General features: G+C 73.9%; 60 protein-coding genes and 1 tRNA gene (1 of these 61 cut by a window edge). 25 read left to right on the top strand and 36 right to left on the bottom strand.

Going from position 1 to position 53,785, the window contains the following annotated elements; translation table 11 throughout:
• Both ACLQ2V_RS05620 and ACLQ2V_RS05625 read right to left on the bottom strand, forming a co-directional pair.
• The coding region (locus tag ACLQ2V_RS05620; protein ID WP_425717281.1) for a M23 family metallopeptidase at window positions 1-865 on the bottom strand (865 nt) is incomplete at its 3' end.
• A 126-nt stretch (window positions 866-991) separates the two neighbouring features.
• Entirely contained in the window at window positions 992-1,846 is an 855-nt protein-coding gene (locus tag ACLQ2V_RS05625; RefSeq protein WP_425717282.1) for a class I SAM-dependent methyltransferase, read from the bottom strand.
• Window positions 1,847-2,042: 196 nt separating this feature from the next.
• Between ACLQ2V_RS05625 and ACLQ2V_RS05630 the strand changes: the two genes are divergently transcribed.
• The 4 genes from ACLQ2V_RS05630 to ACLQ2V_RS05645 all read left to right on the top strand — a co-directional run bounded on the left by ACLQ2V_RS05630 (window position 2,043) and on the right by ACLQ2V_RS05645 (window position 5,985).
• The gene (locus tag ACLQ2V_RS05630; RefSeq protein WP_425717283.1) at window positions 2,043-2,801 is read left to right on the top strand and encodes a class I SAM-dependent methyltransferase; all 759 of its coding nucleotides are present in this window, start codon (window positions 2,043-2,045) and stop codon (window positions 2,799-2,801) included.
• 42 nt (window positions 2,802-2,843) lie between these two features.
• Window positions 2,844-3,368: an AAA family ATPase gene (locus ACLQ2V_RS05635; RefSeq protein ID WP_425717284.1), complete on the top strand. Its 525-nt coding sequence runs from the start codon at window positions 2,844-2,846 to the stop codon at window positions 3,366-3,368.
• A gap of 105 nt (window positions 3,369-3,473) precedes the next feature.
• Window positions 3,474-3,845, top strand: coding sequence for a hypothetical protein (locus tag ACLQ2V_RS05640; protein WP_425717285.1), 372 nt, complete (start codon window positions 3,474-3,476; stop codon window positions 3,843-3,845).
• A 22-nt stretch (window positions 3,846-3,867) separates the two neighbouring features.
• Entirely contained in the window at window positions 3,868-5,985 is a 2,118-nt protein-coding gene (locus ACLQ2V_RS05645) for a HelD family protein (protein WP_425717286.1), read from the top strand.
• Between the two features lie 91 nt (window positions 5,986-6,076).
• On the opposite strand, the gene ACLQ2V_RS05650 is transcribed toward ACLQ2V_RS05645, so the two are convergent.
• Both ACLQ2V_RS05650 and ACLQ2V_RS05655 read right to left on the bottom strand, forming a co-directional pair.
• Complete coding sequence (locus ACLQ2V_RS05650; RefSeq protein WP_425717287.1) at window positions 6,077-6,892, bottom strand: ABC transporter permease; 816 nt, start codon at window positions 6,890-6,892, stop codon at window positions 6,077-6,079.
• A complete protein-coding gene (locus ACLQ2V_RS05655) occupies window positions 6,889-7,875 on the bottom strand; it encodes an ATP-binding cassette domain-containing protein (protein WP_425717288.1) in 987 nt (328 codons plus the stop codon). The genes ACLQ2V_RS05650 and ACLQ2V_RS05655 overlap by 4 nt, the downstream gene beginning before the upstream one ends.
• A gap of 99 nt (window positions 7,876-7,974) precedes the next feature.
• Here ACLQ2V_RS05655 and ACLQ2V_RS05660 point away from each other — a divergent pair, with 99 nt between their 5' ends.
• Together ACLQ2V_RS05660 and ACLQ2V_RS05665 are read left to right on the top strand one after the other, a co-directional pair.
• Window positions 7,975-8,796 (top strand): TetR/AcrR family transcriptional regulator, encoded by an 822-nt coding sequence (locus tag ACLQ2V_RS05660; protein WP_425717289.1) that lies wholly within the window; start codon window positions 7,975-7,977, stop codon window positions 8,794-8,796.
• 245 nt (window positions 8,797-9,041) lie between these two features.
• A complete protein-coding gene (locus ACLQ2V_RS05665; protein ID WP_425717290.1) occupies window positions 9,042-10,766 on the top strand; it encodes an anthranilate synthase family protein in 1,725 nt (574 codons plus the stop codon).
• 133 nt (window positions 10,767-10,899) lie between these two features.
• On the opposite strand, the gene ACLQ2V_RS05670 is transcribed toward ACLQ2V_RS05665, so the two are convergent.
• From ACLQ2V_RS05670 to ACLQ2V_RS05695, 6 genes are all read right to left on the bottom strand, one after another.
• Window positions 10,900-10,973 (bottom strand) — tRNA-Ala (locus ACLQ2V_RS05670).
• Between the two features lie 173 nt (window positions 10,974-11,146).
• The gene (locus ACLQ2V_RS05675; protein ID WP_425717291.1) at window positions 11,147-11,956 is read right to left on the bottom strand and encodes a hypothetical protein; all 810 of its coding nucleotides are present in this window, start codon (window positions 11,954-11,956) and stop codon (window positions 11,147-11,149) included.
• Between the two features lie 187 nt (window positions 11,957-12,143).
• Window positions 12,144-12,788 (bottom strand): GNAT family N-acetyltransferase, encoded by a 645-nt coding sequence (locus ACLQ2V_RS05680; protein ID WP_425717736.1) that lies wholly within the window; start codon window positions 12,786-12,788, stop codon window positions 12,144-12,146.
• 115 nt (window positions 12,789-12,903) lie between these two features.
• A complete protein-coding gene (gene glp, locus ACLQ2V_RS05685) occupies window positions 12,904-14,217 on the bottom strand; it encodes a gephyrin-like molybdotransferase Glp (protein WP_425717292.1) in 1,314 nt (437 codons plus the stop codon).
• Window positions 14,214-15,215: a UTP--glucose-1-phosphate uridylyltransferase gene (locus ACLQ2V_RS05690; protein WP_425717293.1), complete on the bottom strand. Its 1,002-nt coding sequence runs from the start codon at window positions 15,213-15,215 to the stop codon at window positions 14,214-14,216. The genes glp and ACLQ2V_RS05690 overlap by 4 nt, the downstream gene beginning before the upstream one ends.
• 9 nt (window positions 15,216-15,224) lie before the next feature.
• Window positions 15,225-17,495 carry a diguanylate cyclase gene (locus tag ACLQ2V_RS05695; protein ID WP_425717294.1) on the bottom strand — a complete coding sequence of 757 codons (2,271 nt, stop codon included), beginning with the start codon at window positions 17,493-17,495 and terminating at the stop codon, window positions 15,225-15,227.
• Window positions 17,496-17,605: 110 nt separating this feature from the next.
• Here ACLQ2V_RS05695 and ACLQ2V_RS05700 point away from each other — a divergent pair, with 110 nt between their 5' ends.
• The 3 genes from ACLQ2V_RS05700 to ACLQ2V_RS05710 all read left to right on the top strand — a co-directional run bounded on the left by ACLQ2V_RS05700 (window position 17,606) and on the right by ACLQ2V_RS05710 (window position 19,442).
• On the top strand, window positions 17,606-18,265 hold the full coding sequence (locus ACLQ2V_RS05700) for a 5-formyltetrahydrofolate cyclo-ligase (RefSeq protein WP_425717295.1): 660 nt from the start codon (window positions 17,606-17,608) through the stop codon (window positions 18,263-18,265).
• A gap of 18 nt (window positions 18,266-18,283) precedes the next feature.
• Complete coding sequence (locus ACLQ2V_RS05705; protein ID WP_425717296.1) at window positions 18,284-18,718, top strand: FmdB family zinc ribbon protein; 435 nt, start codon at window positions 18,284-18,286, stop codon at window positions 18,716-18,718.
• Between the two features lie 202 nt (window positions 18,719-18,920).
• The gene (locus ACLQ2V_RS05710) at window positions 18,921-19,442 is read left to right on the top strand and encodes a flagellar biosynthesis protein FlgA (RefSeq protein ID WP_425717297.1); all 522 of its coding nucleotides are present in this window, start codon (window positions 18,921-18,923) and stop codon (window positions 19,440-19,442) included.
• 42 nt (window positions 19,443-19,484) lie between these two features.
• Here ACLQ2V_RS05710 and ACLQ2V_RS05715 read toward each other — a convergent pair whose 3' ends face one another.
• Window positions 19,485-19,667 carry a hypothetical protein gene (locus ACLQ2V_RS05715; protein ID WP_425717298.1) on the bottom strand — a complete coding sequence of 61 codons (183 nt, stop codon included), beginning with the start codon at window positions 19,665-19,667 and terminating at the stop codon, window positions 19,485-19,487.
• 66 nt (window positions 19,668-19,733) lie between these two features.
• On the opposite strand from ACLQ2V_RS05715, the gene ACLQ2V_RS05720 reads away from it, so the two are divergent.
• Entirely contained in the window at window positions 19,734-20,120 is a 387-nt protein-coding gene (locus ACLQ2V_RS05720; RefSeq protein WP_425717299.1) for a hypothetical protein, read from the top strand.
• 12 nt (window positions 20,121-20,132) lie between these two features.
• Here the strand turns inward: ACLQ2V_RS05720 and ACLQ2V_RS05725 are convergent, their stop codons facing one another.
• Window positions 20,133-20,615, bottom strand: a complete 483-nt coding sequence (locus ACLQ2V_RS05725) for a DUF2231 domain-containing protein (protein WP_425717737.1) — start codon at window positions 20,613-20,615, stop codon at window positions 20,133-20,135.
• 184 nt (window positions 20,616-20,799) lie between these two features.
• On the opposite strand from ACLQ2V_RS05725, the gene ACLQ2V_RS05730 reads away from it, so the two are divergent.
• A complete protein-coding gene (locus ACLQ2V_RS05730) occupies window positions 20,800-21,657 on the top strand; it encodes an oxygenase MpaB family protein (RefSeq protein WP_425717300.1) in 858 nt (285 codons plus the stop codon).
• A 59-nt stretch (window positions 21,658-21,716) separates the two neighbouring features.
• Here the strand turns inward: ACLQ2V_RS05730 and ACLQ2V_RS05735 are convergent, their stop codons facing one another.
• The 4 genes from ACLQ2V_RS05735 to ACLQ2V_RS05750 form a co-directional block, all read right to left on the bottom strand.
• Window positions 21,717-22,628: a RecB family exonuclease gene (locus tag ACLQ2V_RS05735; protein WP_425717301.1), complete on the bottom strand. Its 912-nt coding sequence runs from the start codon at window positions 22,626-22,628 to the stop codon at window positions 21,717-21,719.
• A gap of 183 nt (window positions 22,629-22,811) precedes the next feature.
• Window positions 22,812-23,006: a DUF397 domain-containing protein gene (locus ACLQ2V_RS05740; protein WP_425717302.1), complete on the bottom strand. Its 195-nt coding sequence runs from the start codon at window positions 23,004-23,006 to the stop codon at window positions 22,812-22,814.
• Complete coding sequence (locus ACLQ2V_RS05745; protein WP_425717303.1) at window positions 23,003-23,770, bottom strand: helix-turn-helix domain-containing protein; 768 nt, start codon at window positions 23,768-23,770, stop codon at window positions 23,003-23,005. Before ACLQ2V_RS05745 ends, ACLQ2V_RS05740 begins: the two co-directional genes overlap by 4 nt.
• A 101-nt stretch (window positions 23,771-23,871) precedes the next feature.
• Window positions 23,872-24,117 carry a hypothetical protein gene (locus ACLQ2V_RS05750; RefSeq protein WP_425717304.1) on the bottom strand — a complete coding sequence of 82 codons (246 nt, stop codon included), beginning with the start codon at window positions 24,115-24,117 and terminating at the stop codon, window positions 23,872-23,874.
• On the opposite strand from ACLQ2V_RS05750, the gene ACLQ2V_RS05755 reads away from it, so the two are divergent.
• Complete coding sequence (locus tag ACLQ2V_RS05755; protein WP_425717305.1) at window positions 24,116-25,324, top strand: helix-turn-helix domain-containing protein; 1,209 nt, start codon at window positions 24,116-24,118, stop codon at window positions 25,322-25,324. The two genes, ACLQ2V_RS05750 and ACLQ2V_RS05755, sit on opposite strands and share 2 nt — an antisense overlap.
• Complete coding sequence (locus ACLQ2V_RS05760; RefSeq protein ID WP_425717306.1) at window positions 25,324-25,512, top strand: hypothetical protein; 189 nt, start codon at window positions 25,324-25,326, stop codon at window positions 25,510-25,512. Before ACLQ2V_RS05755 ends, ACLQ2V_RS05760 begins: the two co-directional genes overlap by 1 nt.
• Before the next feature lie 74 nt (window positions 25,513-25,586).
• Here the strand turns inward: ACLQ2V_RS05760 and ACLQ2V_RS05765 are convergent, their stop codons facing one another.
• The 10 genes from ACLQ2V_RS05765 to ACLQ2V_RS05810 all read right to left on the bottom strand — a co-directional run bounded on the left by ACLQ2V_RS05765 (window position 25,587) and on the right by ACLQ2V_RS05810 (window position 33,252).
• Complete coding sequence (locus tag ACLQ2V_RS05765; protein ID WP_425717307.1) at window positions 25,587-26,201, bottom strand: MarC family protein; 615 nt, start codon at window positions 26,199-26,201, stop codon at window positions 25,587-25,589.
• A 31-nt stretch (window positions 26,202-26,232) separates the two neighbouring features.
• Window positions 26,233-27,108, bottom strand: a complete 876-nt coding sequence (locus ACLQ2V_RS05770) for a PHP domain-containing protein (protein ID WP_425717308.1) — start codon at window positions 27,106-27,108, stop codon at window positions 26,233-26,235.
• A 62-nt stretch (window positions 27,109-27,170) separates the two neighbouring features.
• Window positions 27,171-28,403 (bottom strand): hypothetical protein, encoded by a 1,233-nt coding sequence (locus tag ACLQ2V_RS05775; protein ID WP_425717309.1) that lies wholly within the window; start codon window positions 28,401-28,403, stop codon window positions 27,171-27,173.
• 50 nt (window positions 28,404-28,453) lie between these two features.
• A complete protein-coding gene (locus tag ACLQ2V_RS05780) occupies window positions 28,454-29,332 on the bottom strand; it encodes a SigE family RNA polymerase sigma factor (RefSeq protein WP_425717310.1) in 879 nt (292 codons plus the stop codon).
• Between the two features lie 103 nt (window positions 29,333-29,435).
• Entirely contained in the window at window positions 29,436-30,305 is an 870-nt protein-coding gene (locus tag ACLQ2V_RS05785; protein WP_425717311.1) for a PH domain-containing protein, read from the bottom strand.
• Window positions 30,306-30,311: 6 nt separating this feature from the next.
• On the bottom strand, window positions 30,312-30,470 hold the full coding sequence (locus tag ACLQ2V_RS05790; protein WP_425717312.1) for a hypothetical protein: 159 nt from the start codon (window positions 30,468-30,470) through the stop codon (window positions 30,312-30,314).
• Between the two features lie 115 nt (window positions 30,471-30,585).
• The gene (locus ACLQ2V_RS05795; RefSeq protein ID WP_425717313.1) at window positions 30,586-31,281 is read right to left on the bottom strand and encodes a DUF6758 family protein; all 696 of its coding nucleotides are present in this window, start codon (window positions 31,279-31,281) and stop codon (window positions 30,586-30,588) included.
• Between the two features lie 133 nt (window positions 31,282-31,414).
• Complete coding sequence (locus tag ACLQ2V_RS05800; protein ID WP_425717314.1) at window positions 31,415-32,038, bottom strand: TrmH family RNA methyltransferase; 624 nt, start codon at window positions 32,036-32,038, stop codon at window positions 31,415-31,417.
• Between the two features lie 76 nt (window positions 32,039-32,114).
• Window positions 32,115-32,630 carry a hypothetical protein gene (locus ACLQ2V_RS05805; protein ID WP_425717315.1) on the bottom strand — a complete coding sequence of 172 codons (516 nt, stop codon included), beginning with the start codon at window positions 32,628-32,630 and terminating at the stop codon, window positions 32,115-32,117.
• A gap of 106 nt (window positions 32,631-32,736) precedes the next feature.
• Complete coding sequence (locus ACLQ2V_RS05810) at window positions 32,737-33,252, bottom strand: MaoC family dehydratase (RefSeq protein WP_425717316.1); 516 nt, start codon at window positions 33,250-33,252, stop codon at window positions 32,737-32,739.
• 538 nt (window positions 33,253-33,790) lie between these two features.
• Here ACLQ2V_RS05810 and trxA point away from each other — a divergent pair.
• The 3 genes from trxA to ACLQ2V_RS05825 all read left to right on the top strand — a co-directional run bounded on the left by trxA (window position 33,791) and on the right by ACLQ2V_RS05825 (window position 35,767).
• A complete protein-coding gene (gene trxA / locus ACLQ2V_RS05815; protein ID WP_425717317.1) occupies window positions 33,791-34,153 on the top strand; it encodes a thioredoxin in 363 nt (120 codons plus the stop codon).
• A 172-nt stretch (window positions 34,154-34,325) separates the two neighbouring features.
• The gene (locus tag ACLQ2V_RS05820; protein ID WP_425717318.1) at window positions 34,326-34,766 is read left to right on the top strand and encodes a hypothetical protein; all 441 of its coding nucleotides are present in this window, start codon (window positions 34,326-34,328) and stop codon (window positions 34,764-34,766) included.
• Window positions 34,763-35,767, top strand: coding sequence for an MFS transporter permease (locus ACLQ2V_RS05825; RefSeq protein WP_425717319.1), 1,005 nt, complete (start codon window positions 34,763-34,765; stop codon window positions 35,765-35,767). The genes ACLQ2V_RS05820 and ACLQ2V_RS05825 overlap by 4 nt, the downstream gene beginning before the upstream one ends.
• Here the strand turns inward: ACLQ2V_RS05825 and ACLQ2V_RS05830 are convergent.
• Window positions 35,704-36,150: a thiol-disulfide oxidoreductase DCC family protein gene (locus ACLQ2V_RS05830; protein WP_425717320.1), complete on the bottom strand. Its 447-nt coding sequence runs from the start codon at window positions 36,148-36,150 to the stop codon at window positions 35,704-35,706. The genes ACLQ2V_RS05825 and ACLQ2V_RS05830 overlap by 64 nt on opposite strands.
• A gap of 321 nt (window positions 36,151-36,471) precedes the next feature.
• On the opposite strand from ACLQ2V_RS05830, the gene ACLQ2V_RS05835 reads away from it, so the two are divergent.
• Complete coding sequence (locus tag ACLQ2V_RS05835; RefSeq protein ID WP_425717321.1) at window positions 36,472-36,879, top strand: CoA-binding protein; 408 nt, start codon at window positions 36,472-36,474, stop codon at window positions 36,877-36,879.
• A gap of 37 nt (window positions 36,880-36,916) precedes the next feature.
• Here ACLQ2V_RS05835 and ACLQ2V_RS05840 read toward each other — a convergent pair whose 3' ends face one another.
• Window positions 36,917-38,113, bottom strand: a complete 1,197-nt coding sequence (locus tag ACLQ2V_RS05840) for an acyl-CoA dehydrogenase family protein (protein ID WP_425717322.1) — start codon at window positions 38,111-38,113, stop codon at window positions 36,917-36,919.
• 173 nt (window positions 38,114-38,286) lie between these two features.
• Here ACLQ2V_RS05840 and ACLQ2V_RS05845 point away from each other — a divergent pair, with 173 nt between their 5' ends.
• Entirely contained in the window at window positions 38,287-38,700 is a 414-nt protein-coding gene (locus ACLQ2V_RS05845) for a DUF4190 domain-containing protein (protein WP_425717323.1), read from the top strand.
• A gap of 34 nt (window positions 38,701-38,734) precedes the next feature.
• Here ACLQ2V_RS05845 and ACLQ2V_RS05850 read toward each other — a convergent pair whose 3' ends face one another.
• Window positions 38,735-39,640 carry an SDR family NAD(P)-dependent oxidoreductase gene (locus ACLQ2V_RS05850; RefSeq protein WP_425717324.1) on the bottom strand — a complete coding sequence of 302 codons (906 nt, stop codon included), beginning with the start codon at window positions 39,638-39,640 and terminating at the stop codon, window positions 38,735-38,737.
• 194 nt (window positions 39,641-39,834) lie between these two features.
• Here ACLQ2V_RS05850 and ACLQ2V_RS05855 point away from each other — a divergent pair, with 194 nt between their 5' ends.
• Complete coding sequence (locus ACLQ2V_RS05855) at window positions 39,835-40,431, top strand: DUF4190 domain-containing protein (protein ID WP_425717325.1); 597 nt, start codon at window positions 39,835-39,837, stop codon at window positions 40,429-40,431.
• A gap of 55 nt (window positions 40,432-40,486) precedes the next feature.
• On the opposite strand, the gene ACLQ2V_RS05860 is transcribed toward ACLQ2V_RS05855, so the two are convergent.
• On the bottom strand, window positions 40,487-41,443 hold the full coding sequence (locus ACLQ2V_RS05860; protein ID WP_425717326.1) for an HpcH/HpaI aldolase/citrate lyase family protein: 957 nt from the start codon (window positions 41,441-41,443) through the stop codon (window positions 40,487-40,489).
• Window positions 41,444-41,569: 126 nt separating this feature from the next.
• On the opposite strand from ACLQ2V_RS05860, the gene ACLQ2V_RS05865 reads away from it, so the two are divergent.
• Complete coding sequence (locus ACLQ2V_RS05865; protein WP_425717327.1) at window positions 41,570-42,394, top strand: SDR family NAD(P)-dependent oxidoreductase; 825 nt, start codon at window positions 41,570-41,572, stop codon at window positions 42,392-42,394.
• A 34-nt stretch (window positions 42,395-42,428) separates the two neighbouring features.
• Here ACLQ2V_RS05865 and ACLQ2V_RS05870 read toward each other — a convergent pair whose 3' ends face one another.
• Entirely contained in the window at window positions 42,429-44,591 is a 2,163-nt protein-coding gene (locus ACLQ2V_RS05870) for an APC family permease (RefSeq protein ID WP_425717738.1), read from the bottom strand.
• 30 nt (window positions 44,592-44,621) lie between these two features.
• Entirely contained in the window at window positions 44,622-45,602 is a 981-nt protein-coding gene (locus ACLQ2V_RS05875) for a DMT family transporter (RefSeq protein WP_425717328.1), read from the bottom strand.
• Window positions 45,603-45,699: 97 nt separating this feature from the next.
• Here ACLQ2V_RS05875 and ACLQ2V_RS05880 point away from each other — a divergent pair, with 97 nt between their 5' ends.
• Window positions 45,700-46,455, top strand: a complete 756-nt coding sequence (locus tag ACLQ2V_RS05880; protein WP_425717329.1) for an HAD family hydrolase — start codon at window positions 45,700-45,702, stop codon at window positions 46,453-46,455.
• Here ACLQ2V_RS05880 and ACLQ2V_RS05885 read toward each other — a convergent pair.
• Window positions 46,412-46,945: a hypothetical protein gene (locus tag ACLQ2V_RS05885; protein WP_425717330.1), complete on the bottom strand. Its 534-nt coding sequence runs from the start codon at window positions 46,943-46,945 to the stop codon at window positions 46,412-46,414. The two genes, ACLQ2V_RS05880 and ACLQ2V_RS05885, sit on opposite strands and share 44 nt — an antisense overlap.
• 59 nt (window positions 46,946-47,004) lie before the next feature.
• Window positions 47,005-47,874, bottom strand: a complete 870-nt coding sequence (locus ACLQ2V_RS05890; RefSeq protein WP_425717331.1) for a PhzF family phenazine biosynthesis protein — start codon at window positions 47,872-47,874, stop codon at window positions 47,005-47,007.
• Between the two features lie 33 nt (window positions 47,875-47,907).
• Between ACLQ2V_RS05890 and ACLQ2V_RS05895 the strand changes: the two genes are divergently transcribed.
• The 3 genes from ACLQ2V_RS05895 to ACLQ2V_RS05905 all read left to right on the top strand — a co-directional run bounded on the left by ACLQ2V_RS05895 (window position 47,908) and on the right by ACLQ2V_RS05905 (window position 51,163).
• On the top strand, window positions 47,908-49,206 hold the full coding sequence (locus ACLQ2V_RS05895; RefSeq protein WP_425717332.1) for a magnesium transporter MgtE N-terminal domain-containing protein: 1,299 nt from the start codon (window positions 47,908-47,910) through the stop codon (window positions 49,204-49,206).
• Window positions 49,199-49,930: a DUF1003 domain-containing protein gene (locus ACLQ2V_RS05900; protein ID WP_425717333.1), complete on the top strand. Its 732-nt coding sequence runs from the start codon at window positions 49,199-49,201 to the stop codon at window positions 49,928-49,930. The genes ACLQ2V_RS05895 and ACLQ2V_RS05900 overlap by 8 nt, the downstream gene beginning before the upstream one ends.
• 84 nt (window positions 49,931-50,014) lie before the next feature.
• The gene (locus ACLQ2V_RS05905) at window positions 50,015-51,163 is read left to right on the top strand and encodes an Mrp/NBP35 family ATP-binding protein (RefSeq protein ID WP_425717334.1); all 1,149 of its coding nucleotides are present in this window, start codon (window positions 50,015-50,017) and stop codon (window positions 51,161-51,163) included.
• A gap of 88 nt (window positions 51,164-51,251) precedes the next feature.
• Here the strand turns inward: ACLQ2V_RS05905 and ACLQ2V_RS05910 are convergent, their stop codons facing one another.
• The gene (locus ACLQ2V_RS05910; RefSeq protein WP_425717335.1) at window positions 51,252-51,656 is read right to left on the bottom strand and encodes a preprotein translocase subunit TatB; all 405 of its coding nucleotides are present in this window, start codon (window positions 51,654-51,656) and stop codon (window positions 51,252-51,254) included.
• 73 nt (window positions 51,657-51,729) lie between these two features.
• The gene (locus tag ACLQ2V_RS05915; protein ID WP_425717336.1) at window positions 51,730-53,067 is read right to left on the bottom strand and encodes a S1C family serine protease; all 1,338 of its coding nucleotides are present in this window, start codon (window positions 53,065-53,067) and stop codon (window positions 51,730-51,732) included.
• A gap of 296 nt (window positions 53,068-53,363) precedes the next feature.
• On the opposite strand from ACLQ2V_RS05915, the gene ACLQ2V_RS05920 reads away from it, so the two are divergent.
• Window positions 53,364-53,785 carry the 5' portion of an O-methyltransferase gene (locus tag ACLQ2V_RS05920; RefSeq protein ID WP_425717337.1) on the top strand. The gene runs 187 nt beyond the window's last position, so the window shows 422 of its 609 coding nt (coding positions 1-422); it begins with the start codon at window positions 53,364-53,366; the stop codon falls past the right edge of the window.

Raw genomic sequence — 53,785 nt, forward strand, 5'->3', positions numbered from 1 at the left:
CCGTGTAGATGTACTTCACGCCGTCGACGCTGGTCACGGCCAGGGCGTTGTTGCTGACGCCGGAGATGCCGGTCCAGAGGTTGCGCCACCCGGTGTCGCTGGACGCCTCGTACACCCGGCCGTCGTTGACGGTGTAGAGGAGCTTGTTGCCGTCGACGACCATCGACGCGGTGGCCGAGCCGGTGATGGAGTTGACCGGCAGCGACCGCCAGCCGTTGTCGCTGCCGGACTCGTACACCTGGCGGTTGGTGTTGGTCTGCCCGCAGTTCTGGCTGGTCATGTTCCGCGCCGGCGAGGTGGGGCCGGAGATGTAGAGCGGGCCGGTGTTCGGGCTGCCGTCGGAGGTGATGCCGGAGGGCACCCCGTTGAAGTACGACTCGGTCTTGACCCCGTCGCGTACCTGCTCGAAGTGCAGGTGCGGGCCGGTGGAGTTGCCGGTGCTGCCGACCCGGCCGAGTTGCTGGCCCGTCGAAACCCCCTGCCCGGCGGCGACCATCGGCGCCTCGATCATGTGCAGGTAGAGCGTCCGCCAACCGCCGCCGTGATCGATGATCACGTACCAGCCGCCGCCGCTGCCCCAGCCCGCGAACGTGACGGTCCCGGCGTAGGAGGCGAGGACCGGCCGGCCGTTGCTGGCCCCGCCGGTGAAGGTCAGGTCGATGTCGTAGTCGTCGTGGCCGTAGTAGGTGGCCATTCGCCAGGTCTCGCCGCACGGCACCGGCATCTGGAAGTTGGGCCGGGGGCCGGCGGCGTGGGCCGGCGTGGCCACGACGGCGGTGCCGCCGACGGCCGCGAGCACCGCGGCACCGGCGGTGGCGAGCGCCAGGCAGGCCGACGTGAGGACCCGGGCAAACAGACCCGTCATCGAGGACTTCCCTCCGAATAGGACACAAGATCGAGGAAGGTCGATCATACCGATCGACCTTCGAATGGAAGGCCCCATCCGGTACGCGTCGACCAGCCCCGCCCCGCCCGCGACGGCAACCCGCCGTCAGCCCCGCCGCCGGTCGCCCTCCCCCGGGGTACGCCAGACGAAGACCTCCGTGTCCGGCACCGGCTCCGAGAACCGGCCCCCGTCGGACGCCTCGCCCAGCAGGCGTCGCAACCGGCTGTCGAACTCCGCGAGCCGCCGACCGAACAGGTGGGGTGCGGAGTCCGATCGGGAGTACACCCACGCCACCACGTCGTCGACGCTGCGCTCCAGCACCCGGCAGGCCGGCACCCGCAGCCGCTCGGGGCCGAGAAAGCCCGCCCGCGTCAACACGGCTGCCTCGCCGCCGGGGGTCCCGTTGACCAGCACCCCCTGACCGGCCCGCCGCAAGGGGCCCAACTGGTGCCGCACCAGCTCCCGAATCCGCTCCACGGGCGGCGGCGGGTGCGCGAGCGGGCCGGTCGACGGCGGCTCCTTGACGTCGCTGACGTGCACGAACGCCCCGCCCGGAACGAGCATTCGGTGGATCGTCCCGGCCACCCGCTCCTGGTCCATCCAGTGGAAGGACTGTGCGAAGACCGCCACCCGGAAGACGCCCAGCCCGGCGGGCAACTCCTCGGCCCGCGCCCGCACCCACCGGACGTTGGCCACGCCGGCCCGCTCGCTGCGGCGACGGGCCTCGGCCAGCATCCCCTCGTCCGGGTCGACGCCCACCGCCTCGGCGAACAGCGGCGCGAGGGGCAGCGTGACCACGCCGGGCCCGCAACCGACGTCGAGCAGGCGTCCGGTCCCGTCGAGACCCAACGCGGCCGCGAGCGCGTCGGCGAGGCCGGCGGCATAGGGCAGCCGCCCCCGCTCGTAGTACGGGGCGCTCCCCGCGAAGAGGGTCTCGTCCCACTCCCACCCGTCCGGCACGCCCGCCGCCTCCCTCGCTCCCGCCCTCGACCCGGACCCGGCAACTTCACCGAAGATGCTGGGTCGCGGCACCCGCCAGCGAGCATCTTCACCGAAGTTTCCCGGATCTTCATGGCTTTTTGGCGAGCCGGAAAGTAACGTCTCGATGTATCGCTCCGATACATCGGGCCGACGGTCGAACACTGAGGGAGTGGCGATGAGACGGGTCGACTACGACCGGGAGCAGTACCAGAACTATCGGCGCGGTCGCGCGCTCAACGAGCAGCAGCTGGGGGCGTGGATGAGCGCCTTCGCCGCCGCGCTGCCCGAGCGACGCCCGCTGGTCGGGCTGGACGTCGGCTCCGGGACCGGCCGGTTCACCCCGGCGCTGGCGCGGGCGTTCGGGCCGGTCACCGGCATCGAGCCGGCGGAGCGCATGCGCGAGGTGGCCCAGGCCCAGGCGCAGCATCCCGACGTGCGCTACCTGGCCGGCTCCGCCGAGGAGCTGCCCGTGCCGTCCGACAGCGCCGACTACGCGCTGATGTTCCTGGCCTGGCACCACGTCCAGGACAAGCCCCGCGCCGCCCGGGAGCTGACCAGGGTGATCCGGCCGGGCGGGCGGCTGCTGTTGCGCGGCAACTTCAGCGACCACCATCCCGAGCCGTGGTGGCTGGACCACTTCCCCCGCGGCCTCGAGGCGGACCTGGCCCAGTTCCAGCCGCTGCACGAGGTCATCGCGATGTTCACGGCGCTCGGTTGGCGGGTCGCCTCGTTCGGCACGGTCACCCACCCCTCCGACGGCACCCGCGCCGACGTGCTGGAACGCCTCCGGCTGCGTACTCTCTCGTTCTTCGCCCAGCTCAGCCACGACGAGGCGGAGGCGGGCCTGCGCAACATCGAGCGGATCGTCGCCGCCGATCCCGGCGCGCCCGCGCCCGCGCTGGCCGAGCCGCTGCTCACCCTCGAACGCCGCTAGCGCGAAGATCGACCCGCCGACGCGCGCCTCTGGGCTGGTCTGATGCCGCCGCCACCCGTGGTCCATCTCCTCGTCGGCCTGCCCGGCTCCGGCAAGTCGACCTATGCCCGCGCCCTCGAACGCGAGGGGGTGCTGCGGCTCTCCGTCGACGAGCAGTTGATCGCGCGCCACGGCCGGCTCGGCAAGGACTACCCGGAAGGGCGGCACCTGGAGCTGCTGGGGCCGGTGGTGGAGGCGGTCCGGGGGCAGCTCGTGGCGGCGGTGAGCAGCGGCCGTTCGATCGTCCTCGACCACGGGCTCGGGCAACGCCGCGAACGCGAGGAGTACAAGCAGCTCGTCACCGACCTCGGCGCGACCTGGCGGCTGGTGCACTTCCAGGTCGGTCGGGACGAGCTGCTCCGGCGGCTCGCCCTGCGCAACGCGGACGCGGCGCACGGCGTGATCGACCCGGAGCTCCTGGACTGGATCGCCAGGACGTCGGAGGACCCGCACGGCGAGGGCGAGGAGGTCGTGCGACCCGGCGATTCCGAGGGTCGCGTACGACTGCCTGCCCCGTCAGAAAAGTGAGTTGAGCGGAACCCAGCTCCGCTTGGTGGGCAAGGAGATCATGCTGCATATGAAGGACGAGAATCTGGTGGGGCTCTGGGACAACGCCCCGTATGCTACGGGGCGATGGAGTCGAGTTGGCTCTGCCTGCGCGGTGACGGCACCGGGTGGACCGGTTGGGCCAACGCCGCCCGCGGCGCCTCGGTGAGCCAGGTCACCTGGGGCTGCCCCCAGGAGGGTGCCCTTGAGCTGCGGTACACGTGGACGGCGTCGGGCACCGGCGTCCCCGGCGCGCCGCCCACCCTCGTCGACATCGACGAGGAGGGCCCGGACGACCTGCTGGTCCGCGCACGTTTCATCGTCAGCGTCGACACACCACCCCTGGACGACGCTCCGGTCACCATGCTTGCCGCCGGAACGCCTGCGGCCCGCTCGGGTCGAGGGAGAGCGCCAATACAAGGATTTGCGCATGGGCCAAAAATCCGCTCTGGACAATGACACTGCTGACGTCAGCAAGGCAATGCCAAGCAGCGAAGCGGCCACCTCCAACACGGAGGACGTCGCGCGTCGCTCCGCCGTCGCCGAGGAACAGGAGTTTCTCGACCTGGCCACGGCCCGGCGCGACCGGCTCGTCGACCACCTACGGGCCGAGCTCTCGTCAGGCGCCCTGGACGCGTTGGAACGGGCGCGGATGCGCATGCTCCGCCAGCAGTACGAGGAGCTACGGCGCGCACAGGACGGGCTGGTCTTCGGCCGCCTCGACGGTCTTGACGGCACCGTGCGGCACGTCGGCCGGGTCGGTCTGCGCAGCGACGACGGGGAGGGCGAGCCGCTGCTGCTGGACTGGCGCGCTCCCGCAGCCCGGCCGTTCTACACCGCGACGGCTCTCGACCCGCAGGGTCAGGCACGGCGCCGGCACATCCGTACGACGGGATCGGCCGTCGTCGGCGTGGACGACGAGCCGCTCGACGGGGCCGTGACCACGGAACTCGTCGGTGAAGGCGCCCTGCTGGCCGCCCTGGACCAGCGGCGCACCGGTCACATGTCGACGGCGATCTCCACGCTGCAACGCGAGCAGGACGACATCATCCGGGCGGAGGCGGCCGGCCCGCTGATCGTGCAGGGCGGCCCCGGGACCGGCAAGACCGTGGTGGCCCTGCACCGCGTCGCCTACCTGCTGTTCGCCCACGCGACGATCGCCGACCAGGCGGTCCTGGTCCTCGGCCCGTCCCCGCGGTTCCTCCAGTACATCGCCCAGGTGCTGCCCGCGCTCGGTGAGACCGCCGTCGTCTCGGCGACCTGCGACACCCTGCTGCCCGACATCCGCGTGGGCCGCGACGAGAGCCGGCTGCTCGCCGAGATCAAGGGCCGCGCCCTCTGGCAACCCGCGCTCGAAAGCTACGTCACGTCGCTGTTCCCCCGGCCCCGCGAGCTGAGGCTGCGCTGGGAGGGCGAGTTCTACGTCATCGCGGCCGCGGCGGTGGCGCAGGCGCTCGCCTCGGTGCGGGGCCGCCCGTACCATCGCGCCCGCCAGGCGTTCGCCGAGCAGCTGCACCACCTCCTCGCCGAAGCCGTGGTCGAGCAGCGCGAGACGCTGATGAACGAGATGGAGGAGGGCTTCGAGGACATCCTCGCCCGCGTCGACCGGAGCATGCAGCATGACCACCGCCCCGCCGGTGGGCCCACCGGCAGTGACGTCGACGGATCGCTCTCCGAGGAGGAGGTGGAGGACCTTCGTCGTCGCATCGCGGAGAACGCGACGATCGCCCGGTTCGTCGAGGCATGGTGGCCCACCCTCGAGGCCGAAGCCCTGCTGCGTGATCTCCTGACCGACCGCGCCCGGCTGGCCCGCTTCGCTCCCCGGTTGTCCACCGCGGAGACCGCCGCCGTCTCGGCCGAGCCCGCGCCGTGGGCATCGAGCGACATTCCCCTGCTCGACGCCCTCGCCGACCTGCTGGGCGAGGGCGAAGCCCCGCAACCACAGGGCGAGTTCGTCGCCGACCACGCTCGTCGCCAGCGCGGCTGGGTGTACGGCCACGTCGTCGTCGACGAGGCGCAGGAGCTCTCCGAGATGCAGTGGCAGATGGTCCTGCGGCGCTGTCCCACCCGTTCCGTCACCGCGGTCGGCGACATCGACCAGGCGGAGGCAGCACACCGGCACACCAGCTGGGCGCAGGCGGTGCAGGCGGCTTTCGGAGAACGCTGGACCGCCGCGGAGCTGACGATCTGTTACCGGACGCCGCGTGAGGTCATGGAGCTCACCGAGCCCGTGCTGCGAAAGGCCGGCAGCCACAACGCGCCGCCCCGGGCGGTACGCTCCGCCGGCATCGCCCCCTGGGTGCTCACGACCACGCCTGCGGAGCTTGCCGACGCCGCCACCCAGGCGGTGCGACGGCTCCGGCAACGGTGGCACGGCGGCACGGTCGGCGTCGTCGCCCCCGCCGACCGCGTCGCCGCGCTCCGGGCGGTGCTGAGCGAGGTGCCGGTGCTCACCGCAGCCCAGTGCAAGGGACTGGAATGGGACGCCACGCTACTCGTCGACCCCCAGGGGATCGCCGCCGAGCCACGCGGCTGGAACGGCCTCTACGTCGCGCTCACCCGCTGCACCCAGGAGCTCGGGCAACTGGTCGTCGCGTAGCAGTCGCCAGGTCGTGGCCCCCTTGTCTCCGGCCGGGTGGCCCAGGGCGATCCACCCGGCCGGCGGGCCGGCCCGTTCGGCGGACCCAGGGTCAGGCGAAGCGGCGGCGGTAGATGCGGGTGGCCAGGGGGGCGAAGACCAGCAGGACCGCCGCCCACCAGAGCACCGCCTGCCAGCCGGCGTCGCCGACGGGCCGGCCGAGCAGCAGCGCGCGGACCGTGTCGACGACCAGGGTCACCGGCTGGTGTTCGACGAACTGGCGCAGGCCGTTGGTCAGCGTCTCCGGCGGGACGAAGGCGCTGCTCGCGTACGGGGTGAACATCAGGATCAGGCCGAGGCCGCTGGCGCCGTCGACGGACTTGGCGATCAGGCCGAGCACGGCCGCGACCCAGGCCAGCGAGAAGGCGAAGAGCAGGAGCAGGCCCAGCGCGCCGACCCAGCCGAGGAACGAGCCGTCGGGGCGGAATCCGACGGCGAAGCCGAGACCGACCATGATGACCAGGGCGATGGCGGCGCGGAACACCGCCGCCACGATGTGCCCGGTGATCACCGCCGAGTCCGTCATGGCGATGGCGCGGTAGCGGTCGACCACGCCCTCCTGCATGTCGGACTGCACGGCGAGCGTGGTGGAGACCGAGATCATCGTTACGCTGATGACCAGGATGCCCGGAAGCAGGTAGTTGATGTAGGTGGTGTTCCCGGCGTCGATCGCGCCACCGAACATGAAGCAGAACAGCAGCAGCATCGACGCCGGCAGCATGATCGCGGTGAAGAGCTGGTCGGGGCTGCGCGTGAGGTGGTGGACGTGGCGGCCGATCAGGACCATGTTGTCGCTGATCGCCCAGTACAGCTTGGAACGCTTCTCCGGCAGGACGACGCCGTCGCCGGTCAGGGTCTCGGTGGTCACAGTGCGGCTCCCACCTGGGAGTCGGCGCGGGCGGGCGCGGGCTCGGCCGGAATGCCGTCGCGCCCGGTGAGGGCGAAGAAGACGTCGTCCAGGGTGGGCCTGGTCAGCGACAGCGACCTGAGTGCCAGGCCGTGCCGTTCCAGCTCGTCGAGGACCCGCTTGACGTGCGACGGGGCCTCGACGACCAGGCTGATCGTGCGGGTCTCCGGGTCGGTCCGGCGGCCCTCGCCGGTGATCAGCTCGCCGGCCCGCCGGAACGCCTCGTCGGTGGCCAGGACGACCTCGACGCGCTCCTTGCCGACGGCCTGCTTGAGCTCCTCGGCGGTGCCCTGCGCGATGATCCGGCCGCCGTGCAGCACGGCGATCTCGTCGGCGAGCTGGTCGGCCTCTTCGAGGTACTGCGTGGTGAGCAGGATCGTGATGCCGGAGCCGAGCAGCTCGCGGATCACGTCCCACATCACCTGGCGGCTGCGCGGGTCGAGGCCGGTGGTGGGCTCGTCGAGGAAGAGCACCGCCGGGGTGACGATGAGGCCGGCGGCCAGGTCGAGGCGGCGCTTCATGCCCCCCGAGTACGTCTTGACGGGCCGGTCGCCCGCGTCGAGCAGCCCGAACTGTTCCAGCAGTTGCTCTGCGCGCCTGGCGGCGTTGGGCTTGCTGAGCTTCTGCAGCCGGCCCACCATGACCAGGTTCTCCCGACCGGTGTGCATCCAGTCGAGGGCGACGAACTGACCGACCAGGCCGATCGAGCTGCGCACGCCGTTGCGCTCGCGCACGGTGTCGAAGCCGTTGACGGTGGCGGTGCCGCTGGTGGGGCGGGTCAGGGTGCTGAGCGCCCTGACCACGGTGGTCTTGCCGGCACCGTTCGGGCCGAGCAGGGCCAGCATCGTACCCTTGCGCACGTTGAGCTCGACGCCCTTGAGCACCTCGACGTCGCCGTACCTTTTTCGGAGGTCTTTGAGCTGAATCGCGTATGGAGTTTCCATTGCTCCCCCCAGCTGTGCCACGGGCAAGTTTATGCCATAAATGGTTTCGTTTATGCTATACACAGATAACGGCGGCGGTCAACGCGGAAGGGTGCCGGCATGGCGCAGGACGGCAGGACCGGCGAGGTCCCACGCACGTACGAGTTCCTCTGGCGCGACACCGGGCAGCCCGGCCGGGCACCCGGGCCCAAGCCGGGGCTGACCGTCTCCAGGATCGTCGAGGCGGCCGTCGCGATCGCCGACGAGGAGGGCCTCGACGCGGTCTCCATGCAGCAGATCGGCAAGCGGTTGGGCGTCACCGCGATGTCGCTCTACCGATACGTGCCCAGCAAGAACCACCTGGTCGCGGCGATGGTCGACGCCGCCTCCGGCGCACCTCCGGAGCTGGCCGCGCTGCCCGGTGACTGGCGCACCCGGGTCGAGACGTGGGTCAAGGCGCTGTGGGCCCGTTACCAGGCCCATCCGTGGATGGTGCGGGCCAAGGTCGGCTACCCGATCGGCCCCAACCAGCTGGCCTGGTTCGAGGGCCTGCTGTCGGCCATCTCCCGCATCGGCCTGCGGTACGAGGAGATGGTCTCGCTCGCGCTGTTCCTCAGCGGCGCCGCTCAGGGCCTGGCCCGGATCTCGATCGACCGGGCACCGGCCGACGAGGCCGACGACGACCCGGTCACCTTCGGCACCGCCCTGGCCGCGGTCGTCGACCCGGCGCGTTTCCCGACCCTGGCCGCGCTGCTGGCGGCCGGCACCTTCGGTCCGCCGCCCGGTGCGGCCACCGGCGACGGCACCGACGAAGCCGGCGCCGACGACGCGAGCATCGAACCCAACCTGGAGTTCGGGCTGCGGCAACTACTGGCCGGCATCGAGGTCCACGTCACGATGACCGATCGAAGGAGTCGGGGGCAGGAAGCGGCAGCGGAATGACGACGGCTGACCATTAGCGGTCGGCGTGGCCGGCCCGGCTCGGGCGCAGACGGTCGACGAGGCGGGCAACCCATCGTCGGACGACCGGCCGATGGGCTAAGCTGCTTCCTCGACACGGGCGTCAATTACCTGGTGATACACCACTTTCTGATCCGCAAGGGTGGCTTCCGGTGAGTCTTGACTTTGCCAACCCCTATTGCCTCGTCCATTCCGAGGGCAGAGTCAACTACGCTCGCGGCGAGATCGTGCGGTCCTGGTCGCTCGCCGAGGTGCCTCGCCCGGCCGCCCACCCGGTGCTGACCATGGTGCCCTACGCGCAACTGCGCGAGCGCGGCTACGTCTGCCACGACGACAACGAGCCCCTCATCTCGTTGGTGCCCGGCGAGTTCCGTGAGGTCGAGCTGGCGTCGTTCGCCGATGTGCGCGCCGACGTCCGGGTGGTCTCCGAGGCCGTGCACACCCCGGGGGACGAGGAGTTCGCCGCCCGGATCGAGCGGGTGATCAAGGAGGAGATCCAGCGCGGCGAGGGCTCCAACTTCCTCATCTCGCGGCGCTGCGACGTCACCATCGGTGACTTCGGGCCCGAGGTCGCGCACACGATCTTCGCCCGGTTGGCCCGCAACGAGATCGGGGCGTACCTCACCTTCTGCTTCTTCGACGGGGAGCGCTACTTCATCGGGTCCTCGCCCGAGCGACACCTCACCTACCGCCGTGGCACGGTCACGATGAACCCGATCTGCGGCACGCTGCCCCGGGTGGCGCTGCAGAAACGGGCCGACCTCATCGAGTTCCTCACCGACCGCAAGGAGGTGAACGAGCTCTTCCAGGTGGTCGACGAGGAGCTCAAGATGATGTCGCGGATCTGCGGCGAGGGCGGCGTCGTGCGCGGGCCGTACCTGAAGGAGATGAGCGCGCTCGTCCACACCGAGTACGTGCTCGAGGGCACCGCCACCATGAGCCCGCTCGACGCGTTCCGGGAGTCGATGTTCGCCGCGACCATGGTCGGCAGTCCACTGGAGAACGCCGCCCGGGTCATCCACCGCCACGAGTCCGAGTCCCGCGGCTACTACTCGTCGGCCCTGATGATCCGCGGCCTCGACGACGACGGCCAGGAGTGGCTGGACAGCGCCATCACGATCCGGACGATGGCGGTGGACACCGAGGGCCACGCCGTGATCCGCAGCGGCGCCAGCGTCGTGCGCGACTCCGTGCCGGCGAAGGAGTGCCGTGAGGTGCGCACCAAGGCCGAGGGTCTGTTGCAGGCGATCACCACCGCCGAACCGCCCGGCCCCTTCCTCCACCGATTCGTGGACGACAAGGTCATGGAGGTGCTCACCGGCCGCAACCGTTACCTGTCGCGCTTCTGGATCAACCGCCAGGTCGACGACCGGTACGCCGCGCCCGCCCTCATCGGCCGCTCGGTGCTGATCGTCGACAACGAGGACCAGTTCACCGAGATGCTCAAGCACATCCTCGAGCACCTCGGGCTCAAGGTCACCATGCGCGACTACCGGGAGTCCGGCATCGGCCTGACCGGTTACGACCTGGTGCTGGTCGGGCCCGGCCCCGGCGACCCGAACGACCTGGGCGACCCGAAGATCGCCCAACTGCACCGCATCGTGGGCGAGCTGCTGGAGGCCGGCACGCCGTTCCTCGCCGTCTGCCTCGGTCACCAGATCCTCTGCCGCCTGCTCGGCATGACCGTGCACCCGGTGGACCCGCCGCTACAGGGTGTGCAGGAGACCGTCGACCTCTTCGGCCGGGCCGAGCCCGTCGGTTTCTACAACACCTTCTTCGCCGACGCCCCGGCGCAGGCCCCGGAGGGCGTGACCATCGCCGTCGAGCCCGACGGCCGGGTCGTGGCGCTGCGCTCCGAAGGCTTCACCAGTTTCCAGTTCCATGTCGAGTCCGTCCTCACCACCAACTGCATCACCATCCTGCGGGAGGCGCTGTTGTGGCTGCTGCCCTGACCCTGCCGCTGTCGGCGGGACAGGCGCGCTGCGGGCGAAAAGACGCGGTCGCGCCCACGATTTGACTAAGAATAGCGAGGCTAAAGATTAAGGCCATGACCAGCGATAACGCCGGCCATGGCCTTGATTTGGGTGGAGCTGAGGGGATTTGAACCCCTGACCCCCTCGATGCGAACGAGGTGCGCTACCAGTCTGCGCCACAGCCCCTCCACCGGCGAACCGGCTTTGGTCCCACCCGGCTTTCACCGGGCGGGCCGGGAACAAGACTAACAGCACACCCGTCCGCCGAGCGAATCCGCCCCACCCCCCGACAGATCTTGGCAGGAACCGGCCCTCCGAGGGGCCGGAATCTTCCAAGATCTCCCCGGACGCCGCGCGCGTCAGGCCGAGTGGGAGGTGCGGCCCGACTGGTACGGGCGGCCGCGCAGCCCTCCCGCCCTCCGGTACGACACCGAGCCGCCGCTGGCCGCCGGCGGAAGGTCGGCGGGGCGGTCCAGCCCCATCGCCGTGCGGCGTACCGCCTCGCGCTGGGCCGCCAGGCGGCGCTGCGCCTCCCGGCGGGCGGCCGACCGGCGGGCCTGCTCGCGGCGCACCTCGGCCTGGCGGGCGGCGAGCCAGGCCGCCTCCCGGGCCTCGCCGCGCCGCCGCCGGCGCTCGGCCAGCGCCCGCTTGCGCAGGTGCACCACGTACGTCAGCAGCAGCGCGGCGGTGACCGAGAAGCTGATCCAGAAGCCGGGGCCGACGACCATCACGCCGATCAGTTCGACGAAGTTGAGCAGCAGCAGGGCGGCCAGCACCCGGCGGCGGCGGTAGATCGCCGGAGTGTGCTGGCGGCGGGGAGCGGCCCGCCGACGGGACTTTCCGGCCGACGGCACCGCGCGCAGCCGACGCCGCCGACGCGACGACGCGGAGGACCCCGAGGCGGCGGTCGAGGCGGAGCCAGCGACCGGGGCAACGAGACCGCCCGTGTCGGCATCTTCACTGAGGGTTACCACAAGTGCCCGGGGCGGGTTGGTCGGGCGGCGGCCGGGGACAGTGCGACGCCGCCGGCGGCGCTGGAGCACCCGCGCCGTCGACTGCGCCCGCTCCGCCACCAGCCGCTCGGTGGCGTCGTACCGGCGGACCAGCGCCGGCGCGAGGGCGAGCAGGCCAGCGGCGGCGAGGACGGCGAGGAGCACCGAGGTCGGCACCCTCTCACCCCTCCCGTCACCGAGTTCGAGGCAACCACCGCGCCACCGCAGGATCTTCGACGAACCCAGGTCAGGGCGGTCGATCCTGCGGGCGGGCAGCGCTTGCCGCAGCTTGCAGTTACTTGAGGTTACGGGCCGTCGACCCGCTAGATAGTGCGCCGCGCCGATCGGGCGGGGGTGGGGCGGTTCACCTGGCAATCGCCCGCAGCCGGTGCCAGCGGGCCAACAGGCCGCCCTCCGCGGCGACTTCCTCGCTGGTCATGGCGTATCCGATGTGGTCGCGCCAGGCACCGTCGATGTGCATGTAACGCACGTGGTACGACTCCTCGCGGAAGCCCAGCTTCTCCACCACCCGCCGGGACGGCTTGTTCTCCGGGCGGATGTTCACCTCGATGCGGTGCAGCCCGCCCGGCCCGAAGGCGTGGTCCACGGCCAGCGCCAACGCGGTGGGGATGACCCCCTGCCCGGCGACCCGGTGGTCCACCCAGTACCCCGCGTACGCCGAGCAGAACGCCCGCCGCACGACGCTGCCGATGTTGAGGTGCCCGACCAGCCGCTCCCGCCCGTGCTCGCGCAGGCAGACCGCGAACGGCATCCCCTCGCCCGTACGCGCCGAGCGGCGCTGGTCCCGGTGCACCCAGCGGAACGCGGCCGGCGAGTTCATCTCGTGCCAGTCCCCCGGCAGCGCCGACTCCCAGGGCGCCAGCCAGGCCTGGTTGGCGCGGCGCACCTCCGCCCAGGCCGTCGCGTCCGAGCGCCGGTACGGCCGCAGCAACACCGGCCCGTCCACCAGCACCGTCGGCCAGCCCGGCGCCCGCCCCGCCCGCAGCATGCTCACCGAACCAACCTTCCGCTCACGACTGCGGGGCTCGCAAGCTCACTCCTCGCGCTCGCACCGACCAACCTTCCGCTCACGACTGCGGAACCCGCAAGCTCGATTGCCGCGCTCACCGGCGGCGGTCCAGCAGGAGCACGTCCACCGTGGAGCCGGCGGCGGCCGTGGTGACCCGCTCGCCGAGCACCATCAGCCCGTTCGCGTCGGCCAGGCCGGAGAGGGTGAACGGCCCGCCCGACAGCGGCTGGACCGTGTATCCCCCGCCGCGCCGCTCGGCGACGTGCGCGGGCCGGAACTCGCGCAGCCCGCCGGGGGAGGTGATGGTCTCCAGCAGGTGCGCGCGGACGCTCGGCCGGAACACCGGCTCGGCCCCGGCCAACAGGTTGATGGCGGGCCGGGCCAGCACCTCGAAGCCGATCAGCGCCGCGCCGGGCTCACCGGGAAGACAGACCACCGGCACCTCCTCGGCGCCGACCGTACCGAACCCCAGCGCCGTGCCCGGATAGAGGGCCACCTCGGTGAAGGTCACCGGGCCGGGCCGGCCGCCCTCCCGGCGGGACAGGATCCGGCGCACCATGTCCCCCGGCCCGGTGCCGGTGCCGCCGGTGGTGATGATCAGATCCGCCCGCAGCGTCTGGTCCTCCAGCAGTCCGCGCAGCCCCTCCGGGTCGTCGTCGCAGATTCCCACCCGGTACGCCAGCGCGCCGACCTCGGCGGCGGCGGCGGTCAACGCGTGCGAGTTGGCGTCGACCACCTGGCCGGGCTGGCTGGCCCGGCCCACGTCGACCAGCTCGTCGCCGGTGGCCACGACGACCACCCGGGGGCAGGGCCGCACCACCACGTGCCCGATGCCGGTGGCGGCGAAGACCGCGACCAGGGCCGGGGAGACGTACGTGCCGGCGCGGGCGAGCACGGTGCCGGCCGGCAGCTCCTCGCCGGCGCGGCGCACCCCGTACCCCCGCTTGGGGGTGCGGAAGATCTCCACGGCGGCCATGCCCTGGTCGGTCCACTCCTCCGGCACCACCACGTCGGCGGTGATCGGCAGCGGCGCCCCGGCCGCGACGGCGAAGCAGGAGCCCGGGGTGAGCCGGACCGGGCGCCAGCTCGCCGCGCCGAGGTCACCGACCACGTTGAGCCGCACGGGGCGCAGGCTGGGCGGGCCGGGCTGGCCGGCGTGGTAGCCGGCGGACCGGCTCGCCCCGGAGAGGTCGTCCCAGCGGGCCGCGTACCCGTCCACGGCCGCCTGGTCGAAGGCCGGGAAGGGGTGCGGCGCGACGACGTCCTCGGCGAGGACGTTGCCGTGCGCCTGGGTGAGGTCGAGGTCGAGCGGGGGCAGCGCGCGTAACCTGCGCAGCACGCTGCCCAGGTAGTCGGCGAGCGGCATCAACTCGTTCGCGGCCGCCTCGGCGTCGGCCGTCGCGGTCATGTACTAGGACCGCCCGACGCTGCACGCACCCCGTCGAGGATCGCCGCGGTGACCGTCTCGTCGCCGTGGTTGACGAACTCGCCGAGCCAGGCGCGGAACTCCGCGCCGAGGTCCTCCCGCTCGGCGGCGATCTGCACCACGGTCTGCAGGTAGCCCAGCGGCATGCCGGTGTCGTAGCGGGTGCCCCGGTAGACGATCGCGTGCACCGGGACGCCCTCGGTGCGCAGCAGCTCCATCGCGTCGGTGAGCTGGATCTCCCCGCCGCTGCCCGGCTTCGTGCGCCGGATCGCGTCGAAGATCCGTCCCGGCAGGACGTACCGGCCGAGGACGGCGAGGTTGCTCGGCGCGTCCTGCGGCTTCGGCTTCTCCACCATGCCGGTGACCTTCACGACCTCGCCGATGTCGGTGAGCTCCGGCTCGGCCGGTTCGACCGAGGCGATGCCGTACCGCGTGGTCTCGGCCGGGTCGATCTCGAAGAAGGCCAGCACGACGCCGCCGGTGCGGGCCTGCAACTCCAGCATCGCCGGCAGCAGCGGCTCGGAGGGCTTGACGAACTCGTCGCCGAGCAGCACCGCGAAGGGCTGGTCGCCGACGTGCGACTCGGCGTACCCGACGGCGTGGCCGAGGCCGAGCTGCTCGGGCTGGCGGCAGGTGTAGATCTCGGCCAGCTCGCTGGGGCGACGCACCGCGGCCAGCCGCGCGTCGTCGCCCTTGGCTTCCAGCCGGGCCTCCAGGTCGGGCCGGCGATCGAAGTGGTCCACCATCGATGTCTTTCCCCGACCGGTGATCAACAACACGTCCCCGATGCCGGCCTGGGCCGCTTCCTCGACGATGTACTGCAGGACCGGCCGGTCGACGACCGGCAGCAACTCCTTGGGCACCGCCTTGGTGGCCGGCAGGAACCGGGTTGCCAGGCCGGCGGCCGGGATGACGGCCTTGACGGCTCGGGAACGGCCGGCCGAGGCGGCCGCTGAGGGGTTCACTGAGTGCTCCGACATGTCGCGAGACTATCGGCCACGGCCGTGCCGCGACGGGTGAGGACCGGAAGACGCGCCGCCGGGGCCGGGCCGCCCGGCCGGCGGGTCGGGGCGACGGCCGTCGGGGTCGGCCGGGCCGGCCGCCGGATGGGCGGCAGCCGCGACGTTCCCCTGGTCGGTCGCCGTGCCGGCCCGGGGCAGGCCGTCGGCGGGACTGACCGCCCCCACCGGCACGGCGATCTCCTCCACCGGGGGCCACGGCCGGGCCTCGGCCAGCCGCCAGGTGTCCCGGCCGGCCCCCTTCGCCGCGTAGAGGGCGTCGTCGGCGGCGTCGAGCACGTCCGGGCCGGTGGTCGCGTGGTCCGGGTACACAGCGATGCCCACCGAGACGGTCATCCGCACGACCGCCCCGCCGGGGGAGTCCAGCACGACGGGGGTGTCCCGGACCGCCGCGCCGAGCCGCTCGGCCACAATGGTCGCCCCCCGCGCGTCGGTCTCCGGCAGCAGCACCACGAACTCCTCCCCGCCCTGGCGGAAGGCCAGGTCCACCTCGCGGATCTCGCCCCGCACCCGGCGGGCGAACTCGACCAGCACCGCGTCCCCGGCGGCGTGCCCCCAGGTGTCGTTGACCACCTTGAAACGGTCCAGGTCCAGGGCGAGGACGCTCAGCATCCGGCCGAACCGGCTGGCCCGCTCCACCTCCCGGCGGATCGACTCACGCAGGTAGCGGTAGTTCCACAGCCCCGTCAGCGGGTCGGTCAACGACAGCCGCTGGGCCTCCTCGTGCACCCGGACGTTCTCCACCGCCACCGCCGCGCGACCGGCGAAGGTGCGCAGGGTCAGCAGGTCGTCGTCGTCGAACTCGTCCCCGCCGAGCCGGTCGTAGAGGACCAGCACCCCGAGCGCCGCCGCCGGCTCCGGCCCGCCCCGGGTCGGCTCCGCGCCGGCCCGGTAGGGCGGGTCGGCCGGGCCGCCGGGGGTGGCGAAGGGCACCGCGACGTACGTCTCGCAGCGCGGCTGGCCGGTCGGCTCCGCCGCCGGGTCGGCGCGGCCCCGACGCGGCTCCCCGGTGGCCGCCACCGCGCCGATCACGCCGTAGCCCACCGGCACCCGCAGCTCCCCCGCGTCGACCGGGTCGGGGCGGGCCCCGTCGGCGGGCCACCGCCCGTCCAACCCCTGCGCGCACTGCCCCACCAGCACCCCGTCGTCGACCAGCAGCACCGCCCCGGCCCGCGCGCCGGTGGCGGCGATCGCGCTGTCCAGGATGACCCGCAGGATGCGTTGCAGGTCGTGGGTGCTGGCCAGGGTGTCGCCGAGCACCACGAGGTGCCCGCGCAACTGGTCCCGGCTGCTGGTGAGCGCCTGCACGTAGGCGGCGGTCTCCCGCATCATCCGGTTGAACGCCTCGGCCAGCCGGCCCAGCTCGTCGCGGCTGCGCACCGGCACCCGGGCGTCGAGGTCGCCGTGGGCCACCCGGTCCACCGCGCCGGCCAGCTCCACCAGCGGCCGGGTGGTCACCCGGGCCAGCCGCCAGGCCGCCGCCACCGCCAGCAGCCCCGCCAGCGCCACCGCGCCGACCAGCGCCCCGTCCGTGCCGGGAGGGCGTTCGCCGCGCACCGAGAGCACCAGCGGCAGCGGCTGCCCCGGCGACGGGCCCAGCCGGCGCACGTACCGGCCGTCGGAGGTCTCGGTGATCCGATCGCCGGTGGCGCTGCGCGCGGCGGCCAGCACCGCGTCGCGTACCGCCGGGGCCTCGGTGGTCTGCGCGACGCGGCCGGGGGTGTCGTCGAGGAGGGTGACCGCGACGCCGGTGACCGCCGCCAGCCGGCTCACGAAGCCCGGGTCGAGCGGCTGGGCGGCGGCGACCGCGCCCAGGTCGACGCCGGCGGGGTCGCGCAGCCCGACCCGCGCGGTGAGCGCCTGGACCCCCCCGGCGGCGGGGAGCGGCCCCGAGCAGTCCCGCCAGGGCCCGGCCGGGGCGCCGGGGGTGGTGTAGAGCACGCCGCCGGCCACGTCGGTGACCAGCACCGCGGCGGCCAGGCCCCGGCTGACCACCTGCCCGGCCGCGCCCGCCCGGCCGGCCGGGTCGGCGACCAGGGCGACGGCGTCGGCCGCCGCGCGTAGCTGCTGGCAGAGGGCGTCGACCGAGGTACGGACCGCGCTGGCGGCCAGCCCGAGCCGTTCCGCCGAGCGGGCCCGGTCGACGGCCGCCATGGTCGAACCGACGAAGAGCGCGCCGAGCAGGACCGGCCCGAGCGCCACCGTCAGGAAGGCCGCCGTCAACCGTCCGCGTAGCGTCAACGCTCCCCCCGGAGTTCCGCGCCCAATGTCAGCGATGCTGACACAGTGCGACCGTGTGGCAAACGTTGCGTCAGGAGTGTTGCGTGTCCGATTTTTCTGATGGAGCGGAAGTGACCCACGAGGCGAAGCGGATCGCCCGGGTGGAGGTGCTCGCCCGACGCCGCGCGCTGCCGGCCGCGACCCGGGCGCAGGCGGCGGCGCGGGTCCGCACGGCGCTGGTCGAGCTGGTACGCCGGCTGCGCCCGGCCACCATGACCGCGTACGTGCCGGTCGGCTCGGAGCCGGGCGGCCCGGAGCTGCCGGAGGCGCTGCGCGCCGCGCTGCCCCCGGGTGCGGTGCTGCTGCTACCGGTGCTCTGCGCCGACCTCGACCTGGACTGGGCGGTGTACACCGGCACCGACGCCCTGGTGGCTGCCGGGCGAGGGCTGCGGGAGCCGACCGGCCCCCGGCTCGGCCGGGCGGCGGTCGCCGCCGCGTCGCTGGTGGTGGTGCCGGCCCTGGCGGTGGATCGGCGCGGGCGGCGGCTGGGCCGCGGCGGCGGCTCGTACGACCGGGCGCTGGCCCGGGTCGGCGACCGGGCCCTCACGGTGGCCCTGCTGCACGACGGCGAGCTGCGCGACCGGCTGCCGGTGCAGCCGCACGACCGGGCGGTCCGCGCGGTGGTCGACCCCCGGGGCGGGCTGCGTACGCTGACGGGCGACCCCGGGGCCGTGGCGACGCTTCCGCTGGACGAATCCGGGTCCGATGACGCACCATTGGCACTCGAATGAGTCGAGTGCCAATCGGCCGTGCCAGATCCGGAGGAGAACGTGCCCACCTACCAGTACGCCTGCACCGCGTGCGGTCACCAGCTCGAGGCGGTGCAGTCCTTCTCCGACGACCCGCTGACCGAGTGCCCGACGTGTGCGGGGCGGCTGCGCAAGGTCTTCAACTCCGTCGGCGTCGTCTTCAAGGGCTCCGGCTTCTATCGCACCGACTCCCGGGCCGGGGCCGACGCGGCCAAGAGCGGGGCCGGCAAGCCGGCCAAGTCCGACTCGTCCTCCGGCGGCGACTCCGGCTCGTCGAGCACCTCCGGGGGCTCGACCGGCGCGTCCGGCGGTTCCACGGGCTCGTCGTCGTCCGGCTCGTCTTCGTCCGGGTCCTCGTCCTCCGGGTCGTCTTCGTCCGGCTCGTCGTCGTCCTCCGGCGGCTCGGCCAAGACGTCGACCGCCAGCGGCTCCTGACCCCGCCGCCCCGACCGGCCCCGTCGCCTTAGCAGATCGTCGCGCCGCGCGGGGGTTTTCCACAGCCCGCCCGGTTGTCCACAGGCCCCGCCCCGAGCCGGGCGGGGTCGCCCCCTGCCGGCCTAGCCTGCTGCTGCGGCGTCACCTCGGCGTCGGTCAGGCGGGGCCCCGCGCGTGCCGGGGCCGGGCGGGAGCGCTTTCGATGGCGAGCACCGGCGCGGGCAACGAATCGCTGCGGCCGGTGCGCCGGCCCCGGCTGCCGGGGCGGTCGACACTGCTGCGCGTCACGCTGGTGGCCGCCCTGCTCGGGCTCGCCGCGGCGGTGCTGCGCACCCCGGCCGGCTGCCCGCCCCCGCCGGTCGCCTCCGGCGGCCCCGGCCCGGCCACGTCGCCGCCCGCTCAGGGCCCAGGTGCCGGTCCCGGTTCGCCGCCGACCCCGCTGTCGCTGCCCGACGGGGCGGTCGGCGTGCCCATCCGGCTGGCCGAGCCGGCCGCGCTCGCCGTGGTCCGCCCCGGCGACCGGGTGGACCTGCTGGCCGTGCCGGCGGGCGGCCGGGCCGCCGAGGCCGACCTGTTGGCGTCCCGGGCACTGGTGCTCGACGTGCTTGGGGCCGGCGCGACGGACGGCGCCTCGGCGCTCTACCTGGCGCTCCTGCCCGGTCAGGCGCAACGCGCCGTCGGCCAGCCGGAGGGCAGCCGCTTCGCCATCGTGGTCCGCGGCTGACGACCCGCGACGGCCGGCGGGCTCAGCCGACGGCCTGCGGGCTCAGCCCCAGTGCGGCGGGCGCTCGGCCAGCAGCCAGTCGTCGTTGCCGGCGGCCCGCTCGCCCCAGCCCCGATCGGTGTCGTCGGCCGTCTGCTCGGGCAGCACCACGAAGTCGTCACTCAGGTCGACGGTGCGGTCGTCGTCGTGCGCCCGCGCCCCGGGGTCGATGCTCACGAGCGGCAAGGATACCCGCTCGCGGGCCCGCGTCCGGGCAGCCGGACGCTGGCCGGGTTGGTAGCGTCGGACGGCGTGACCACGCCCAGCGCCGACCGCCCCGAGGACGACTACTGGCGTCGGCCGCCGGAACCCCCCGCCGGCAACGGCGGCGGCAGCAGCGGCAACGGCGGCAACGGCGGCAACAATCGCAGCGGCGCGGGCGGGCCGGCGGCGGCCCCGGCCGGGCCCGCCGCGCCGACCGGTTACGCCGGGCCGCCGCCCACCACGCCCCCGCCGCCCGGCTGGCGTCCCCCGGTGCACCTGCAGATGACGCCGCCCCGTCAGCTTCCGCCGCAGGACATGGCCGGGGTGGACGCGGAGGAGCAGCGCGCCCAGTGGGTCACCTGGGGCATCGGCGGGGGTGCCGCCGTGGTGCTGGTGGTCCTGTTCTGCCTGCTCTGCTCGCGGGCGCTCTTCTGAGCCGCCCGCCGTTCAGAGCACCCCGGTCCAGACCGCCTCGGCGCCGCTGTCCCCGGTCAGGTACACGTAGACCAGCGAGGCCGCCCCCAGCCCGAGCACGAGCACGGTCAGCAGCACCGACACCCAGGACGGCAGGCGGGTGACCCGTTCGTCGTCCCGGGTCGCCAGCAGCAGGAGGATGGCCGCCACGGCGAGGCCGACGGTGAGCCAGAGCAGCACGTCGCCGTACTCGGAGTGCTCCTGGACCTGCTGGAGCACCTCCGGGCCGTAGCCCTTCTCGCGCAGCGCCTGCTCCAGGTCCTCGCCCGACTGCGTCGCCACGAAGGTGACGATCGGGGTCGCCACGGCGAGCGCGGCGACGGCCCAGCCGAGCCGGGGCCGCCACCTGGGCAGCAGCCCGTACGCGGCGGCCAGCACGGCCAGCAGCGGAACGAACACCACCGCGGCGTGAATCACCAGGACATGGCCTGGCAGCCCGTTGATCTCCCTGAACACCGACACCTCCGGCAGTGGACGCGGTCCGCCGCGGCCAGGGTACGACGAGCTGGCCCCACGGCAGTGCTGACGATCGGGTACACGCACCCGCTCCGGTCCCGGTTCAGCCCTCCGACGGGCGGCGGGGGCGGCCCGCAGCGGCTAATTCTCCGGGTCGCGCCCCGGGCGTGGCACCCTTGGTCGGGTGGACTCAGATGACCTCGGCCTCTTCGGTCCGGGTTCGGTCACGTGGAAGGTGCACGAGGAGCCGATCCTGATCGTCGCCGGCCTGCGTTCGCTCTACCTCCAGGCGCTGCACCCCCGGGCCATGGCCGGGGTGGCGCAGAACAGCGACTACCGCTCCGACGCGTGGGGGCGGCTGGTCCGCACCTCCACGTACGTCAACACCACCATCTACGGCACCACCGCCGAGGCCGAGGCCGCCGGCGCCCGGGTACGCCGGATCCACGACCGGCTGCGGGCCACCGACCCGGCCACCGGGCAGCGGTTCCGGGTCGACGAGCCGGAGCTGCTGCGCTGGGTGCACGTGGCCGAGGTGGAGTCGTTCCTGAGCACCGCCCGCCGGGCCGGCCTGCGGCTGACCGACGCGGAGGTGGACCGCTACTACGCCGAGCAGCGCCGGTCGGCGGCCCTGGTCGGGCTGGACCCGGCCGACGTGCCGGGCAGCGCGGCGGAGGTGGCGCAGTACTACCGGCAGGTCCGGCCGGAGCTGCGGATCACCCGCGAGGCGGCGGAGACCGCCGTCTTCCTGACCGCGCCGCCGGTGCCCTGGAAGCTCAGCCTCCCGGTCCGGCTCGGGCTCAACCTCGGGCCGGCCCGAGCGGCGTACTTCGGCGTCGCCGGCACCGCGTTCGCGCTGCTGCCGCCCTGGGCCCGCCGGATGTACGGGGGGCTGGGGCTGCCGACGACCGAGCTGTCGGCGAACCTGACCGTGCGGGCCCTGCGGCTGGCCCTGGCCGCCGTGCCGCGCCGCTGGATGGAGGACCCGTTGCGGCAGTCGGCGAAGGCCCGGATGGCCCGGCTCGCCGCCGCCGGCACCTGAGCGACCCGCAGAGGGCTGAGCGACGCGCCGGCGGCGGCTCAGACGCGCAGCGGGGCGGGTCAGTCGTAGCGCTCCATCGCCGCCCAGGGCTCCTTGCCCGGTTGCTGGGAGCCGACGGGGCAGGTGCGGCGGTAGTCGCACCAGCCGCAGCGCGGCCCCGGGGTGGCGGGGAAGGCCGCGTCCGGGTCGGCCCCGTCGGCGACGGAACGCTCGGCGGCCATGATGTCCTGCGCGGTCTGCTCGGCGCGGGTGAGCTGCCGGGTCAGCGACTCGGTGGTGTGCTCGTGCGCCGCGACGGTGCCCGTGGGCAGGTGGTGCAGCTCCACCTTGCGGCACGGCAGGCGGAACACCCGCTCGGCGGCGTACGCGTAGAGGGCCAGCGCCTGGGAGCCACGGGCGTCGTCGGCGTCCAGCCCGGCGCGGCCGGTCTTGTAGTCCACGATCACCAGCTCGGTGCCGCCCGCGCCGGAGCGGGCATCGATCCGGTCGGCCCGGCCGTTGAACGCCAGCACCGCCGTCCGGGCCGCCACCACCCGCTCGACGCCCATCGGCTCGACCTCGGGATCGAGGGTCTGCACGTACGACTCCAGCCAGGCCAGCGCCCGCCCGTACGCCTGTCGTTCCTGCTCGTCGTCGCGGTAGCCGTCGCGGACCCAGGTGCCGCGCAGCAGGCCGGGCAGCGCCTCCGGACGACGCCGGTCGACGGCCAGCGCATACCAGTTCTTCAGGGCGTTGTGCACGCTCGCGCCCAGCGAGTTGTGCGCCCACGGCGGGCCCTTCGGCGGCGCCGGCCGATCGACGTAGGAGTAGCGGTACCGGCGGGGGCAGTCGGCAAAAGCGCCTAGCTTGCTGGGCGTGCAGACGAACAGCCGCTGCGGCATGCCGTCGAAGCCGAGCTGCTCGGGCTGGCCGGAGCGGGCCCGCGGGGCACGGCCGGCGGTGGGTCGTCCGGAGGAGGAAGCTCGTCGCACCCCACCGATCCTGCCACCCGGGTACGACGACCCGGCCGACGGTGCTGTTCTGGTCAACCAGGGTGCTCTACACCTGCGATCTCGGGGCTACCCGAGGTAGGTGTTTCGAAAACGAAATACTGAGCGCGAAGAAGGCCCGGCTCCCGCTATGGGGGACCGGGCCTTTTTGCGTTTCTGGGCGGGTCAGCCGACCGGGCCGAGCTGCTTGGCCAGGTTGACGAACGACTGCCAGGTGTCCGGCGTGAAGCCGAGGGTGCCACCGTCGCGGTCCTTGGTGTCCCGGACCAGCACGACCCCGGCCAGGTTGTCCGCGACCTCAACGCAGTTGCCCTGATTGTTACCGCTCTTGGTGCTCTTGCGCCACCGTGCGCCGGTCATGTCCATGATGCTGCCGCTTCCCTGATGAGATCCAGGGACCGCCCCCGAGGCAGGGCCTCGCCCCGGATGCGCTCCCACCGTCGTTCGAGGGTAGCAAGATCGCGGCCTTGCTCCACGATTTGCGCTGCGGCCTGACTGTCGACGTACGCGCACCGCGTCCCATCCGGCATGTCGGCGATCGTGAACGGCCCGCCGAGGCCCGGATACATGCCGACGTCGGCCGGCACGACGTGCAGTTGCACGGACGGGAGCTGTGCGCACTCGACGAGGTGGGCGACCTGCTCGGCCATCACCGAGCGGTCGCCGTACGCGTCGCGCCGCAACACCGCTTCGTCTATCACGGCTACATACAGCGGCCCCCCGTGCCGGCGTAGCACGGCATGGCGCGTGGTCCGCGTTGCTGCGAACTCATCAACTTCGGAGGGCGACAGGCCCTCGCCCTCGACCGTCGCCCGTGCGTACGCCTCGGTTTGAAGCAGGCCCGGCACCCAGGCCAGTTCGTACCCTCGCAGTGAGACGGCCTCGCGCTCGATGTCGACCCACGGCCTGAACCAGGCCGGCTCGCGGCGCTTCAGAACGTCCGGCCACAGCTCCTCTACGTCCCGGTCCAGGATCTTCGCTATCTTGGCGCGGCGCTGCGGCCGGGGGACGCGCCCCAGGCTGACCCAGCGCTGGGCCGTTTTGGGGTCCACCCCCACCTGAGCTGCGAGGCTGTCTGCCGTCTCGCCCGCCTTGGCCATCGCGGCGATCAGTCCTTGATTCACTGCACCCTCCCGGTTGGACGTCCCATGCGTCCACAAGTCCTACCACAACGCTGTGTCTGCGTCCCGTCACCCCCTGTCAAGGTGATGGTAGGCGGGCTCGCTCAAGTGCAGGTGGCGGCTTGGGCGAGCCGGCGGCTGCCGGACGGGTTCCGGCCGCCGCCCCCTGGATCCGGTGACGTGAGGAGGGCTTTGCCATGGGCAAGGACAGGAAGCCGCCAGAGGATCGTGTCGGGCAGGCGATCCAGGACGCGGAGGCCGAGGCCGCCCGTCAGCGAATACTCGACGAGGCCGAGCGGCAGCGGACCGACGCCACCGGGGCGGTTCATTCCCCGCAGGTCCGTCCCCATGGATGACCTGCCCATAGGCCAGCGGGTCGCGTACTGGCGCGGCCGGCGGAAGATGTCGCAGCAGCAGTTCGCTGATGCCGTCGGCAAGTCGAAGTCCTGGGTCGACAAGGTCGAGCGCGGTGCCCGCCGGCTCGACAAGGTCTCCTGTCTGGAGGACATTGCCGACGCGCTCCGGATCGACCTGCGACTCCTGCTCGGGAGGGACGGAGCGAGGAAGCGGGGCGCGGGCGGACCGGATGAGGATGCCGTTGACGCCGTGCGCGGCACCCTGGCCCGGTGGGCACCCGTCAAGGTCGGCGACGACGGGCGACCGGCGAGCCTCGACAACCTGAACAAGGAGATCATCCACGCCTGGCTCAGCTACCAGCACGCGCGGTACCCAACCCTGATCAAGACGTTGCCCAGCTTGCTGACCAGCGCGCAGCGGGTCCAGGCCGACCACCCTGGCGACCGGGTGGCGGCTCGCCGGCTCGCGGAGGCGTACCAGGTGACCTCTGCGGTCATGCGCAAGGTGGGCGTCCACGACGTGGCGTGGCTGGCGGCGGACCGGGCGCTGACGGCCAGCCAGTTCACCGACGACGCCCTGCTCGCGGGCGTATCGGCCGCCCACCTCAGTCAGGCGCTGTTCGCCCAGGGAAACTCGCGGTACGCGATGGAGATCGGGATCGCGGCGTCGCACCGGCTCGCCCCACCGGAGCCGCTCGACGCACCGCCAGAGCACCTGTCGGTGTACGGCTCGCTGCTCGTCGCCGCCGCGCTTGGCGCTGCCGCGCTCGGGTCCGCTGACTGCGCCGCCGAGCTGGTCGACCGCGCCGCCGAGGCGGCGGACGTCGTCGGTATCGGGCAGAACCACTACTGGACGGCCTTCGGGCCGGTCGCGGTGGAATTGGCCAGGGTGAGCACGGCCGTCGAGCTGGGCCACGGCGCGGAGCCCGGCGAGCATCAGCGCCTCGCCGAGCGGGTCGACTACCAGCGGATGCCGCCGGAGCGCCGGGCGGACTACCTGCTCGACGTGGCTCGTGGCTACCTGTTGACCGGGGACCTGGACGGCGCGGGCAAGGCGCTGGTGGCCGCCGACTGGGTGGCGTCGGCCGAGGTGCGGCACCGGCCGATCGGCCATGAGGTCGTGACGACTCTGTTGCGCCGTTCGAAGAAGCCCGGCCCTGACGTCCTGCGCCTGGCCGACGCGATGGGGGTCGGTGTCTGATGACGGGCCCGCACCTGTCGGTCGAGCAGGCCCGCAACCGCCTGATCCTGAACGCCCGGCGGACCGTTGCCGACCACGCGCCCGCCGGCGACGGCCGGTGCCGCATCTGCCGGGTGCCGGGCTGCGAGGCGCGGCGGGCAGCTCAGGAGTACCTCGACTCCGTGGGCGACCAGGGCCGGACGCATTGACGTTCCCCCTCCTGAAGGCCCGCCGACCCGGCCACCCCGGTACGACGACCCGGTCGCCGAGGCCGCCGGCCGGCTCAGGCGAGGTTGACGTACTGGGTGACGAAGGCGGCGATGGCGTCCGCGATGAGCTGCACCGCGATGGCGGCCAGCAGCAGGCCGGCGATCCGGGTGAGCACCTCGATCCCGCCCGGCCGCAGGATCTTGACGATCCCGCCGGAGAAGCGCAGCACCACCCAGACGCTGAGCATCACCGCGACGATGGCGGCGGCGATGGCGGCGTAGTCGATTACCCGGTCGGACTGCTGCACGAAGAGCATGGTCGCCACGATGGCGCCCGGCCCGGCCAGCAGCGGGGTGCCCAGCGGCACCAGGGCGATGTTGGAGGTGGCCTGCTGGGCGGGGTCGTCGGTCTTGCCGGTCATCAGCTCCAGGGCGACCAGGATCAGCAGCAGCCCACCGGCGGCCTGCAACGCCGGCAGGTCCACGTGCAGGTATTCGAGCAGGGTCTGCCCGGCCACGGCGAAGACCACGATCACCCCGAGCGCCAGCGCCACGGCCTGCCAGGCGGCCCGGTGCCGGTCCCGGGCCGACAGCGGCCCGGTGAGCGCGAGGAAGATCGGCATCATGCCTGGCGGGTCGACGATGACCAGCAGGGTCACGAAGACCTCGCCGAAGAGCTTAAGATCCACTCGGCCACGGTAACCGCGCGATACGGGCAGCTCAGGCCGAAGCGACGGGTGTCACCCCGCTGGCGACGATCCGCTCGTACGCCGCCACGGCGGTGGTGCACGCGCCCAGCTGGACGGTCTTGTGGGTGCCGTGGAAGTCCGACGAGCCGGTGACCAGGAGATCCAGCTCGGCGGCGAGCGCCCGCACGTGGGCCCGTTCGGCCGGCGAGTGGTCCTCGTGGTCCGCCTCCAGACCGGCGAGGCCGACCGCCGCCAGCTCGGCGATCAACGAGTCGGGGACGATCGGGCCCCGCCGGCTGGCCCTGGGATGGGCGAGGACGGCCACGCCACCGGCGGCCCGCACCAGCCGGACCGCCCGGAACACGTCGATGTCGTCCTTGGGCAACCGGTAGCGCTCCCCCAGCCAGGCCGCCCCGAAGGCCTCGGCGGTGCTGGCCACCAGCCCGGCCCGGATCAGCGCCTGGGCGATGTGCGGCCGGCCCACCGTCCCGCCGGCCGCCCCGGCCAGGATCTCCGGCCAGCTCACGTCGATGCCGTCGGCGCGCAGCAACTCCACGGTCCGCTCCCCGCGCACCTCGCGGGCGGCCCGCACCCGGGCCAGCTCCGCCGCCAGCTCCGGCTCCTGCGGGTCGAACAGGTACGCCAGCAGGTGCAGCGCCACGGTCTGCCGGGGACCGCCCCAGCGGCAGGAGATCTCGGCGCCCCGGACCAGGGTGAGCCCCGGGGGCAGCGCGGCCACGGCGGGCGCCCAGCCGTCGGTGGTGTCGTGGTCGGTGACCGCCAGCACGTCCAGCCCGGCGTCGGCGGCGGCCCCGACCAGCTCGGCCGGGGTGAGGGTGCCGTCGCTGGCCGTCGAGTGGGCGTGCAGGTCGATCCGGGCGGCGGCGGGGAGGGTGCGCGGGGTCATCGCCCGACGCTACCCGGCGGCCACGCCCGCGCCCGGGTGCCGGCACGCCCGGCGGCGGTGCGTCAGGGCAGCGCCTCGGTGACGACCACCGGCCGCCCACCCGGCGCGACCCCGGGCACGGCGGTGGCGTCGGCCGGCTCGCCCGCCAGCACCCGGTCGGGGCGCACCCGCAGGAGCGAGCCCCGCCCGTCGACGTACCAGCCGGTGCCGGTCGCCGTCCAGGTCACCGCCCCGGTCAGCGCCGGGCCGACGGGGTACGCCACCGGCGTCCGGTCGAGGGTGGCCAGGTCGACCAGGAGCGCCCCGGCGGCCTTTGCCGACCCGACGCGGCCGTTGACCAGCAGCCAGCGGCCGTCGGCGGAGACCGCGCCGGGGCCGTCGGCGACGGTGAGCCCGCAGCCGGTACGGGTGACGGCGAGGTTCCGGGCGGGGTCGAGCAGCGCCAGGCAGGGTCGGCGGGGTGTGCCGGCCGTGACGACGCCGACCGCCCGGCCGTCCGGCAGCGTCCCGTGCACGGCGAGGACGTCGCGCCCGCCTCCGGGGGAGGTTGCGCCCCCGGCCTGGCGCCAGAGCGCGTAGCCGGGCCGGGCCGGGTCGGGGCGCACCAGGACGGCGTCGCCGACGAAGCCCACGGGCACGGCCGACCTGGGGGCCGGGACGCTGGTGACGGCGACCAGCCGCTCGCCGACCACCCCGGCGACGCTGAGTCGGTCGCCGTCGCGCCAGGCGACCTGTCGGCCGGTGGTGGCGACGGCCACCGCCCCCGCGCCGGCGAGGAGGGTCCGCCGGCCGCCGTCCGGGCGCACCAGGACCAGGGTCCGCCCGGCCGCGGTGGGCGCACCCACCAGCAGCCAGCCGCCCTGGTCGGGGACGCGCTGGGCCCGGTCGACCGGGCCCAGCCCGAGGAGGATGTCCGGGTCCCGACTGGGCCGCAGGGTGGTGTCGACGATCAGGTCCACGGCGCTGCGGTCCGGCCCGGAGGCCGCCCGGGTGGGGCCGACCGACGGGAGGGCCACCGGGTTCGGGGCGGGCTCGATGGTGGCCTCCTGGGGGTCGCCGAGCACCACGGTCGGGGTGCCCTGGCGCCCGCCCGGGACGCCGAGCTGCACCATGGCGACGGAGGCCAGCACGGTCGCCGCCCCGGCGAGGGCGACGCTGGCGAGGGTGTGGCGGCGTCGGGTGCGGGCGGCCCGTCGGATGGCCACGCCGGCCGGGTCCACGGCGAGCGGGCGGGGCGTGGCGACCTGCCGGGACAGGGTTTCCCGGAGCGCCCGCTCCAGCTCGTCGCTCGACACGCCCACTGGACGCTCCGGGGCCGTCGTTCGGTTGTCGGCCGGCATGCCGCTCACCTCCGCCTCGCGCCCACTGGCCGGGCCCCCACGGCAGCGACCGGGCGGGGCGCGGCCTCTGTCCCCACGGCGGCGACCGGGCGGGGCGCGGCCTCGGCCGGTTGGCCGGCGGTGTCGGGGCCGGGTGGGGTGGAGGCGGCGGCGGGCCGCGCGGCGAGGCGCGGGCGGCCGTCGGCGGGTGGGGCGGCGAGCGCGGCCCCGGCCGGAATCCGGGAGGGCGCGGCGGTGAGGGGTCGACGGGCCGGGCTCCGGGACCCGGCGGGGCGCGGGGCGACGCGGACCGGCGCCGGGGCCTCGGGTGCCGGCCGGCCATCGGCGCGCGTCACCCGCCGGCCGCCGACCGGCACCCGCTCGGACGGGTCGCCGGCGAGGTCGAGAGCGGCCTGCTCACCCATCCGGCGGCGCAGGGTGGCCAGCGCCCGAGAGGTCTGGCTCTTCACGGTGCCCGGCGAGATCTCCAGCAGCGCGGCGGTCTGCGCCTCCGACATGTCCTCGTAGAAGCGCAGCACCAGCACCGCCCGTTGCCGGCTGGGCAGCGCCCTGAGGTGCCGCCAGAGGACGTCCCGGTCGAGCTGCCGCTCGATCTCGTCGACCCCGGCCCGCTCGGGCAGCACCTCGGTGGGGCGTTCGCCGTGCCAGCGTCGACGCCACCAACTGGTCGACGTGTTGACCATGACCCGGCGGGCGTACGGCTCGATCGCCTCGATCCCGCCGAGCCGCTTGCTGGCCAGGTACGTCTTGGTCAGCGCGGTCTGGAGGAGGTCCTCGGCGGTGGCCCAGTCCCCCGTGAGCAGGTACGCGGTGCGCAGCAGGGCACCGGAGCGGGCCGCGACGAAGTCGCGGAAGTCCTCCTCCAGGGGATCCCTGTCGGCCACCGGTCACCTCCCCCACGCCCCGGGCCTGATGGCAGGCTGCCACTCCGGGGTGGGCCGGGGCGACGGCGATCGGGTTGCTGTCCTCCGATGTTCGGGCGGAGGTTCAGGCCCCGTCGTCGGCCTTGGCCTCGTCCGCTTCCTTGCCCAGCCGCGCCTCGACCGCCTGCGGCTCGTACATCTCCTCGACCACACGCAGGTAGAGCTCGTTGGGGTTGGGCAGGTTCTTGATCTCACGGAGCGCCTGGTCCTGGCCCGCCGACTCCAGCACGAAGGTGCCGTAGTTGAGGGCACGCCCCGTCGGGCTCTGCTCGTACTTCATGTCGGTGACCCGGGCCAACGGCATCATCGCGACCTTGCGGGTGACGATGCCGGTGACGACCATCACCCGCTTGTTGGTCAGGATGAAGCGGTCGTACCACCAGTCGGCGACCTTCCACGCGACCCAGCCCATCACCGCGAACCAGAGCAGCACCGCGATGGTGGTCAGCGCCCCCACGTCCTGCCCGGCGAGGAAGCCGGAGAGGTAGCCGAGGACGAAGGTCGCCGCGACGCCCACCAGGATCGGGGTGGTGAGGTGGATCCAGTGCCGCTTCCACTCGCCCCGGTATCGCTCCGTGGGGAAGAGGTAGCGGGCCACCATCGAGCTGGGCTCGTCCTCCAGCGGGAGGACCCGTCGGGGGCCGAGCGGCATGCCGGAGGCGTCGACCCGCAGGCCGGCCAGTTCCTCCTCCGAGATCTGCGGAGGCTGGTAGGCCGCCTCCGGATCGCGGACCCAGGCACGCCCGGACCCTCCGCTGGCATACGGGCCGTCGCCGTAGCCGACGTCGTCGGAGAAGGGCGGGCCGGCGGCGGGGCCGGGGCGTGGGCCCGGCCCGTCTTCGGGCCGGATCCGGGGAATCGGCTCCGTGTCTCGGTCCCGGCGACCCCGGTCGGGGTCGTCGGGATCGAAGGGGGGACCGGAGGGGGTGCCCATCGGCGGCTAGGCGACGAGGCTGGTGAAGAAGTCGCCGAAGCCTTGGGCGATGTCCATGATGCCGCCACCGATCGACTTGAAGACGTCTGCGGCCGAGCTTGGCCGGTAGGCGACAAAGAAGATCAAGAATGCGATACCGGCCCAGGTGAGGACCTTCTTGACCATGGCGGGCCATCCTCTCGCGCGGCGCCGGGTCCGTTTACCGCAGCGGCACCCAGAGTATCAGTTAGGTGTCGTACAGTGAATCTTTGCGTCCGCCTTCTGACAGAACGGGAGACTGTCAGGCCTTCCCGTGCAGGTAGGGAGACGGTGCGCCGTACACGAGCTCGGGTGGCATCCACTGCGTGAGGTCGTGCAGTTCCACGTCCTCGGCTAGCAGGTGCCCCGCGCTCGCTGGCCAGGCTATCGCATGAAGCCACAATCCCCGAGCCTCGCCGGCGTACGCACTTCGATCCGTCGGAGAATTCACCAGCCACAGTGGAGTCGGGTGGCCGGCCACCTTGATCCTGGCCTGCCCAACGTGCTCCGGATGCCCCGGACCGGGTTCGTCGAGCGCCTCGGCGAGTTCCGGTCCCGGGTCGGGGCCGGCCAGCCCGGCGAGTCGGGTGCCCAGGCCGACACCCGGCTCCTCGGCCACGAAGACCAGATCGGCCGGGCCGCCGCCGAGCGGTGCGGGCCCGGCGCAGGCGAGCGCGGTGGCCCGCACCCCGCCTCGCTCGTCCCCGGCGTACGCCAGGCCGGTCAACGTCCAGCCGGGTGGCAGCGGCCAGGGGCACCAGACGGGCGTGCCCGGCGCGGGGCCGGGCGCGGCGGCGGCGACCCGCTCCACCACGCTGGCCAGGATCTCCGCGCCGATGTGCTCGGGCACGTGCAGCGGCGGGACCGGCCCGCAGCGCCGGCAGCGCCACTCGGTGTGCATCAGGTCGGGCTCCCGCACGGACCCGCCGCACCTCGGACAACTCACCTCGACAGTCACCTTGTCACCGTCGCCCTGCGACAGTGAGCCGTCAAGTCGCGCGGCGCGTCGGCGTGGCGCGGCGGCCCGGACGCCGCGCTCGGCAGGGAGACCGCGTTCGGGTGAGAGACCGCGCTCAGGCGGGAGACCACGCTCAGGCGGGAGGTGGGCCGGCGTGGGCGCGGATCCAGGCGTGCATGGCGATGCCGCTGGCCACGCCGGCGTTGATCGACCGGGTCGAGCCGTACTGGGCGATCGAGAAGAGCTGGTCGCAGGCGGCGCGGGCCGGTGCGGAGAGCCCCGGCCCCTCCTGCCCGAACAGCAGCGCGCACCGGCGCGGCAGGGTGGTCGTCTCCAGCGGCCGGGAGCCGGGCAGGTTGTCGATGCCGACCACGGTCAGCTCGAGCCCCGCCGCCCAGGCGACGAACTCCTCGATCGTCTCGTGGTGCCGGACGTGCTGGTACCGGTCGGTGACCATCGCCCCGCGCCGGTTCCACCGCCGCCGGCCGACGATGTGCACCTCGGCGGCGAGGAAGGCGTTGGCGTTGCGGACCACCGTGCCGATGTTGAAGTCGTGCTGCCAGTTCTCGATGGCCACGTGGAAGTCGTGCCGCCGTCGGTCGAGGTCGGCCACGACGGCCTCCCGCCGCCAGTACCGGTAGCGGTCGACCACGTTGCGCCGGTCGCCCTCGGCCAGCAGCTCCGGGTCGTACCGTGGGTCGTCCGGGAGGTCGCCGGGCCACGGCCCCACGCCGACGTCGAGCTGGTCACCGGTCACGGTCTGAAGAGGGTACGGTCCGTCGCGGCGCGCGCCGGCCGTGGGGTGGCCCGGGCGGGGCGGGTCGGCGGCCTGCTCAGCCGAGGTCGAGCGCCCCGCCGAGGCGGTCCAGGAAGCGCCGGTCGGGCGGCGCGAGGGCGACGCCGGCCGGGGCCGGCACGCCCGTGGGACCGATCCGGCAGACCCGGGCCGCCACCGACTGCACCCACTGCCGGTACGCGGCCGAGTCGGCGGGGTCGGCCCCTCGGCGCAGCACCCGCACGGCGGCCCGGCAGCAGGCCAGCGCGTCGACGAGGCCGCCGAGGTGCTCGACCGGGGCGCTCGCGCCCTCGTGCCGGGCGTAGATGTCGGCCACCACGGCACGGACCAGGTCGCTGTCGGAGGCTCGCCCCGCCGCCACGGCGTCCAGGCCGGCGAGGCCGGCGGCGACGCCCCGCAACGGACCCCCCACGGCGGGCCTGGCCGCGACCACCAGCACCCGGCCGGGCAGGTTGGTGAGCAGTTCCCACTCGGCGGCGGAGTAGCCGGCGGTGGTGGACGTGGCAGCGCGGCGGCCGGCAGAGGGTGGCTCTCCGGCGACGGAGTGGCTCAATGGGGACCTCCGGCGTCAGCATATGCCCCGCAAACGGGACAAGGCCCCCGACCGCGCAGAAGCAGGCGGGCGACGCGCCGCCGCCACCCGGGTACGGCCCGGAGGGTCAGCGCGGCTCGGGGAAGCTCGGCCGCTCGGGGTCGACGCCCTCGGCGACCGCGCTCGCGGCGTACTCACGCTTGGGGACCATGACCCGGCGGCGGAAGACGCAGACCATGGTGCCGTCCTGGCGGTAGCCGCGGGTCTCCACCGCCACGACCCCCCGGTCCGGCTTCGATGCGGACTCGCGCTTGTCCAGCACGGTGGTCTCGCCGTAGATGGTGTCGCCGTGGAAGGTCGGCGCCACGTGCCGCAGCGACTCGACCTCCAGGTTGGCGATGGCCTTGCCGCTGACGTCCGGCACGGACATGCCGAGCAGCAGCGAGTAGATGTAGTTGCCGACCACCACGTTGCGCCCGAACTGGCTGGCCGACTCGGCGTAGTGGGCGTCCAGGTGCAGGGGGTGGTGGTTCATGGTGAGCAGGCAGAAGAGGTGGTCGTCGTACTCGGTGACGGTCTTGCCCGGCCAGTGCCGGTAGACCGCGCCGACCTCGAACTCCTCGTAGTAGCGGCCGAACTGCATCGATGCCCCCTGACGGCGACGGCGGAGTTCGGGCCAGCATGCCTTATCGAGTGTTAAGGCGGGGCGGGAGCGGCGTGGGGAAATGTCACACCGCCGACTCCCGGGGGGAGACGCAATGAGCGGCGGGGCCCTCCCCGGCACCCGCCGCCCACGCTCTGATGTGGAAGATTCTGCCCCACGGCAAGCCTTCCCGAACAGAGACCAGCGTCACATTTATCTTTTCGTAACAATACGAAGAGTGACAACCGGTCGGTCCGGGAGCGATCTTCGCAGGTAGAGTAGGTCCTAGTCAGGCGTCAGATCACCGACCGGATGCGGCCGAACACGCCATGGATCTTGGAAACGCTCCCATCACCGCTGGTCACGCAATTGCGTCGAGCATGTGCACGGCGCTCGGCGCGGGCGACCGATGTGCGTCGATATGCTGCGGACCCGCCGGCCTGGTGGTGCGGGTTTCGCCGCCGAGCGCCCGGGAATTCGTCAGGAGGCGTCCTGGTTCCAGGAGACGTAGGTGATTCCGCGGTGATCGGAGAGTGCAATGGCAACCGTTGAGCTGACCACGACGAACTTCGACCAGGTGACGGGCAGCGACGGCATCGTCCTCGTCGACTTCTGGGCCGAGTGGTGTGGCCCGTGCAAGCGGTTCGCCCCGGTCTACGAGCGCTCCTCGGAGAAGCACCCCGAGATCGTCTTCGGCAAGGTCGACACCGAGGCGCAGCAGGAGCTCGGGCTCAAGTTCAACATCAGCTCCATCCCGACGATCATGGCGATCCGGGACGGCGTGATCGTCTTCGCCCAGCCCGGCGCGCTGCCCGAGTCCGCCCTGGAGAACCTCATCGAGCAGGTCCAGGGCCTGGACATGGACGACGTCCGCAAGAAGCTCGCCGAGCAGAGCCGCTGAGGCAGGCAGCGCGCCGACCCCGCGCCGCCGCCGAGGCGAGCCGCCCGACGGCCGGGCCCCGACCCGGGTGCCCGGCCGTCGTCGTGGCCGGGCACTGCGGCCGTACGGCTGGTGGTGACCGGCCGCCGGAGGGATCCCCGGGCGACCATTCCTCCCGTACCGTGCTCAACCGATGGAAACGTTGACCCGTCGCGCCCGGTCGGTCCGGCTGGGCGCCACCGCGCTGGGCCTCGCCGTGCTCCTGGCCGGCACGGCCTGGGGCACCGACGACGATTTCCCGTTCGGCCCGTTCCGGATGTACTCCACCTCCGACCCGCCCGACGCCCCCGCCCCGGACACCCGCGTCGAGGGCGTCGACCGCACCGGCGCCGTGGTGGACCTGGGCCAGGACGCCACCGGCCTGCGCCGCGCCGAGATCGAGGGCCAGCAGAGCCGGTACGTCACCGACCCCGCCCGGCTGCGCCAGGTCGCCGACGCGTACGCCGAACGCCACCCCGACGCCGCCGCGCTCATCGAGGTCCGCATCGTGATCCGCTGGTACGGCGTGCGGGCCGGCCGCCCGACCGGCCGCTGGACCGACGAGACCGTGGTCGCCTGGCGGGCGGAGCGGTGACCCGCTGGCTGACCGAGGCGGTGCCGCGCGGCCGGGTGGCCGCCTTCCGCACGCTGATCTATCTCTTCGTCGCCGCCGACCTGGTGTTCTTCACCCCCTGGGTGCGCACCCGCGTCAGCGTGCCCGGCGACCTGTACCAGCCGCTGCTCGTCGGCCGGGCGCTGCCGCTGCCCACCCCCACCCCGGCGCTGGTCGCCGTCATCTTCTGGGCCCTGCTGCTGCTGGCCGTGCTCGCCGCGACCGGGCGGGCCCCCCGGCTGCTCGGCTGGACGGTCTTCGCGCTCTACCTGGAGTGGATGATCATTGCGATGAGCTACGGAAAGGTCGACCACGACCGGTTCGGTCTGCTCGTCGCGCTCGCCGTGCTGCCCACCGCCGGGCGGGCCCGGCACGGCGATCCCACCCGCACCGAGGCGGGCGGCTGGGCGCTGCGGGTCACCCAGATCGCGGTGATCTGCACCTATTTCCTGGCGGCGTTCGCGAAGTTCCGCTTCGGCGGTCTCGACTGGGCCACCGGGTCGGTGCTCGCCAAGGCGATCATCCGGCGGGGCACCGACTTCGCCGACCTCATCGCCGGGGTGCCGTACCTGCTGCTGGTGGCGCAGTTCGGCATCCTCGCCTTCGAGCTGCTCAGCCCGGTGGTCTTCCTGCTGCCCGAGCGGTGGCGGCTGGCCACGGTCGGCTTCTTCTACTCGTTCCACCTGGTCACCATGGCGACCATCACCATCTCCTTCGCCCCGCACCTGGCGGCGATGACCAGCTTCCTGCCGCTGGAGCGGGTGCGGCCGGTGGTGTGGGCCCGCCGGCTCGCCGGGGGACGGGCCGGGCCCGGCCCGACCGGGGGCACCGGGCGAACGGCGTCACCCGGGCCACCGGGCACCGACCGGTCGACCGGGCACCCGGCCGGTCAGGGTCTGGCCGGTCAGGGTCTGGCCGGTCAGCCGGTCGCCGACGGGTCGGCCGGTGGGCTGCCCGTGGTGGGGCGTCCGGCCGGGCCGTAGAGCCGCTCCCGCGCCTCCTGGGGCAGCGAGCAGGCGGCCGTGCCACCGGGCATCCGGTGCCGGTTGCGGGCCACCCAGCGGTACGCCGGCCAGGCCGCCGCGCGGACCGGCGCCAAGCGCAGGCCGGCCCCGGCGACCCGCCACAGCGGCCCGCTGTCGCCGAGCAGCCGGGCGATGGCGTCCGGGCCGGCGGCGCGGGAGCCATCCGCGCCGACCCACTGCACCGCCTCCTCGCACTCGGCCTCGGTCAGGCCGAGCGCGCCGAGGTCGGCGAACTGCCAGGGCAGCACCCGGGCCTTCGAGGGGATGTGCCGCGAGATGAACTCCGCGCACGTCGTGCAGAACGCGCAGTCGCCGTCGTAGACGAAGGTCGACGTCTCCATGCCCCCATCCTCCCCCGTTGCCCGACCCCGACGGCCCCGGGTGTCCGGCAGCTCACTTGCGACCTTTTGGCACGCGTGTTCGAATGGGTGGCATGCGCTGGGGCGGCCTCTCCGCTTTCCCGGACGAGGCGGTCCCGATCGGGCAGCGCCGGCGGCTCCACCCCTGCCGCCGGCGCTGCCCGGGCGCACGTCACCCCGGCGCGCGGGCAGCTCCGGCGCGCGGGCAGCTCCGGCGCGCGGGCAGCTCCGGCGCGCGGGCAGCTCCGGCGGGTGCCGAGCGCTCGGCCTGCTCGGTGCCGGGCGGGCGGTTACAGTCGCGAGGTGCGCAGCCCTCAGCAGATCCTCGCCGACTCCGCCGTGATCGCCGTCGTGGGCGCGTCCCGCGACCCGGCCAAGGCCGCGCACCGGGTGCCGGCGCAGATGCAGCGGCACGGCTGGCGGATCATCCCGGTCAACCCGACGGCCGACGAGCTCTTCGGCGAGCGGGTCTACCGGTCGCTGGCCGACATCCCGCACCCGGTCGACCTGGTCGACGTGTTCCGCCCGGCCGCCGACGCGGTCGAGGTGGTCCGCGAGGCGGTGGCGATCGGCGCCCCCGCCGTCTGGTTGCAGCTCGGGATCGTCTCGCCGCAGGCGCGGCGGATCGCCGAAGAGGCCGGCCTCGACTACGTCGAGGACCGCTGCCTGATCGTCGAGCGCGCCGCCGCCGGCCTGACCCGGCTGGGCTGACCGTCCGGCCCGCTCCGAGCTGGTGCCGCCTGAGCGCTCAGAGCTTGTACTCCTTGAGCAGGCCCCGGGAGATGATCGTCTTCTGGATCTCCGAGGTGCCCTCGCCGATGAGCAGGAACGGGGCCTCCCGCATCAGCCGCTCGATCTCGTACTCCTTGGAGTAGCCGTAGCCGCCGTGGATGCGGAACGCTTCCTGGACCACCTCGGCGCAGTACTCCGAGGCCAGCAGCTTGGCCATCCCCGCCTCGACGTCGTTGCGCTGGCCGGCGTCCTTGAGCCGGGCCGCGTTGACCATGAGGGCGTGCGCGGCCTCGATCTTCGTACCCATCTCGGCGAGCTTGAAGGCGATGGCCTGGTGCCGGGCGAGCGGCTGGCCGAACGTCTTGCGCTGCTGGGCGTACGCGACGGCCAGCTCGAAGGCGCGCAGCGAGATGCCGCAGGCGCGGGCGGCGACGTTGACCCGGCCGACCTCGATGCCGTCCATCATCTGGTAGAAGCCCCGGCCGACCTGCTCCGCGCCGCCGAGCACGGCGGAGGCGGGGACGGTCACCCCGTCGAGGATCATCTCGGTGGTCTCGACGCCCTTGTAGCCCATCTTCTCGATCTTGCCGGGGATGGTCAGGCCGGGCGCGGTCTCGCCGAAGCCGGGCTCCTTCTCCAGCAGGAAGGTGCTCATGTTGCCGTACACGGAGTCGGCGCCGGTCTCGGTGCGGACCAGGGTGGCGACCACCGAGGAGTACGCCCCGTTGGTCAGCCACATCTTCTGGCCGTCGAGGACGTAGTCGTCGCCGGCGCGGACCGCCTTCGACCTGATCGCCGAGACGTCGGAGCCGCACTCCGGCTCGGACATGGAGAACGCGCCGCGCACCTCGCCGGTGGCCATCCGGGGCAGCAGCCGGGCGCGCTGCTCGGCCGAGCCGTGCTGGGAGATCAGGTACGCCACGATGAAGTGCGTGTTGACGATGCCGGAAATCGACATCCAGCCCCGGGACAGCTCCTCGACCACCAGCGCGTACGTCAGCAGCGACTCGCCCAGGCCGCCGTACTCCTCGGCGATGGTGAGGCCGAAGAGCCCCATCTCGCGCATCCCGTCGATGATGTCGGCGGGATACTCGTCGGCATGCTCCAGCCGCTGGGCGTGCGGGATGATCTCCCGGTCGGCGAACTGCCGGACCGTCTCCAGGATCGACCGCTGCACGTCGGTCAGGCCGGGCGTCTGGGCGAGTCGGGCCATCTCAGCCTCCGGGGTCGACACATTACCGATGGGTAACTGAACGTCGGGTAAGTATCTGCCTCCCGGTCGGCGCGGCCAAGGCGACCAGTCCGCCCATCCACTGTGAAAAGGTTCACCGGTGCCGGTAGCGTCCGCGATACAGGCAGGCCACCAGGGCACGCGGAAGGTGCCGGATGAGTTGTCCACCGCAGGAGCCGGACCAGCCACCCTCGCCCTACGAGCCACCACCGGACCGCCGCGACCGGCCCGACCCGTACGACCGGCCGGAGCCGCCGGGGTACGGCGCTTCCGCCCCGCCCGGCCAACCGCCGGGGTACGGCCCGTACGGGCAGCCGCCCGGGCCCGGCCGGGGCACGAACATCCTCGCCGTGCTGTCGCTGGTCTTCGCGTTCCTCTTCCCGCTGGCCGGCATCGTGCTGGGCCACCTGGCCAAGCGGCAGATCCGACGCACCGGCGAGGAGGGCGACCAGTTGGCCACCTGGGGGCTGATCCTCGGCTACCTCTTCACCGTGGTCGGCCTGGTGGCCTGCTGCGGCTGGCTCGCCCTGGTCTTCCTCGGCAACTCCGACGGCGGCACCTCGTACTGACCGGCGGTGGCGCGTCGCACCGCCACCGGGCCGGTCAGCGGAACTGCGCCTCCCGGACGCTGTTGCCGCCGTCCACCACCAGCATCTGACCGGTGATGTACGACGCGGCCGGCGAGCAGAGGAACGCGATCGCGGCGGCCACCTCGTCCGGGGTGCCGGGGCGGCCGACCGGCGTGCCGAGGCCCTGCCAGATCTCCGCCACCGTGGAGGCCGCCGTGTGGATCGTCCCCGGGGCCACCGCGTTGACCGTGACCCCGTCGGCGATCATCTCCATCGCCAGCGCCCGGGTCAGGCCGACCACGCCCGCCTTCGCCGCCGCGTACGCCGCCTCGGTGGGCAGGGCGTTCACGGGGCCGGCGGTGGCCGCCAGGTTGACGATCCGCCCCCACCCGCGCTCGGCCATCCCACCGATGAACGCGCGGCTGCACAGGAAGGCGGTGCTCAGGTTCCGGTCGATCTCGCCGTGCCACTCTTCGTAGCTGAGCTGGGCCACCGGGCGCAGCACCTCGGGGCTCGCCCGGCTGGCCAGGCCGGCGTTGTTGACCAGCACCTCCACGTCGCCGAGCTGCTCGGTGACCGCGTCGGCCAGCGCGCCGACCTCCGCCTCGTCGGTGAGGTCGGCGACGAAGCCGGTCACCCGCAGCTCTGCGGCCCGGTCGTGGATGCGCCGGGTGGTCGACACGATCGCCACCCGGGCACCCAGGTCGGCCAGCCGGCGGGCCGTGGCGTACCCGATGCCGTCGGGGCTGCCGGCCCCGGTGACCAGGGCGACCCGGCCGTCGAGGCGCATGGTGACCGGGTCGGCCAGCGCCGCCGGGGCGTCCTGACCGGCCGGGGCGGGCCCGCCGCCGGCCCGGTCGCGGCCGGCCGGGTCGGGGCGGCTCGCGTCCCCTCGCGGTCGGCTGCCGGAACGGTCCGCGGCCCCTGCGTCTGTCGCCATGCCGCGATCCTGCCCGCTGCGGCCCCGCCGGGCAACGCGGCACCCCGCCGGTGCGCGGCGGGCTCTGCCGGCCACCGGCCGGCGGGGCGCGCCCGCCGGGGGCTTCGGCGTCGGACGGCACCCGACGCAGGGGCATCGGGGCTCGCCAGGGCTGGCTACCCTGACCGCGCACCCCCGACAGACGGAGAGAACCGATGACGTATCCGCCGCCGCCCGGCAACGACCCCTGGTCCCGGCCGACCCCGCCGGTCGACCCCACCCTGCCGGTGAGCGGCCAGCCGACGGGCACCGACCCGTACGCGCCGAGCGACCCGTACGAGGTGGCGGGCTCGGAGACCCCGGAACGGACCCACATCGACCCGGACGCGGGGGCCAACCCCGCGCAGGCCCAGGTCGGCCAGTACGTGGGGGCCGGCCCCGAGCAGGCCCACGTCGACCCGTACGCCGGGATGAAGTCCGAGTACGCCGCCCAGCCGTACCCCCCGCAGGGCTACCCGATCCAGGGCTATCCCGGCTACGCCTCCCCGCCGCGCACCAACGGCATGGCCATCGCGGCGCTGGTGCTCTCCCTGGTCGGCATCGGGTCCTGCATCACCGCCCCGGTCGGCGCGATCCTCGGGCACGTCGCGAGCAAGCAGATCCGGGAGACCGGCGAGGGCGGCGCGGGGATGGCGCAGGCCGCCATCATCGTCGGCTGGATCCTCACCGGCCTGATGGTGCTGGGCATCATCTTCTACGTCGTGATGATCGTCATCGCGGTCGGCGTGAGCAGCAGCTCCAGCGGCTACTGAGCGGGCCGGGCGGCCCGGCTCCGGTGCCGCCCCGCCCGCCGCCGGCGGCACCGGCCTAGCCCGCCGGCGGGGTGAAGGTGGAGGTCCGGCTCATCCCGGCCGCGCGCCCCTTGGCCGCGATCACCAGGGCCATCTTGCGCGACGCCTCGTCGATCATCTCGTCGCCGAGCATCACCGCGCCGAGCCGGCCGCCGGCCTCCGAGGTGTAGTGCGCGTAGGCGTCGAGGATCAGCTCCGCGTGGTCGTAGTCGGCCTGGGCCGGGGAGTACACCTCGTTCGCCGCGTCGATCTGCCCCGGGTGCAGCACCCACTTGCCGTCGAAGCCCAGCGCGGCCGACCGCCCGGCCACCTCCCGGAACGCGTCGACGTCGCGGATCTGCAGGAACGGGCCGTCGATGGCCTGCTTGTCGTGCATCCGCGCGGCCATCAGGATCCGCATCAGGATGTAGTGGTAGGGGTCGCCCGGGTAGTCCGGGATGAGCGCGCCGACCACCAGGGACCTCATGTTGATCGAGGCCATGAAGTCGGCCGGACCGAAGATGATGGTCTCCACCCGGGGCGACGCGGCGGCGATGGCGTCGATGTTGACCAGGCCGGCGGCGTTCTCGATCTGCGCCTCGATGCCGATTCGGCCGACCGGCAGGCCGAGGGTCTTCTCGATCTGGGTGAGCGTCAGGTCCAGCCACTGCACCTGGCCGGCGTCCTGCACCTTGGGCAGCATCACGCAGTCCAGGTTGGCGCCGGCCCCCTCGACCACCTCGATCACGTCCCGGTACGTCCACGGCGTGGTCAGGTCGTTGACCCGGACCACGCGGGTCTTGCCCGCCCAGTCGCCCTCGTTGAGCGCCGCCACGACGTTCTTGCGCGCCTCCGGCTTGGCCAGCGGGGCGACCGCGTCCTCCAGGTCGAGGAAGACCTGGTCGGCGGGGAGCCCCTGGGCCTTGCCGAGCATCTTGACGCTGGAGCCGGGCACGGCGAGGCAGGACCGGCGGGGGCGACCGACAGCGGCCATGGTGGGCTCCTTCCGGCGGGCGGCGGGGCAGGCCGACGCACCTGGACGACGATCGGGAACTTAACGATCGCAAAGGTGATGGTGCCGTCACGGTAGCCTCGTGGCGTGACCGAGGTGAATGGACCTGTGGAAGATCTCACTGCCCGCCGGATCGTGGTGGTGACCGGGGCGAGTTCCGGCATCGGGCTGGCCGCGGCCGTGCACCTGGCGTGCCGGGGTGACCAGGTGGTCCTGGTCGGCCGGGACCCGGCCCGGCTGCAGGCCGCCGGCGACCAGGTGCGCGACGCCAGCGGCGAGCGCCCCGAACTGTTCCGGGCCGACTTCGCCGTCCTCGACGACGTACGCGGGCTGGCGCAGCGGCTGCGCGCCGCGTACGACCGGATCGACGCGCTGGCCAACAACGCCGGGGCGATCGTGCTGCGCCCGGTCACCACGGTCGACGGCTTCGAGCTGTCGATGCAGGCCAACCACCTGGCCCCGTTCCTGCTCAGCACCCTGCTGCGGGACCGGGTCGGCCGGCTGGTGGGCACCGCGTCCGGCGCGCACCGCAGCGGCGTGCTGGACCCGGACGACCTCAACGCCACCCTGCCCGGCTACCGCCCGATGCGCGCGTACGGCACCAGCAAGCAGGCGAACATCCTCTTCACCGCCGAGGCGGCCCGGCGCTGGCCCGGGACGCCGGCGTACTGCTTCCACCCGGGCGTGGTGCGGACCCGGTTCGGCGCCGACAGCCGCCTGGTGGCCCTCGCCATGCGCGTCCTGCCGATCCGCAGCCCGCGCAAGGGCGCGGAGACGCTGGTCTGGCTCGCCGACCAGCCCGAGGCCCGGCTGGTCAACGGCGGGTACTACGCCGACCGGCGGCCCCGCCGACCGCTGCCCAAGGCCGCCGACGCGCAGCTCGCCGCCCGCCTCTGGGCGGCCAGCGCGAAGGCCGTCGGCGTCGAGGCGTGACCACAGGTGGGGCGGCCTCGCCCGCACGGTGCCGTCACTCGGGCAGGTGCACCGGGACGCTGGTCACCACCACCCCGGGCAGCGTCCGCAGCGCGGCGCGCAGCCGGTGCTCGGTCCGGCTGTGCAGCGGCCGGTGCCAGCGTCGGCGCAGCACCACCTCGGGCACGATCACGGTGAGCACCAGGTCCGGCCGGGAGGCGTGCAGCGCCTCCAGGTAGTGCGCCAGCGGCCCGATCACGGCCCGGTAGGGCGACACGATCGTCTCCAGCCGCAGGTGGTCCCCCCACGCCTCCCACTCCTCGCGGAACCGGCTCGCCGGCGCCTCCTCCGGGGCCAGGTGCACCGCCAGCGTCGGCTGGCCGAGCGACGCCGCGTAGGCCAGGGCCCGCAGCGAGGCCCGGTTCAGCCGGGCCACCGGCACCACCACCAGGTGCCGGACCTGCTGCGGCACCTCCTCCCCCTCCGGGGCGAGCGCCCCGGCAACCGGCGGGGCGGACGGGGCCGACGGCGGGCCAAGGGAGAGCGCCCGGTCCAGCCGGCGGTAGTGGCGGCGGACCCGGTGGCAGAGCAGCACCAGCAGCGGCACCGCGACGACCACCGCCCAGGCGCCCTCGGTGAACTTGGCGATCGCGGCGGTCACCAGGACCAGCCCGGAGAGGGTCGCGCCGACCGCGTTGAGCGCCAGCCGACGCCGCCGACGCGGCCCCCGGCGACGGTGCCAGTGCACCACCATCCCGGCCTGGGAGAGGGTGAACGCCAGGAACACCCCGACCGCGTAGAGCGGGATCAGCGACTCGGTGCGACCCCGGAAGACGACCAGGACGAACGCCGCGGCGACGGAGAGGGCGACCAGGCCGTTGCTGAAGGCCAGCCGGTCCCCCATGTGCAGGAACCGGCGCGGGGCGTGCCCGGCCCGAGCCATGAAGAAGAGCAGCCGGGGGAAGTCGTTGAAGGCGGTGTTCGCGGCCAGCAGCAAAATCAGCGCGGTGGCCGCCTGCACCAGCGCGTACCAGGGGCCCGTGGGGAAGCTCATCCGGGCCAGTTGGGACAGCAGCGTCTCACCCGGCGCGGGCACCACGCCGTCCAGGTGGATCAGCGCGACGACGCCGGCGAAGAGGAGCACCAGCATGGCGACCATCCAGCTCAGGGTGGTGCGCGCGTTGCGCCACTCCGGCGGGCGGAACGCCGGCACGGCGTTGGAGACCGCCTCGATGCCGGTCATCGACACCGCCCCGGAGGAGAACGCCCGCAGCACCAGCAGCAGCCCCAACCCCTCGGCCGCCGGCACCTGCGGCGGGGGCAGCGCCGCGAACCCCCGGCCGGCCGCCTGGAGGAAGCCGGCGGCGAGCACCGCCAGCAGCGCGACGACGAAGGCGTACGTGGGGAGCACGAAGAGGTTCCCGGCGGTACGGACGCCCCGGAGGTTCCCGGCGAGCAACGCCACGATCACCAGCACGCCGAGCGGCACGGTGAGGCCGGTGAGGCCCGGCAGGGCGGAGGTGACCGCGCGCACCCCGGCGGCCACCGACACCGCCACGGTCAACACGTAGTCGATCATCAGCCCGGCCGCCGCCGTCAGCCCCGCCCCGGCACCCAGGTTGTCGCCCGCCACCAGGTACGACCCGGCCCCGTGCGGGTAGGCGGGGATGGTCTGCCGGTAGGAGAGGCCGACCGCGACCATCAGCAGCACCAGCAGCGCGGCCAGGGGCAGCGACAGCCCCAGCGCGGCGTCGCCGGCCAGCAGCAGCACGGTGAGCATCGCCTCCGGCCCGTACGCGACGGAGCTGAGCAGGTCGGAGGAGAGCACCGGCAGGGCGACCAGCTTGCGCATCCGCTCGTAGAGCACCGCCGCGCTGGTCAGCGGCGGTCCCAGCACCGCCCGGCGCAACCGGCCGACGGCGCGGCCGGGACGGGACGCGGGGCGGTTCGCCGGCTCGGTCGCGACCAACTCGTCCGGCTCGCCGGGCCGGAACATCTCGATCGGGGCGAGCCGGCCGAACCGGCTCGGCGCGGGCCGCCGCCGGTACCGGCCGAGGGTGGGGTCCACCGGCAGGTCGTCCGTCCGATCGGGCCGGTCCCGCCGAGCGTCCCGCCACCGCTCTCCGACCTGCCGCAGCGCATCGACCTCGGCCGGTCCCAGCGCCGGGAACTCGGCGGCGGGCGTCACCCCCGTCCCCTCCCCGCCGTCCTTGCCCATCGCGCCCACCCCCCTCCTTCCCTCGTACTCTCACCGAGAAAGCCGGCCCCGGCTGCGGAACGGGGAAGCCTTCGCCGGGGCGGGGACGGCGCGGCGGCCGGCGCGGACCCCGCCGAGCACCACCACGACGACGCCGACGAGCAGCAGCGCCAGGCCGGGCAGCGCGGCGAGCCGGGGTAGCTGGCCGAACCACGCCCAGGCGATCAGCGCCGCACCGGGGGCCTCCAGCAGGATCAGCACGCTGATCGTGGTCGCCGGGACGCGCCGCAGCACGTGGCTGAACAGCGAGTGGCCGAGCAGTTGCGCGCCGCCGACCAGGGCCAGGATCGCCAGCCAGGTCGTCGGGGCGTAGCCGCCCAGCGGCACCCCGCCGACCAGGCAGACGACCAGCAGGATCAGCGCGCAGACGCCGTAGCAGACGGTGGTGTAGGTGGTGGTGCTGACGCTGACCCGGGCCCGCTCCCCGAGGGCGGTGTAGACGGCGGCGAAGAGGCCGCCGGCCACCGCCAGCAGGTCGCCGGCGAATGCCCGGCCGGAGACGGCGAAGTCGGCGCCCGAGGCGAGCACCGCCCCGGCGACGGAGACCCCGATGCCCGCCCAGACGGCCGGCGGCAGGTTACGCCCCTGGCCCCGGGCGATCAGCCCCTGCCACACCGGCTGGGTGGCGACCAGCGCGGTGGCGGCGGCCACGCCGGTGAGCTTGACGCTCGGCATCCAGGTGGCGAAGTGGGCGGCCAGCGCCGCCCCGGAGAGCACGCAGTACCACCCCTCGCGCCGCCGGTCACCCACCACCAGCGCGCGGAGCTCGGCCCGCCGCCGGGCCAGCACGAACGGGCCGAGCGCAGCGACGGCCAGCAGGTTGCGCCAGAACGCCACCGCCAGCGCGGGCGCGACGGCGAAGGCGACCAGCGGCGCCGACGACGAGACCGCGACGACGGCCAGGGCGAGGGCACCGACGGTCGGCGGGTCGAGCGGCGGCCGGGGATGCGGGGGTACGGACACGGGAAGCAATATTCACACAGCAATTGCACCACCGAACGTCATCGCTCCGTTACGATCACCGCATTCCGCCGGCGACCCTCCCCCCTCGACGCCCGGAGGTGTTCCCATGCCCGCCTTCGCGGCGGTGCTCTTCGACTTCTTCGGCACGCTCACCCGGCCGGTGCAGCGCGGCCCCGCCCACCAGTCCACCGCCGACCTGATCGGCTGCCCCGTCGACGCCCTGGCCGACGTGCTCGACCGCAGCTACTACCAGCGGGCCAGCGGCCGGTTAGGCGACGCCGAGGCGACCCTGCGCTGGGTGTGCGACCAGGCCGGCGTACACCCGCCGGAGAGCGCGCTGCGCGCGGCCGTGACCTCCCGGCACCGGGCCGTGCGGTCGGACACCCGGCTGCGCGACGAGGCGGTGCCGGTGCTGACGGCGCTGAAGCGGCGCGGCGTGCGCACCGGCCTGGTCAGCGACTGCACCCACGAGCTGCCGGCGTTCCTGCCACAGCTCGCCGTGGCCCCGCTGCTCGACGTGCTGGTCTTCTCCGTGCAGGTTGGGCGCTGCAAGCCCGACCGGGCCCTCTACCTGGCCGCCTGCCGGCAGCTCGGGCTCCCCCCGGACGCCTGCCTCTACGTCGGCGACGGCGGCAGCCAGGAGCTCACGGGCGCGCAGCGGGCGGGCATGACGGCGGTCCGGCTGGCCGCCCCGGACCTCGCCGAGCACCTGGTCTTCAACGCCGAGCCGGACTGGACCGGGCCGGCGCTGCGCTCCCTGGACGGCGTGCTCGACCTGGTGCGCGCGGGCTGCGAGGCCGGGACGCCGGCCGGTGCGGTCAGCGGCGGCGGACCCGGTGCAGTCGGAACGGCCGGCGGGTGACCCGGACCGCCGGGGTCTGCCGGGGCTCCTCCGCCAGCGAGCCGTCGGGCAACCGGTCGCCGGCGGTCGACTCACCGGCGGGGGTGAGCCGGACCAGCGCGCACCCGTCCGTGGCCCAGCGTCGCACCAGGTCGGCCGTGGGGCCGGAGGCGTTGAGCCGCTTGCCGGCCACCGTGGGGGCCAGGGCCGCCCACTCCTCGCCGTCCGGGGCCAACCGGGTCACCCTCGCCGGCCAGGTGACGATCCGCCCGCCGTGGTCGCCGCGCAGCGTGACCTGCGCCTCGGCCGCCTCCGCGAGGCCGGGTGCGGCCTGCTCGCCGGGGCCGCTCACCACCAGCAGCGTCCCGTCCGCCGGCACGCACCACAGCGCCCGCGCGGGACCGCCCGCGACGGCCACCCAGGCGACGGCGGCCTTCTTCACCGCCTCGTCGACCAGGGGCGTGGCGACCCGCCCGTCCGCCTCGTCAGTCACCCCGGCATCCTCCCTCATCCCTGCCACCTGCGGCATCCCCATGCCCGCCTTCGACACCTCGCCCCCGCCGCCGGGCCTCAGCCGACGAACGGCGGCACCGCGATCTCGCCCCGGGCCACCGCCACCACGTGACCGGTCACCGTCGCGCCGATCGCGGTGCCGTCGATCGCGGTGACCGTGCAGGCCAGGAAGGACGGGCGGTCGATCTCGGCACCCTGCCGGACGGCGTACTCGGCGCGGCCGTCGCCCGGGAGCAGGCCGCTGGCGACCAGCCAGACGCCGAGCCCCAGGGCGGCCGAACCGGTCGCCGGGTCCTCCGGGACGCCGTGACCGGGCACGAAGACCCGGGCGTGCGCGGTTTGCGCGTCGGCGTCCCAGGAGAACACGCTGACGTGCTCGATCCCGTACCGCTCCGCCGCCGCCGCGTGCAACCGGGCGCGGGCCACCGCGTCCGGCCGCACCGGCAGGAACGGGAACTCCAGCCCGCAGCCGGCCACCCGGGGCGGCGGGCCGACGTGGTCGGCGGCGTCGAGGCCCACCATCTCCAGCAGTGGCTCCAGGTCCAACTCGGGGCCCAGGGTGGGTGCGCCGCCGGTCAGGGTGGCCCCCGAGGCGGTCACCTCGATCGGCAGCACGCCGGCACCGCACTCCTGGGTGACCTGCCCCACCCCGAACAGGCCGCGCCGGCTCGCCGTCACCGCCGCGCCGACGCTGGGGTGCCCGGCGAAGGGCAGCTCGTCGGTGGGGGTGAAGATCCGCGCCCGGTAGGTGACCCCGACCCGCGTGGGCGGCAGCACGAACACCGTCTCGGAGAGGTTGAACTCCAACGCCAACGACTGCATCTGCTCGGTGGCCAGTCCTTCGGCACCGAAGACCACCGCCAGCGGATTGCCGGCGAAGGGCCGATCGGTGAAGACGTCCACGATCTCGTAGGCCAAGGTCGACATGTTGATAAACAGTAGGCGCTTAGGCTGGTGTCCGTGAGCACGCCGAACCGGGTCTACATCGCCCGACTCGCCGGAGTCGCCGTCTTCGACCCGAACGGCGACCAGGTGGGTCGGGTGCGCGACGCCGTCGCCCGGATCCGGCCGACCCAACGCCCGCCCGAGGTGGTGGGGTTGGTCGCGGAGATGCCGATGCGCCGACGGATCTTCCTGTCCATCAACCGGATCACCACCATCGACCCCGACGCGGTGGTCCTCGGCAGCGGCACGCTCAACCTGCGCCGGTTCTCCAAGCGCCCCAACGAGCTGCTGGTGCTCCAGGAGCTGCTGGACCGGCGGGTGCAGTTGGAGCCGGGCGGCCAGCCGGGCGCGGTGGTCGACGTGGCGATGGAGCACAGCCGGGGCGGCGAGTGGTCGCTGACCCGGGTCGCCGTACGCGAGCACACCGGCCGGCTCACCCGGCGCGGCCACCTGCACCAGGTCGAGTGGGACCGGGTGCGCGGCCTCAGCGGCATCGGCGAGAACCGGGGCACGGCGAACCTGCTGGCCGTGCTGGAGGACATGCGCCCGGCCGACCTGGCCAACGCCCTGCAGGACCTGCCCGACGCGCGGCGCAACGAGCTGGCGGCGGCGCTGGACAACGAGCGGCTGGCCGACGTGCTCAGCGAGCTGCCCGAGCACGACCAGGTGGAGATCCTCGCCGCGCTGGACCGGGAGCGGGCCGCCGACGTGCTGGAGGAGATGGACCCGGACGACGCCGCCGACCTGCTCAACGAGCTGCCCCCGCCGGAGCAGGACGTGCTGCTCGACCTGATGGAGCCCGACGAGGCCGACCCGGTGCGCCAACTGCTGAAATACAGCTCCGGCACCGCCGGCAGCGTGATGACCTCGGAGCCGGTCATCCTGCCCCCGGACGCCACGGTCGCCGAGGCGCTGGCCCGCATCCGGGAGGACCATCTCTCCCCGGCGGTGGCCGCGCAGGTCTTCGTGACCCGCGCGCCGATGACCACCCCGACCGGCCGGTACCTGGGCATGGTGCACTTCCAGCGGCTGCTCCGCGAGCCCCCGGCCGACCTGCTCGGCGGGGTGGTGGTCAACGACATCGACCCGCTGCGCCCGACCACCCCGCTGCCGGAGATCATGCGCCGGATGGCCACCTACGACCTGGTCGGGATGCCCGTGGTGGACCGGACCAACCGGCTGGTCGGCGCGGTCACCGTGGACGACGTGCTGGACCACTCGCTGCCCCGGGACTGGCGGGACCGCGACGCCGAGGTCGCCGCCGAGGCCGCCGCGGCCGCCGCCGACGGGTCGCCGGGCCACGCCGATGAGTGAGCAGCGCCGCACCGAACGGCTCGACCAGCCGCGCGAGCCCCGGGGGGTGAAGCTGCCCCGGTTCGACGCGGAGGCGTTCGGCCGGTGGTCCGAGGGGATCGCGCGGGGCATGGGCACCGCCAACTTCATCGTCTACATGACGGTGCTGATCGCGGCCTGGTTCGTCTGGAACACCCTGGCCCCGGCGGACCTGCGCTTCGACCCGTACACCTTCACGTTCCTGACCCTGCTGCTGTCCTTGCAGGCCTCCTACGCGGCGCCGCTGATCCTGCTGGCGCAGAACCGGCAGACGGACCGGGACCGGGTGGCGCTGGAGGAGGACCGGCGTCGGGCCACGATGCAGAAGGCGGACACCGAGTATCTGGCCCGGGAGGTCGCCGCCCTGCGGATCGCGCTCGGCGAGGTGGCCACCCGGGACTTCCTCCGCTCGGAGCTGGCCCGGCTGGCCGAGGAGCTGGACGATGCCGCCCAGCGCCGGCAGCGGCTGGAACGCCGCCAGCAGGAGCGGCCGGCCCCGCGCGGAGCAGACGACACGCCCGGCGACGCGGCGGGCGGCGGCGGTGCTGGTGCGGGCGGCGGCGGGCGGCCTCCGGGCGGCGGGGAGGGCGGGGGCAGACCGCTCGACGAACCGCTCGACGAGTTGGACGGCGACTTCGCCCGGGGCCGCACCCCGGAGGGACCGGCCCCCGGTGGCGGCCGGTCGGAGCCGGGCCGGGAGCGCTGAGCAACCCGCCGGTCGGTCATCGATTCGCTCACACCGGGTCCGCCGTCGGTCGGCGCGTGATCGCTTCGACGTAGCATTGCGGGCATGTCAGCACCCGTCAGCACCGTCGCGGACGCCGTCCAGGCAGCCCTGGCCACCGTCGACGACCCGGAGATCCGCCGGCCCATCACCGACCTCGGCATGGTCCGCGCAGCCCTGGTCGGCGACGACGGCGTGGTCCGGGTCGAGCTGCTGCTCACCGTGGCCGGCTGTCCGCTGAAGGACAAGCTGCGCAGCGACATCACCGCCGCCGTCGGCGCGGTGCCCGGGGTGACCGGCGTCGAGATCGAGTTCGGGGTGATGAGCCCCGAGCAGCGCCAGGGCCTGCAGTCCAAGCTGCGCGGCGGTGGCGCCACCGAGGAGCCGGTGATCCCCTTCGCCCAGCCCGGCTCCCGTACCCGGGTCTACGCGGTCGCCAGCGGCAAGGGCGGCGTCGGCAAGTCCAGCGTCACGGTCAACCTGGCCGCCGCGCTGGCCGCCCGGGGCCTCTCCGTGGGCGTGGTGGACGCCGACATCTACGGCCACTCGGTGCCCCGGATGCTCGGCGCGGACGGCCGTCCCACCCGCGTCGAGGACATGATCATGCCGCCGCAGTCGCACGGCGTGAAGGTCATCTCGATCGGCATGTTCACCGCCGGCAACGCCGCCGTGGTCTGGCGCGGTCCGATGCTGCACCGGGCGTTGCAGCAGTTCCTCGCCGACGTCTACTGGGGCGAGCTGGACGTGCTCCTGCTCGACCTGCCGCCGGGCACCGGTGACGTGGCCATCTCGCTGGCCCAACTGCTCCCCAACGCCGAGATCCTGGTGGTGACCACCCCGCAGGCCGCGGCCGCCGAGGTGGCCGAGCGGGCCGGCGCGATCGCGTTGCAGACCCACCAGCGCATCGTCGGCGTGGTCGAGAACATGTCCTGGCTGGAGCTGCCCGACGGCACCCGGATGGAGATCTTCGGCTCCGGCGGCGGCGCGGCGGTCGCCGAGTCGCTGACCCGCACGATCGGCGCGCAGGTGCCACTGCTGGGGCAGATCCCGTTGGACACCCGGGTCCGGGAGGCCGGCGACGCCGGGAACCCGATCGTGCTGGCCGCGCCGGACTCCCCGGCCGCGCGGGCCCTGGGCGAGGTCGCCGACCGGCTGGCGGTGCGGCGCGAGTCGCTGCTCGGCAAGCCGCTCGGCCTCAAGCCCGCCGGCCGCTGAGGCCCGGCCACCCGCCGACCGCCGGCCGCCGGGCCACCGCTGAGGCCCGGCCGCCGGCCCACCCGCCCGTAGGCCGGTCGGCAGCGGGTCAGGTCGCGTCGTCGTAGCTGGCGGCGCGCGGGGCCGGCGCGGTGCCGCCGGAGGTCTTCGTCCGCAGGTCGGCAGCGGCGGCCACGTCCTTGAGCTCGTCGTGCACGCCCGTGACGTCGGCCCGCAGGTTGTCGTAGACGCCCTGGAGTGGCTTGCGGATCGCCTGCTCGTCTTCCTCGCTGAGCAGGTGCTTGCGGATGAACGCCTTCGGGTGCAGATCCTCGAGCTGGATGTCGGTGCCGAGCTCGCGGCTGAGGTCGCCGGTGGCGTTGCGGGCCATGGCGCGCAGGTTGCGGACCATCCGCAGCCCGTCGCTGATCACGTTGGGCAGCCGCTCACCGAAGATCAACAGCGCCAGGAGCAAGAGGGCAACGATCTCCCACCAGTTGAGGTTCTCGAACACTGCTGGGCCTCCTCGTCGGCGTCAGAGCAAGACTACGCACCTGCCACGCCCGACCGGGAGGGGCGCGGGGTGCTCACTTGGCGTCGGCGGCGAGGGTCACCGAGGCGTTCTGCCGATTCGACCCACGCCGGTACTCCACGGTCACCACCGCCCCCGGGGCGAACTTGCGGACCAGGGCGATCAGATCGGTCGGGTCGGTCATCGGGTGGCCGTCGAGCCGCAGGATGACGTCGCCCGCCTTCAGCCCCGCCTCGGCCGCCGGGCCCGACGGCTCCACCACCGCCAGCCGTACGCCGCCCGCCCCGGCGTTCGCCGGGCCGGCACCGCCGACCTGCGCCCCGATGACCGTACGGCGGGCCTTGCCGGTGCCGATGATCTCCTGGGTGACCCGTTTCGCCTGGTTGATCGGGATGGCGAAGGCGAGCCCGATGTTGCCGGCCTCCTGCCCGTCGGCGACCAGCGACTTGATCGTCGAGTTCACCCCGATCACCCGGCCGGCGGCGTCCACCAGCGGGCCACCGGAGTTGCCGTGGTTGACCGCGGCGTCGGTCTGGATCGCCGCGTAGTAGCGGGTGGGGCCGCCCGGCTCACCGGCCTGCATCGTCCGGTCCAGGGCACTGACGATGCCGGCGGTCACGGTGTTGGCCAGCGACAGCGGCGAGCCGACGGCCAGCACCGGGTCGCCGACCGCCAGGGCCTCGGAGTCGCCGAACTCCACCGGCCGCAGCCCCGAGCGGGACGTCTTGATCACCGCGATGTCGGACTCCGGGTCCCGGCCGACCACGGTGGCCGGGGCGCTGCTGCCGTCGTTGAAGAGCACCGTGGCCTTGCCGGTGCCACCGGCCACGACGTGGTCGTTGGTGACCACGTGGCCGGCTGCGCTGACGATGAAGCCGGAGCCCTCGCTCGTCCCGCCCAGCCCGGCCATCCGGACGGTCACCACGCTCGGCAGGACCCGCTCGGCGACCCCGGCCAGCGACTCCGGCTTGCGCTGGGCCAGCGCGGGCGGGTCGGCGGGGGCGGCGCCGAGCATCGTCGAGCCGGTGACACCGCCGCGCACCGCGAAGGTGTATCCGAGGGCCCCGCCCAGGGTGCCGGCCAGCAGCGCGGTGATCAGTGGAATCAGCAGCAGTTGGCGCAGCCGGGGCCGGCCGCCCGGCGCGTCCGGGTCGGTGACCTGCTCCGGTTCGACGTCCGGCCCCGGCACCGGGCCGGGCACGACCACCGCCGAGGGGGCCCGTGGGTCCCGCCACGGGTCGGCGAGCGCGTCGGACCACCACGGGGAGGCGGGCGGACCGCCCCGGGCGGCGTCGGACGCCGCCGCTGCTCCGGCCGGCGTCCCCCCGGACGTCGGCGGCCCCGCCGGCGTCGGAGCTCCCCCGGGCCGGCGCCAGTCCCAGCCGTCGGTCACGTAGGCCTCCCAGTCGTCACCGGCTCCCCCGTCCGGCGGACCGGCACGGCTGGCCGGTCCCGACGTCGCGGGACACCCCATCCAGGATTACACGAACGCCGCGAGTGCCGTCAGCGTTGCCGCCCGTGACAGCTCGGCGACACCTCCCCACCCTAGGGTCGACGAAGATCGTCCGGCACCGGACTCGCGGCTGCGTGCGTCCCTGCTCACCTCTAGGCTCATACCGCCCAGCCCGCCCCTGACGGAGGTGCCCCATCGCCACGGCCGCCAGTTCCGGCACTCCGACGAACCAGGCGTTGCAGTTCGCCGAGTCGTACGTCACCGAGGATCTCGTGCTGCGGACCGCCCGCAGCCTCGCCCACGAGGTGGGCCTCGACGCGGTCACCCCGGGCACCGGCGCGGCGCTGCGGCTGCTCGCCGCCGCCGGCAGCGCCCGCGCGGTCGTGGAGATCGGCACCGGCACCGGCGTCAGCGGGGTGTGGCTGCTGCGCGGCATGCGCCCCGACGGCGTCCTCACCACCATCGACCTGGAGGTGGAGCACCAGCGCATCGCCCGCCGGATCTTCACCGAGGCGGGCTTCGCCGCCGGGCGTACCCGGATCATCACCGGCCGGGCGCTGGACGTGCTGCCCCGGCTCGCCGACGGCGCGTACGACCTGGTCTTCGTCGACACCGAGGCGACCAGCTTCAGCTCCTGCGTGGACGCGGCGCTGCGGCT

It is taken from the genome of Micromonospora sp. DT233 (genome assembly GCF_049841815.1).
In the GTDB taxonomy this organism is placed as follows: domain Bacteria; phylum Actinomycetota; class Actinomycetes; order Mycobacteriales; family Micromonosporaceae; genus Micromonospora.

Bases quoted from the DNA above. Each gene is read 5' to 3' on its own strand.
- ACLQ2V_RS05900 (WP_425717333.1), top strand. From the start codon at position 49,199: ATGAGTGAGCAGCGCCGCACCGAACGGCTCGACCAGCCGCGCGAGCCC.
- ACLQ2V_RS05680 (WP_425717736.1), bottom strand. From the start codon at position 12,788: ATGCTGCGGGCGGGGCGGGCGCCGGGCTGGCCGACGGTGCTGGTGGAC.
- ACLQ2V_RS05905 (WP_425717334.1), top strand. From the start codon at position 50,015: ATGTCAGCACCCGTCAGCACCGTCGCGGACGCCGTCCAGGCAGCCCTG.
- ACLQ2V_RS05790 (WP_425717312.1), bottom strand. From the start codon at position 30,470: ATGGTCAAGAAGGTCCTCACCTGGGCCGGTATCGCATTCTTGATCTTC.
- ACLQ2V_RS05710 (WP_425717297.1), top strand. From the start codon at position 18,921: ATGGCGAGCACCGGCGCGGGCAACGAATCGCTGCGGCCGGTGCGCCGG.
- ACLQ2V_RS05740 (WP_425717302.1), bottom strand. From the start codon at position 23,006: ATGACCGGCGCACGGTGGCGCAAGAGCACCAAGAGCGGTAACAATCAG.
- ACLQ2V_RS05830 (WP_425717320.1), bottom strand. From the start codon at position 36,150: ATGGAGACGTCGACCTTCGTCTACGACGGCGACTGCGCGTTCTGCACG.
- trxA (WP_425717317.1), top strand. From the start codon at position 33,791: ATGGCAACCGTTGAGCTGACCACGACGAACTTCGACCAGGTGACGGGC.
- ACLQ2V_RS05755 (WP_425717305.1), top strand. From the start codon at position 24,116: ATGGATGACCTGCCCATAGGCCAGCGGGTCGCGTACTGGCGCGGCCGG.
- ACLQ2V_RS05655 (WP_425717288.1), bottom strand. From the start codon at position 7,875: ATGGAAACTCCATACGCGATTCAGCTCAAAGACCTCCGAAAAAGGTAC.
- ACLQ2V_RS05880 (WP_425717329.1), top strand. From the start codon at position 45,700: ATGCCCGCCTTCGCGGCGGTGCTCTTCGACTTCTTCGGCACGCTCACC.
- ACLQ2V_RS05635 (WP_425717284.1), top strand. From the start codon at position 2,844: ATGCCGCCGCCACCCGTGGTCCATCTCCTCGTCGGCCTGCCCGGCTCC.
- ACLQ2V_RS05760 (WP_425717306.1), top strand. From the start codon at position 25,324: ATGACGGGCCCGCACCTGTCGGTCGAGCAGGCCCGCAACCGCCTGATC.
- ACLQ2V_RS05810 (WP_425717316.1), bottom strand. From the start codon at position 33,252: ATGCAGTTCGGCCGCTACTACGAGGAGTTCGAGGTCGGCGCGGTCTAC.
- ACLQ2V_RS05870 (WP_425717738.1), bottom strand. From the start codon at position 44,591: ATGGGCAAGGACGGCGGGGAGGGGACGGGGGTGACGCCCGCCGCCGAG.
- ACLQ2V_RS05860 (WP_425717326.1), bottom strand. From the start codon at position 41,443: ATGGCCGCTGTCGGTCGCCCCCGCCGGTCCTGCCTCGCCGTGCCCGGC.
- ACLQ2V_RS05660 (WP_425717289.1), top strand. From the start codon at position 7,975: ATGGCGCAGGACGGCAGGACCGGCGAGGTCCCACGCACGTACGAGTTC.
- ACLQ2V_RS05855 (WP_425717325.1), top strand. From the start codon at position 39,835: ATGACGTATCCGCCGCCGCCCGGCAACGACCCCTGGTCCCGGCCGACC.
- ACLQ2V_RS05770 (WP_425717308.1), bottom strand. From the start codon at position 27,108: ATGACCCCGCGCACCCTCCCCGCCGCCGCCCGGATCGACCTGCACGCC.
- glp (WP_425717292.1), bottom strand. From the start codon at position 14,217: ATGACCGCGACGGCCGACGCCGAGGCGGCCGCGAACGAGTTGATGCCG.
- ACLQ2V_RS05640 (WP_425717285.1), top strand. From the start codon at position 3,474: ATGGAGTCGAGTTGGCTCTGCCTGCGCGGTGACGGCACCGGGTGGACC.
- ACLQ2V_RS05645 (WP_425717286.1), top strand. From the start codon at position 3,868: ATGCCAAGCAGCGAAGCGGCCACCTCCAACACGGAGGACGTCGCGCGT.
- ACLQ2V_RS05840 (WP_425717322.1), bottom strand. From the start codon at position 38,113: ATGGCCCGACTCGCCCAGACGCCCGGCCTGACCGACGTGCAGCGGTCG.
- ACLQ2V_RS05820 (WP_425717318.1), top strand. From the start codon at position 34,326: ATGGAAACGTTGACCCGTCGCGCCCGGTCGGTCCGGCTGGGCGCCACC.
- ACLQ2V_RS05890 (WP_425717331.1), bottom strand. From the start codon at position 47,874: ATGTCGACCTTGGCCTACGAGATCGTGGACGTCTTCACCGATCGGCCC.
- ACLQ2V_RS05690 (WP_425717293.1), bottom strand. From the start codon at position 15,215: ATGTCGGAGCACTCAGTGAACCCCTCAGCGGCCGCCTCGGCCGGCCGT.
- ACLQ2V_RS05630 (WP_425717283.1), top strand. From the start codon at position 2,043: ATGAGACGGGTCGACTACGACCGGGAGCAGTACCAGAACTATCGGCGC.
- ACLQ2V_RS05785 (WP_425717311.1), bottom strand. From the start codon at position 30,305: ATGGGCACCCCCTCCGGTCCCCCCTTCGATCCCGACGACCCCGACCGG.
- ACLQ2V_RS05885 (WP_425717330.1), bottom strand. From the start codon at position 46,945: ATGAGGGAGGATGCCGGGGTGACTGACGAGGCGGACGGGCGGGTCGCC.
- ACLQ2V_RS05850 (WP_425717324.1), bottom strand. From the start codon at position 39,640: ATGGCGACAGACGCAGGGGCCGCGGACCGTTCCGGCAGCCGACCGCGA.
- ACLQ2V_RS05750 (WP_425717304.1), bottom strand. From the start codon at position 24,117: ATGGGGACGGACCTGCGGGGAATGAACCGCCCCGGTGGCGTCGGTCCG.
- ACLQ2V_RS05845 (WP_425717323.1), top strand. From the start codon at position 38,287: ATGAGTTGTCCACCGCAGGAGCCGGACCAGCCACCCTCGCCCTACGAG.